The organism is Pseudomonas mendocina (assembly GCF_003008615.1).
Lineage (GTDB): Bacteria > Pseudomonadota > Gammaproteobacteria > Pseudomonadales > Pseudomonadaceae > Aquipseudomonas > Aquipseudomonas mendocina_C.
This window is the reverse complement of sequence record NZ_CP027657.1, coordinates 4021568-4079238: the sequence shown is the minus strand read 5'-3', so window position 1 is coordinate 4079238 and position 57671 is coordinate 4021568. Positions and strand designations below refer to the sequence as shown.

General features: G+C 63.4%; 44 protein-coding genes (1 of these 44 cut by a window edge). 30 read left to right on the top strand and 14 right to left on the bottom strand.

Annotated features, from left to right (window positions below; all coding sequences use genetic code 11):
* The 9 genes from metG to C7A17_RS18905 form a co-directional block, all read left to right on the top strand.
* Positions 1-1337: the 3' portion of a methionine--tRNA ligase gene (gene metG, locus C7A17_RS18945; RefSeq protein ID WP_106743042.1), read on the top strand. 700 nt of this gene lie to the left of the window's left edge; only the last 1337 of its 2037 coding nucleotides appear in the window; its start codon lies beyond the left edge, outside the window; it ends in the stop codon at positions 1335-1337.
* A gap of 193 nt (positions 1338-1530) precedes the next feature.
* Positions 1531-2304 carry a DUF4349 domain-containing protein gene (locus C7A17_RS18940; protein ID WP_106739474.1) on the top strand — a complete coding sequence of 258 codons (774 nt, stop codon included), beginning with the start codon at positions 1531-1533 and terminating at the stop codon, positions 2302-2304.
* Positions 2305-2390: 86 nt separating this feature from the next.
* Positions 2391-2942, top strand: a complete 552-nt coding sequence (locus C7A17_RS18935; RefSeq protein WP_106739473.1) for an Rnf-Nqr domain containing protein — start codon at positions 2391-2393, stop codon at positions 2940-2942.
* Entirely contained in the window at positions 2939-4084 is a 1146-nt protein-coding gene (locus tag C7A17_RS18930; protein ID WP_106739472.1) for an RnfABCDGE type electron transport complex subunit B, read from the top strand. The genes C7A17_RS18935 and C7A17_RS18930 overlap by 4 nt, the downstream gene beginning before the upstream one ends.
* A complete protein-coding gene (locus C7A17_RS18925; RefSeq protein ID WP_106743039.1) occupies positions 4068-5063 on the top strand; it encodes an RnfABCDGE type electron transport complex subunit D in 996 nt (331 codons plus the stop codon). Before C7A17_RS18930 ends, C7A17_RS18925 begins: the two co-directional genes overlap by 17 nt.
* The gene (locus C7A17_RS18920; RefSeq protein WP_106739471.1) at positions 5060-5647 is read left to right on the top strand and encodes an RnfABCDGE type electron transport complex subunit G; all 588 of its coding nucleotides are present in this window, start codon (positions 5060-5062) and stop codon (positions 5645-5647) included. The genes C7A17_RS18925 and C7A17_RS18920 overlap by 4 nt, the downstream gene beginning before the upstream one ends.
* Complete coding sequence (locus C7A17_RS18915; protein WP_106739470.1) at positions 5644-6195, top strand: Rnf-Nqr domain containing protein; 552 nt, start codon at positions 5644-5646, stop codon at positions 6193-6195. Before C7A17_RS18920 ends, C7A17_RS18915 begins: the two co-directional genes overlap by 4 nt.
* Entirely contained in the window at positions 6195-6833 is a 639-nt protein-coding gene (gene nth / locus C7A17_RS18910) for an endonuclease III (protein ID WP_106739469.1), read from the top strand. Before C7A17_RS18915 ends, nth begins: the two co-directional genes overlap by 1 nt.
* A 110-nt stretch (positions 6834-6943) precedes the next feature.
* On the top strand, positions 6944-7123 hold the full coding sequence (locus tag C7A17_RS18905; RefSeq protein WP_106739468.1) for a PA3496 family putative envelope integrity protein: 180 nt from the start codon (positions 6944-6946) through the stop codon (positions 7121-7123).
* A 163-nt stretch (positions 7124-7286) separates the two neighbouring features.
* Here the strand turns inward: C7A17_RS18905 and C7A17_RS18900 are convergent, their stop codons facing one another.
* Genes C7A17_RS18900 through C7A17_RS18890 form a run of 3 tightly spaced genes read right to left on the bottom strand, consistent with a single transcriptional unit; the run spans position 7287 to position 10178 of the window.
* Positions 7287-8060 carry an enoyl-CoA hydratase gene (locus C7A17_RS18900; RefSeq protein ID WP_106739467.1) on the bottom strand — a complete coding sequence of 258 codons (774 nt, stop codon included), beginning with the start codon at positions 8058-8060 and terminating at the stop codon, positions 7287-7289.
* A gap of 59 nt (positions 8061-8119) precedes the next feature.
* Entirely contained in the window at positions 8120-9058 is a 939-nt protein-coding gene (locus C7A17_RS18895; RefSeq protein ID WP_106739466.1) for an iron-sulfur-binding ferredoxin reductase, read from the bottom strand.
* On the bottom strand, positions 9051-10178 hold the full coding sequence (locus C7A17_RS18890; protein WP_106739465.1) for a GGDEF domain-containing protein: 1128 nt from the start codon (positions 10176-10178) through the stop codon (positions 9051-9053). Before C7A17_RS18890 ends, C7A17_RS18895 begins: the two co-directional genes overlap by 8 nt.
* A gap of 299 nt (positions 10179-10477) precedes the next feature.
* Between C7A17_RS18890 and C7A17_RS18885 the strand changes: the two genes are divergently transcribed.
* Both C7A17_RS18885 and C7A17_RS18880 read left to right on the top strand, forming a co-directional pair.
* Positions 10478-12001, top strand: a complete 1524-nt coding sequence (locus C7A17_RS18885) for a fumarate hydratase (protein WP_106739464.1) — start codon at positions 10478-10480, stop codon at positions 11999-12001.
* A gap of 122 nt (positions 12002-12123) precedes the next feature.
* Positions 12124-12798, top strand: coding sequence for a DUF1028 domain-containing protein (locus C7A17_RS18880; protein ID WP_106739463.1), 675 nt, complete (start codon positions 12124-12126; stop codon positions 12796-12798).
* Positions 12799-12802: 4 nt separating this feature from the next.
* Here the strand turns inward: C7A17_RS18880 and C7A17_RS18875 are convergent, their stop codons facing one another.
* The gene (locus C7A17_RS18875; protein WP_106739462.1) at positions 12803-13777 is read right to left on the bottom strand and encodes a GlxA family transcriptional regulator; all 975 of its coding nucleotides are present in this window, start codon (positions 13775-13777) and stop codon (positions 12803-12805) included.
* Between the two features lie 95 nt (positions 13778-13872).
* On the opposite strand from C7A17_RS18875, the gene C7A17_RS18870 reads away from it, so the two are divergent.
* Positions 13873-14427 carry a cysteine hydrolase family protein gene (locus tag C7A17_RS18870; protein WP_106739461.1) on the top strand — a complete coding sequence of 185 codons (555 nt, stop codon included), beginning with the start codon at positions 13873-13875 and terminating at the stop codon, positions 14425-14427.
* A gap of 227 nt (positions 14428-14654) precedes the next feature.
* Complete coding sequence (locus C7A17_RS18865; protein ID WP_106739460.1) at positions 14655-15983, top strand: beta-galactosidase; 1329 nt, start codon at positions 14655-14657, stop codon at positions 15981-15983.
* Here C7A17_RS18865 and zapE read toward each other — a convergent pair.
* From zapE to C7A17_RS18850, 3 genes are read right to left on the bottom strand one after another with little or no spacing between them, the layout of a single operon-like run.
* Positions 15978-17096 carry a cell division protein ZapE gene (gene zapE / locus C7A17_RS18860; protein WP_106739459.1) on the bottom strand — a complete coding sequence of 373 codons (1119 nt, stop codon included), beginning with the start codon at positions 17094-17096 and terminating at the stop codon, positions 15978-15980. The two genes, C7A17_RS18865 and zapE, sit on opposite strands and share 6 nt — an antisense overlap.
* The gene (locus C7A17_RS18855) at positions 17093-17977 is read right to left on the bottom strand and encodes a carbon-nitrogen hydrolase family protein (protein ID WP_106739458.1); all 885 of its coding nucleotides are present in this window, start codon (positions 17975-17977) and stop codon (positions 17093-17095) included. Before C7A17_RS18855 ends, zapE begins: the two co-directional genes overlap by 4 nt.
* Complete coding sequence (locus C7A17_RS18850; RefSeq protein ID WP_106739457.1) at positions 17974-18564, bottom strand: GNAT family N-acetyltransferase; 591 nt, start codon at positions 18562-18564, stop codon at positions 17974-17976. The genes C7A17_RS18855 and C7A17_RS18850 overlap by 4 nt, the downstream gene beginning before the upstream one ends.
* A gap of 112 nt (positions 18565-18676) precedes the next feature.
* Between C7A17_RS18850 and C7A17_RS18845 the strand changes: the two genes are divergently transcribed.
* The 8 genes from C7A17_RS18845 to C7A17_RS18810 all read left to right on the top strand — a co-directional run bounded on the left by C7A17_RS18845 (position 18677) and on the right by C7A17_RS18810 (position 25612).
* Entirely contained in the window at positions 18677-19075 is a 399-nt protein-coding gene (locus tag C7A17_RS18845; RefSeq protein ID WP_106739456.1) for a nuclear transport factor 2 family protein, read from the top strand.
* Between the two features lie 124 nt (positions 19076-19199).
* Entirely contained in the window at positions 19200-19889 is a 690-nt protein-coding gene (locus tag C7A17_RS18840) for a thermostable hemolysin (protein WP_106739455.1), read from the top strand.
* Entirely contained in the window at positions 19873-21321 is a 1449-nt protein-coding gene (locus C7A17_RS18835; RefSeq protein WP_106739454.1) for an AMP-binding protein, read from the top strand. Before C7A17_RS18840 ends, C7A17_RS18835 begins: the two co-directional genes overlap by 17 nt.
* On the top strand, positions 21318-21977 hold the full coding sequence (locus C7A17_RS18830; protein WP_106739453.1) for a TenA family transcriptional regulator: 660 nt from the start codon (positions 21318-21320) through the stop codon (positions 21975-21977). The genes C7A17_RS18835 and C7A17_RS18830 overlap by 4 nt, the downstream gene beginning before the upstream one ends.
* A 4-nt stretch (positions 21978-21981) precedes the next feature.
* Positions 21982-22773, top strand: coding sequence for an SDR family oxidoreductase (locus C7A17_RS18825; RefSeq protein WP_106739452.1), 792 nt, complete (start codon positions 21982-21984; stop codon positions 22771-22773).
* An 11-nt stretch (positions 22774-22784) separates the two neighbouring features.
* The gene (locus tag C7A17_RS18820) at positions 22785-23435 is read left to right on the top strand and encodes a tetratricopeptide repeat protein (RefSeq protein ID WP_106739451.1); all 651 of its coding nucleotides are present in this window, start codon (positions 22785-22787) and stop codon (positions 23433-23435) included.
* A gap of 27 nt (positions 23436-23462) precedes the next feature.
* The gene (locus C7A17_RS18815; RefSeq protein ID WP_106739450.1) at positions 23463-24119 is read left to right on the top strand and encodes a response regulator transcription factor; all 657 of its coding nucleotides are present in this window, start codon (positions 23463-23465) and stop codon (positions 24117-24119) included.
* Positions 24116-25612: an ATP-binding protein gene (locus C7A17_RS18810; RefSeq protein ID WP_106739449.1), complete on the top strand. Its 1497-nt coding sequence runs from the start codon at positions 24116-24118 to the stop codon at positions 25610-25612. Before C7A17_RS18815 ends, C7A17_RS18810 begins: the two co-directional genes overlap by 4 nt.
* A gap of 241 nt (positions 25613-25853) precedes the next feature.
* On the opposite strand, the gene C7A17_RS18805 is transcribed toward C7A17_RS18810, so the two are convergent.
* The 3 genes from C7A17_RS18805 to ung form a co-directional block, all read right to left on the bottom strand.
* Entirely contained in the window at positions 25854-26156 is a 303-nt protein-coding gene (locus C7A17_RS18805) for a ribbon-helix-helix domain-containing protein (RefSeq protein ID WP_106739448.1), read from the bottom strand.
* Positions 26157-26317: 161 nt separating this feature from the next.
* Positions 26318-26899: a DJ-1/PfpI family protein gene (locus tag C7A17_RS18800; RefSeq protein ID WP_106739447.1), complete on the bottom strand. Its 582-nt coding sequence runs from the start codon at positions 26897-26899 to the stop codon at positions 26318-26320.
* An 86-nt stretch (positions 26900-26985) separates the two neighbouring features.
* Positions 26986-27675 (bottom strand): uracil-DNA glycosylase, encoded by a 690-nt coding sequence (gene ung, locus C7A17_RS18795; protein ID WP_106739446.1) that lies wholly within the window; start codon positions 27673-27675, stop codon positions 26986-26988.
* 148 nt (positions 27676-27823) lie between these two features.
* Between ung and C7A17_RS18790 the strand changes: the two genes are divergently transcribed.
* The gene (locus tag C7A17_RS18790; protein ID WP_106739445.1) at positions 27824-28639 is read left to right on the top strand and encodes an HDOD domain-containing protein; all 816 of its coding nucleotides are present in this window, start codon (positions 27824-27826) and stop codon (positions 28637-28639) included.
* Between the two features lie 102 nt (positions 28640-28741).
* The gene (locus tag C7A17_RS18785; protein WP_106739444.1) at positions 28742-29155 is read left to right on the top strand and encodes a PaaI family thioesterase; all 414 of its coding nucleotides are present in this window, start codon (positions 28742-28744) and stop codon (positions 29153-29155) included.
* A gap of 95 nt (positions 29156-29250) precedes the next feature.
* Here C7A17_RS18785 and C7A17_RS18780 read toward each other — a convergent pair whose 3' ends face one another.
* Positions 29251-30132: an AraC family transcriptional regulator gene (locus C7A17_RS18780; protein ID WP_106739443.1), complete on the bottom strand. Its 882-nt coding sequence runs from the start codon at positions 30130-30132 to the stop codon at positions 29251-29253.
* A 125-nt stretch (positions 30133-30257) separates the two neighbouring features.
* Here C7A17_RS18780 and C7A17_RS18775 point away from each other — a divergent pair, with 125 nt between their 5' ends.
* The 6 genes from C7A17_RS18775 to mmsB all read left to right on the top strand — a co-directional run bounded on the left by C7A17_RS18775 (position 30258) and on the right by mmsB (position 37429).
* The gene (locus tag C7A17_RS18775; RefSeq protein ID WP_106739442.1) at positions 30258-31754 is read left to right on the top strand and encodes a CoA-acylating methylmalonate-semialdehyde dehydrogenase; all 1497 of its coding nucleotides are present in this window, start codon (positions 30258-30260) and stop codon (positions 31752-31754) included.
* Between the two features lie 253 nt (positions 31755-32007).
* Positions 32008-33255, top strand: coding sequence for an ABC transporter substrate-binding protein (locus C7A17_RS18770; RefSeq protein ID WP_106739441.1), 1248 nt, complete (start codon positions 32008-32010; stop codon positions 33253-33255).
* A 6-nt stretch (positions 33256-33261) separates the two neighbouring features.
* Complete coding sequence (locus tag C7A17_RS18765) at positions 33262-34425, top strand: acyl-CoA dehydrogenase family protein (RefSeq protein WP_106739440.1); 1164 nt, start codon at positions 33262-33264, stop codon at positions 34423-34425.
* Between the two features lie 57 nt (positions 34426-34482).
* Complete coding sequence (locus C7A17_RS18760; RefSeq protein WP_106739439.1) at positions 34483-35301, top strand: enoyl-CoA hydratase; 819 nt, start codon at positions 34483-34485, stop codon at positions 35299-35301.
* A 37-nt stretch (positions 35302-35338) separates the two neighbouring features.
* Positions 35339-36442, top strand: a complete 1104-nt coding sequence (locus C7A17_RS18755) for an enoyl-CoA hydratase/isomerase family protein (RefSeq protein ID WP_106743036.1) — start codon at positions 35339-35341, stop codon at positions 36440-36442.
* Positions 36443-36547: 105 nt separating this feature from the next.
* Positions 36548-37429: a 3-hydroxyisobutyrate dehydrogenase gene (mmsB, locus tag C7A17_RS18750; protein WP_106739438.1), complete on the top strand. Its 882-nt coding sequence runs from the start codon at positions 36548-36550 to the stop codon at positions 37427-37429.
* Positions 37430-37481: 52 nt separating this feature from the next.
* Here the strand turns inward: mmsB and C7A17_RS18745 are convergent, their stop codons facing one another.
* The 3 genes from C7A17_RS18745 to C7A17_RS18735 form a co-directional block, all read right to left on the bottom strand.
* A complete protein-coding gene (locus C7A17_RS18745) occupies positions 37482-38819 on the bottom strand; it encodes an HlyD family type I secretion periplasmic adaptor subunit (RefSeq protein WP_106739437.1) in 1338 nt (445 codons plus the stop codon).
* Positions 38820-38829: 10 nt separating this feature from the next.
* On the bottom strand, positions 38830-40986 hold the full coding sequence (locus C7A17_RS18740; protein ID WP_106739436.1) for a type I secretion system permease/ATPase: 2157 nt from the start codon (positions 40984-40986) through the stop codon (positions 38830-38832).
* Between the two features lie 111 nt (positions 40987-41097).
* The gene (locus C7A17_RS18735; protein ID WP_106739435.1) at positions 41098-42450 is read right to left on the bottom strand and encodes a TolC family outer membrane protein; all 1353 of its coding nucleotides are present in this window, start codon (positions 42448-42450) and stop codon (positions 41098-41100) included.
* A 331-nt stretch (positions 42451-42781) separates the two neighbouring features.
* Between C7A17_RS18735 and C7A17_RS26815 the strand changes: the two genes are divergently transcribed.
* Positions 42782-57559, top strand: a complete 14778-nt coding sequence (locus tag C7A17_RS26815; protein WP_158704684.1) for a retention module-containing protein — start codon at positions 42782-42784, stop codon at positions 57557-57559.
* The last annotated feature ends 112 nt before the right edge of the window (positions 57560-57671 follow it).

Below are 57671 nucleotides of genomic sequence, written 5' to 3'. Positions count from 1 at the left end.
ATGCTCCCTACTTCGGCTTCGAGATTCCCGGTGAGCCGGGCAAGTACTTCTATGTCTGGCTGGACGCGCCGATCGGCTACATGGCCAGCTTCAAGAACCTATGCGCGCGCCGTCCGGATCTGGACTTCGACGCGTTCTGGGGCAAGGACTCGACCGCCGAGCTGTACCACTTCATCGGCAAGGACATCGTCAACTTCCACGCTCTGTTCTGGCCGGCGATGCTCGAAGGCGCGGGCTACCGCAAGCCGACCGGCGTCAACGTGCACGGCTACCTGACCGTCAACGGGCAGAAGATGTCCAAGTCGCGTGGCACCTTCATCAAGGCGCGTACCTACCTGGATCACCTGAACCCGGAGTACCTGCGCTACTACTACGCCTCCAAGCTGGGCCGTGGTGTCGACGACCTCGACCTGAACCTCGAAGACTTCGTGCAGAAGGTCAACTCCGACCTGGTCGGCAAGGTGGTCAACATCGCCAGCCGCTGCGCCGGCTTCATCCACAAGGGCAACGCTGGCGTGCTGGTTACCGCCAACCCGGAACCCGCGCTGTGGGAAGCCTTCCAGGTCGCCGCACCGAGCATCGCCGAAGCCTACGAGGCGCGCGACTTCTCCCGCGCCATGCGTGAGATCATGGCGCTGGCCGACCGCGCCAACGCCTGGATCGCCGACAAGGCACCCTGGGCACTGAACAAGATCGAAGGCAAACAGGCCGAAGTGCAGGAAATTTGCGCGCTGGGCATCAACCTGTTCCGCCAGTTGATCATCCTGCTCAAGCCGGTACTGCCGAAGCTCGCGGCCGAGGCCGAGGCCTTCCTCAACGCGCCGGCACTGACCTGGAACGACCTCAGCACGCCGCTGGCCGATCACCAGCTCAATCCGTTCAACCCGCTGCTGACCCGTATCGAGTTGGCGAAGATCGAAGCCATGGTCGAAGCCTCCAAGGAAGACCTGGCCGCCGAGGCCAGCAAGCCAGCGGGCAATGGCGAGCTGTCGAAAGACCCGCTGGCCGCCGAGATCAACTTTGACGCCTTCGCTGCCGTCGACCTGCGCATCGCGTTGATCGAGAAATGCGAGTTCGTCGAAGGTGCCGACAAGCTGCTACGCCTGTCGCTGGATATCGGTGACGAAAAGCGCAACGTGTTCTCCGGCATCAAGTCCGCCTACCCGGATCCGAGCAAGCTGGAAGGTCGCCTGACGCTGTACGTCGCCAACCTGGCGCCGCGCAAGATGAAGTTCGGCGTATCCGAAGGCATGGTGCTGGCGGCCGGCCCTGGCGGTGAGGAAATCTACCTGCTCAGCCCGGACAGCGGCGCCAAGCCGGGCCAGCGCGTCAAATAATCACAACGTAAGAACCCGTTCACGATCTCGCGAGCTAGAGCCATACAACACCGATGGCGGCCCCGCAAAAACAGGCGAGGAACGGTCGGAGTAGCGCTCGACTTTACGAGCTGTAAATGAGCGTTACGAGCCTGTTTTTAACGCAGTAGGGCCGACGCGTAGCAGATCGTGAACAGGTTCTAAGGAGAACGCGATGAAACCATGGATGGTTGTGCTGTTTTTGCTAGCCCTGACGGGTTGCTCCGACCCGTCAGGGCTACCGCTTGGCGGCGCCCTGCATGGCGAACGCAACCAGGCCGGCAGCTACCTGGCCTACGAGCATCATGTCGGTATCGAATTGCCAGCAGAGCAACTCGGCGAGCGCCTAGCCAGTACCCGTGAAGCCTGCCTGAGCGCACAGTTCGGCGCTTGCAGCCTGATCGCCGCACAGCAGAGCAGCGGCAAGTCGCCACGCGGCGAGCTGACCCTGCGCATCGTGCCGGATGGTGTCGAGCCGATCACCCATTTCGCCAGCGAAGGCGGCGAGCTGACCAGCCGCAACACCCGCGCCGAAGACCTGGCCCAGGCCGTCTCCGACAACCGCCGCCAGCACGACCAGTTGCTGCGCCAACAACAGAACCTGCAGCAATTCCAGGAACGTACCGATCTGGCCGTCGCCGACCTGCTGGCCCTGGCACGTGAACTGGCCGCCGTCGAGGTGCAGTTGCAGGCCATCGCTCAGGAGGCCGCTCAGCAGCAGCGGCGTCTGGACACCAACCTGCTGACGCTGAACTTCACCAGTCCCTATGAACATTCGCCCATGGGCCGCATCGGTGAAGCCTTCTCGCGCCTGAAGGACAACCTCGCCGAAGGTACCGCCAACGTCATCGAGTTCATCGGTTACGGCCTGCCCTTCCTGATTCTGCTGTTCCCACTCGCCTTGCTGCTGCGCTGGTTGTGGCGCCGCCTTACCCGCAAGGCCGAGTAAGGCGCTGCGACAGCCGGCGCGGTTGTACCACCGCGCCGCGCCCCGGATAATACGCGGCCGTATCCAGCCATCCTCACGCGACGCGCATGACCGACTTCTTCTTCGCCCTGATCGGCGCCGCCCTGATCAGCCACTTCGCGCTCGGCCTGCCGCTGGCCGCCGACGCCCTACGCCACCTGCGCTTGCAGGCGCTTGGCCCCTGCGCCGCGTTGCTGATCCTGCTCGCCGTGCCCCTGGCGGCCTGGCTGAGCGAATATCTTCTGCAAGGCGCAGCGCTGTCCTATCTGTACCTGCTCGCATTCATTCTGCTGAGTGCCGGTCTGGCCTGGCTGCTGCCAACCCTGCTGGCACACTGGCGACCGGCCCTGGCTCAGCCTGGTCTGTGGCCCATTCTGCTAGGCAACGGCCTGGGCGCCATGCTGCTGGCCAGACCCCTGGAAACGTTCAGCAGCGCCCTGGCTTTTGGCCTCGCCGGTGGGCTCGGCTTCTGGCTGATCCTGCAACTGTTCGATGACCTACAAGTGCGCGTCGAGCGCTGCGATGTGCCGGTCGCATTTCGTGGCACGCCGATCTTGCTGATCAGCGCCGGCCTGATGGGCCTGGCCTTCCTCGGCTTCAACGGCATGGGGGTACTATGAGCCAGGCCCTGCGCAACGACGCCCGTATTCGCGCCATCGACGCCCTGCTGCCGCAGACCCAGTGCGGCAAATGCGGCCATCCCGGCTGCCTGCCCTACGCCGAAGGCATTGCGAGTGGTGAGGCAATCAACAAGTGCCCGCCCGGCGGTAGCGCCACCGTTCATGCCCTGGCAGATCTGCTGCAACGCCCCTATCTGCCACTGGAGCTGCCGGAAGTACCGGCGCAGATCGCCTTTATCCGCGAGGCCGAATGCATCGGCTGCACCAAATGCATCCAGGCCTGCCCGGTAGACGCCATCGTCGGCGCAGCCAAACTGATGCACACGGTGATCACGGACGAATGCAGCGGCTGCGAGTTGTGCGTCGCGCCCTGCCCGGTCGACTGCATCGACATCCTGCCGCTGACCGGCGCAGAGATCGAACGACAGCGCGAACGCGCCGACCAGTTCCGTCAACGCCACGACGCCCGCCAGGCGCGACTGCTGAAAAACGAGAAGAAGCGCCAGGCCGAACGCACGGCCCGTGCACCAGCAGCGGTGGCGATACGGGTCACGCAACCTGTCGCCGGTAACGAAGACGCCTACAAGCGTCTGAAAATCGAAGCGGCAATGGCCAAGGTGGTACTGGCCAAGGCCGAAAAGCAGTTTGCCCAGCACGGCACCGAGGAGTTGCAGCGCCAGGTCGAGGTACTACGCGCTGCAGCCGACCAGGCACAGAGCGCTCTGGATGCGATGCCCGCACCAGCGCCTGCAGCCCCGACACCTGGCGTCGCCGCGCTCAAGCAAGCCAAGATCCAGTTGCTCACCAGCCGCACGGCACTGGCCAAAGCCGAGCGCGAGGGCGCGGATGAAGCGACGCTGCAGCGTTTGCGACAGAGCCTCGCGCAAGCCGAGCAGGCCCTGCACACTGCCGAAGACAACAGCGGCAAGCCGGTGCCCAACCTCGTGCGTACCGACAAGCAGCCAATCGACAAGCAATTTCGTGATCTGAAAACCACGCACGCTTACGCGCGCGCCGAAGTGCAGCGCCTGGAGCGCCGCCTGGCAGCCGACCCGAACGCGGTCGACGAGGCGACCGTAGAGGCCGCACGCCAGCGCCTGGCTACAGCCGAGCAACGCCTCAGTGATTACCAGCGCAGCTGAGTCAGGCTTCGACCCTCGCCCCGCTCTACTGCGGGTGCTGCTCGCCTGCCTGCCCGGCGCCCTGGCGCTGTTGTGGTTCAACGGCTGGGGCGTGCTGATCCAGCTGTTGCTGGCCTGCCTGACCTGCTGCACCTGCGACTGGCTGGTACGTCGCCTGCGCCACCAGCCAGCGCCTACCTGTAACCTGCTTGAGCAACGCTGGCTGGCTGAAGGCAGCGGCCTGGTCAGCGCCGTCCTGCTGGCGCTCGCACTGCCCAGCTATGCCCCCTGGTGGCTGACCGTCGCCAGCGCCGCATTCGCCAGCCTGTTCGGCAAAGCGATCTTCGGCGGTTTCGGACGCAATCCGTTCAACCCGGCCATGCTCGGCTACGCCTTCGCCCTGATCGCCTTTCCTGCCCAGATGACCCAGTGGCCAGCGCCCGGCGCCAGTCATGATCTACTCGCCGCCCTGAACCAGGTATTCGCCTTCGGCAGTAGTCTGCCGGACGGCTGGAGCCAGGCCACAGTGCTCGACACCCTACGCCACAATGATCGCCTGACTCTGGACGAGCTGTTCGCCAGCCACCCGGCATTTGGCGGTGTCGGAGGTCGCGGAGCAGAGTGGGTCAACCTGGCGTTTCTCGCCGGTGGCGCGTTCCTCCTGCAGCAGCGGGTGATTCGCTGGCAGGCACCTGCGGGCATGCTTGGCGCACTGTTCGTCATCAGCCTGTTGTGCTGGAACGGCAGCGGCTCAGACTCCAACGGCTCACCACTGCTGCATCTGTTCAGTGGTGCGACCATGCTCGGCGCCTTCTTTATCGCCAGCGAACCGATCAGCGGCGCCAGCACGCCACGAGGCCAGCTGTATTTCGGCATCGGCGTCGGCCTGCTGACGTACCTCATCCGCACCTGGGGCGGCTATCCCGATGGCATCGCTTTCGCCGTGCTGCTGATGAACCTGTGCGTCACTCGCCTCGACAGGCTGGAGGCTGGTCGATGAAGCCTGGCCTGCTGCTTGCTGCCTTAGTCCTGGGCGTGGCCGGTGTGCTCACCGCTATGCAGCATCTGGCCGCACCGAGCATCGAGCAAGAGCGCCAGGCCGCCAGCGAGCGCCAATTGCTCGACCTGTTGCCAGCCGACAACTACGACAATCGCCCATTGCAGGAAACCATCGCCCTGCCGGCTGGCGGCCTGCTCGGCAACCCCTATGCCGAAACCGGCTACCTGGCCCGTCTGCATGGCAAGCCAAGCGCAGTGCTACTGCCGGTCAGCGCACGCGGCTATGAAGGATCCATCCGCCTGCTGGTCGCGATCGCCATCGATGGCAGGCTGATCGCCAGCAAGGTGCTGGAGCAGCGTGAAACGCCTGGCCTGGCCGATCTCACCGCCCCTCAACGCCGCTCGTGGCTGCAGCGCTTCAACAACCTGACAGCGGATGATGATTGGCAATTGAAAGCCGATGGCGGGCCAATCGATCATATCGCCGGCGCCACCATTACCTCGCGCTCGGTCAGGGACGCCGTGCACGCTGCGCTGCGCTTCTATGCTGTCGAACGCGGGCGATTGCTGGGGGAGCACCCATGAAGCGCCTGCCGATCCTGCTCGCTCTGGCTCCCCTGCTGGGCACCACCGACCTGCTGATCAAGGCCGCCACAGTTGGGCTGATCGGCCTGCTGACGCTACTGACCTGCGGCCTGGTCCTGGCGCCCTTGCATGACCGGGTGAAAAACGCACCACTGATGCTGACATCTCTTCTGGTCGCCGCATTGTGCATCGGTAGTACGCAGCTGCTGTTGCAGATCATCAGCGCCGAACTGGCTGCCGCCCTGGGTCTGTTCATGCCGCTGCTGGCATTACCCTGCCTGGCGCTGCCCCTGCAGGACGAGCCTAAATTTCGCGCAGGCCTGCGTAGCGGCCTGCAATTGCTCGGCCTGGCCATGTTGCTCGGCACCCTGCGTGAACTGTTCGGCCATGGCAGCCTTCTGGCTCATGCCGGCTGGCTGTTCGGGTCAGCATTCAGCGGCTGGCAACTGTTCGGTGGCCTGCCGTTGCTGACGCAGGCGGCCGGCACCTTTATCCTGCTCGGCCTGTTGCTCGCATTGTTTCGCCACTTCAAACCAGAAAAAGCCTGATGAACGCCGCCAAACGCCTCGAAATCTTCCGTCGTCTGCATGAAGACAATCCGGAACCCAAGACCGAACTCGCCTACACCACGCCGTTCGAATTGCTGGTGGCAGTCACGCTGTCAGCCCAGGCCACCGACGTCAGCGTCAACAAGGCCACCGCCAAACTGTTCCCGGTCGCCAACACGCCGGAGGCCATCTACGCCCTGGGCGTCGAGGGGCTGTCCGAGTACATCAAGACCATCGGCCTGTACAACAGCAAGGCGAAGAACGTCATCGAAGCCTGCCGCATCCTCATCGAGAAGCACGGCAGCCAGGTACCGGACAACCGCGAGGACCTCGAAGCGCTGCCCGGCGTCGGTCGCAAGACCGCCAACGTGGTGCTCAATACCGCTTTCCGCCAGTTGGCCATGGCGGTGGACACGCATATTTTCCGCGTCAGCAATCGCACCGGCATCGCCCCAGGCAAGAATGTGGTGGAGGTGGAGAAGAAGCTGCTCAAGTTCGTGCCCAAGGATTATCTGCTGGATGCGCACCACTGGCTTATCCTGCATGGACGCTACGTGTGCGTGGCACGCAAACCCCGCTGTGGCGCCTGCCGTATCGAGGATCTGTGCGAGTACAAGGCCAAGACCTCCGACGATTGATTGGCTATAGAATTCAGCGATCTTCTGATTGAAAAAATCTTTTTTACCCGCCCTATTTTTGTCGCTATAAGGTGCGCAAATGGCCCCTAGAGCTGGCCTGGAGTGAAAAGATGAGCACTGACAAAGAAGATCTCGAGCTGGACGAAGACTTTGTCGCGGACGATGCAGACAATGCCGAGCCTGCGGTGGAAGTCGCCAAGACCAATCTGACCAAGCGCCGCATCATCGACAACTTCCTCGAAGAACGTCGCCTGCACAAGCAGCTGGCCGAATACGACTTCGACATCTGAAGGCAGGGCCCACCGGTTTTGGCGCACTTCTGTCCGAGTGCGTCAGGGTTGCCTTCACCGAAAAACGCCGCGATCGTGCCTAGCAGTCGCGGCGTTTTTATTTGGGGTCGGCGCAGACTGCGCCAAGTGCCTGGTGCGCACAGCGTGCCCTACATGGATGCGCTCAGACGAACCTGGAAAAATCCGGTTTTCTGCGCTGCATGAAGGCCGATAGCGCCTCGATGGCCTCCGGCGAACGAAGTCGTTGGCCGAACAGAGCGCCCTCCTCCTCGATCACCTTGCGCAGCTCCTCACGCCCCGGCGCGCGCATCAGGCGCTTGCTGTCGAGCACTGCCGAAGGGGGAAGTTCGAGGAAGCGCTCAGCCATGTCACGGGCCATGGCCAGCGTCGCGGCGCCATCATCCAGAACCTGATTGGCGATGCCCCACTCGGCGGCTTGTGCTCCAGAGAAGCTCTCGCCAAGCAGCAACAGTTCAGCCGCCCGTGCATGCCCGAGCAAGCGCGGCAGAATCAGGCTGGAACCGTATTCAGGGCACAGGCCGAGATTGACGAAGGGCATCCTCAACTGCGCACTGCGGCTGACATAGACCAGGTCGCAGTGCAGCAGCAGCGTGGTTCCAATCCCGACAGCCGGGCCGGCGACGGCAGCGACCACCGGTTTGGAAAAGTCGAATAGCGCACGCATGAAGTGGAACACTTCACTGTTCAAACCGGAGGGAGGCGCCTGGAGGAAGTCAGCCAGGTCATTGCCGCTGGTGAAGCAATCCTCGCCGCCGGTCAACAAGACCGCACGCACCGCACTGTCCTGATCGGCCTCGTCCAGCACGTCGGCCATACCGGCATACATGGCACGGGTCAGCGCGTTCTTCTTGTCCGGCCGCTGCATGCGCAGGGTCAGTAGACCGCGATCACGTTCGATATGCAGGTGTTCGCTCATGCCAAAGCTCCGTAGGGTACGCCACGCGCACCAGCATTGGTGCGTATGGCGCAGCCACGCTATACGCGGGTCAGAAAGACGTCGGCGAGCATCTGGCTGCGCGGCAAACCGGCCATGTAGAGGCGCCGCGCGAAGCTGTCGACCGTCGAAGGATGGCCGCAGAGTAAGGCGAGGGTCTGACGGGAAACAAGGCGCAGTTCGGCCAAAGCAGCCGGCAACTGCGCCGCCGTCACCTGTTCGACCTGCAGGAGCGGATGTGCGTCGCACAATGCCTGAAGTTCCTGGGCCAGGTAATGCTCGGCAGGCTCATGTGCGACATGCAGAAGGCGAATGGCGCCGCGATGTTCCTGGCGTAGCGCTTCGCGCAGCACGCCATACAGGGGCGCCAGACCAGTACCCGCGGCCAACAGCCAGAGCGGCCGCGCCTGCCAATCCGGGTCGTAATGCAGCGCACCACCCCGCAGCTCCCCCAGACGCAGGCTGTCGCCAACCTGCAGATGACGAGCAGCATCGCTGAAGGCGCCGGGCAGGCGGCAATCGATATGAAACTCCAGCCATTCGTCCTCGCCCGGCAAGCTGGCCAGCGAATAAGGCCGCGCTACACCGTCAGCGTTCCACAGCACCACGTGCTGCCCGGCGCGGTAACGTAGCGCGCGGGCCGGCCTCAAGTGCAGACGCAGCACATGCGAGCTGGGCCAGTCCAGGGCGACAACCTGAGCCCCTATGCCATCGCGCAGTGGATCGAACGGCTCGACTTCGAGGTCATCCACTACCAGGCACTGGCAAGCCAGGCGCCATCCCTCGGCTCGTTTGTCGAGCGCCAGTGCATCGGGCTGACGATCCAGCGGCTCACCAGCCACGCAACGCACCAGGCAGGCATGACAACTGCCAGCGCGACAGCTGTAAGGCACGGCAACACCGCCCGCCAGCAGAGCATCGAGCAGATTGCTCTGGCTGGCCACCTGCAGTTGCTGGGTACCCACGCGCAACTCAGGCACCGGCCCCCTCCCAGCTGGCATCACAACGATTACGGCCGCCGCGCTTGGCCTGGTAAAGCGCCTGGTCGGCACGCTGCAGAGCCTCGTCGAGATCATCGTCAGCGCACAACAGGGTCATACCGGCGGACAGGCTGAGATTCTCCACTTTCACCCCCACTGGCTCGGCCGTGGCGAAGGCTTCACGCAGACGCTCGCAACAGGCGGTGAACTGGTCAGCATCGGTATTGGGCAACAACAGGACGAACTCCTCGCCGCCATAGCGGGCAATGATGTCGCCATCACGCAGACAGGCGCGGGCTACAGCGGCGAAGGTCTGCAGTACGCGGTCGCCCGCAGCATGGCCATGAGCATCGTTGATCCGCTTGAAATGATCCAGGTCGATCAATGCCAGGCCATGTTGCCGCCCATTGCCCATGTGCTGCAACTCACGGCTGGCCAGGCGCAGGAAGTGGCGGCGATTGAACAGGCCGGTCAACTCGTCGGTGGCGACCAGATCCTCGAGCTGGCGCATCATCCCGCGCAGCGTGTCCTGGTGCGCCTGCAGGGCGAAGCGACGCTGACGCATGCGCTTGCGCATCGCCTGCACGTAGCTGGAGAACAGGCATAACCAGACCAGCATGATGAACACCACCCACACCTGCAGCCAGGCCATGCTGGGGTCGACCAGTTGCATGCGATAGGCTTCGATCAGCACCATTGCGGTGAAACCGAAGAACGCAAAAACAGCGCAGCGCACGAATACCCGCGGCGGCAGTTGGAATACACCGAACAGCAGGATCAATATGTAGAACACCAGCATGCTGCCACGGGCACTGTCGAAGAACGCCAGCACCGGCGGTTGCCAGGCCAGCGCCACCAACACCTGAGCTTCGGTCAGGCTGGGGTCATCGAAACGCAGATTCCGCCCGGAGAGAAACAGCCAGAGAAACACCAGCTGGCTGCCGAACACACCGAGCGTCAGCCAGGCGGCGGTGCTGACCGAACCAAGAAAGAGACCGTTGAACACGGCGAACCAGCAGACGAGCGCCATCATCGCGTAGGAAGCGAAGGCCATGGCGAAGCGTTTGAGCAGAAGGTTCTGCAGGCTGCGTTGCGTTCCCCGGCGAGTCGTTGAGCTCATGGGCTCCGTCCCATACTGGCATCTTGCCGTACTCTACCCCCGTGATCACAAAAAGCCTAGGCCGCCGATAACCGCCCACAGCCCTTACCATCGACCTTCGGCGGCTGTGCCCGTCGCGGCTGGCGAGTTATACTGCCGCGCCTTTTTGGTCGCTCTAGAAAGCACAACGATGCCGCGCATGGCTACGGCCAAGCGGTACGCTGCAGCCGAGGTAGTTTTCTGGAGATGTCCTTTTGCCGCTGCGCCGGGTCAAGATTCGGCGCTTCCTTATAGATGTTCCCTGATAGAGGAGCGCCCCAATGACCGTGATCAAGCAGGACGACCTGATTCAGAGCGTCGCCGACGCCCTGCAGTTCATCTCCTATTACCATCCCGTCGACTTCATTCAGGCCATGCACGAGGCCTACCTGAAGGAAGAGTCGCCTGCCGCCCGCGATTCCATGGCGCAGATTCTGATCAACTCTCGCATGTGCGCCACCGGCCACCGCCCGATCTGCCAGGACACCGGCATCGTCACCGTCTTCATCAAGGTGGGCATGGACGTGCGCTGGGACGGCGCCACCATGGGCGTCGACGACATGATCAACGAAGGCGTACGCCGCGCCTACAATCTGCCGGAAAACGTCCTGCGTGCCTCGATCCTCGCCGACCCGGCAGGCGCCCGCAAAAACACCAAGGACAACACCCCGGCGGTGATCCACTACTCCATCGTCCCTGGCGACAAGGTGGAAGTGGACGTGGCAGCCAAAGGCGGCGGTTCCGAGAACAAGTCGAAGATGGCCATGCTCAACCCGTCCGACTCGATCGTCGACTGGGTGCTGAAAACCGTTCCGACCATGGGTGCTGGCTGGTGCCCGCCGGGCATGCTCGGTATCGGCATCGGCGGTACCGCCGAGAAAGCCGCGGTGATGGCCAAGGAAGTGCTCATGGAGCACATCGACATCCACGAGCTGCAAGCCCGTGGCCCGCAGAACAAGATCGAAGAGCTGCGTCTGGAACTGTTCGAGAAGGTCAACCAGCTGGGCATCGGCGCCCAGGGCCTGGGCGGCCTGACCACCGTGCTCGACGTCAAGATCATGGACTACCCGACCCACGCGGCTTCGCTGCCGGTGTGCATGATCCCCAACTGCGCCGCGACCCGTCACGCCCACTTCGTGCTTGATGGCAGCGGCCCGGCCGAGCTGGAGGCCCCGGATCTGGACGCCTACCCGGAAATCGTCTGGGAAGCCGGCCCGTCGGCGCGCCGCGTCGACCTCGACACCCTGACCCCGGAAGACGTGCAGAGCTGGAAGCCGGGCGAGACCATCCTGCTCAACGGCAAGATGCTCACCGGTCGCGACGCTGCGCACAAGCGCATGGTCGAGATGCTCAACAAGGGTGAAGAACTGCCGGTCGACCTGAAAGGCCGCTTCATCTACTACGTGGGCCCGGTCGACCCGATCGGCGACGAAGTGGTAGGCCCAGCCGGCCCGACCACCGCCACGCGGATGGACAAATTCACCCGGCAGATCCTCGAGCAGACCGGCCTGTTGGGCATGATCGGCAAATCCGAGCGCGGCCCGACTGCCATCGACGCGATCAAGGACAACAAGGCCGTGTACCTGATGGCCGTCGGTGGCGCAGCCTACCTGGTGGCCCAGGCGATCAAGAAGTCCAAGGTGCTGGCGTTCGCCGAGCTGGGCATGGAAGCGATCTACGAGTTCGAGGTCAAGGACATGCCGGTCACCGTCGCCGTCGACAGCAACGGCGAGTCGGTTCACATCACGGGACCTGCGATCTGGAACAAGAAGATCGCCGAAAGCCTGGCGGTGGAAGTGAAGTAACCCGCTCCAGTTGCAAACAGAAGCCCGGCCCAATGCCGGGCTTCTGCGTTTTCGGCCTCAATGCCCCTGCAAAACGGAACGATGACGGCAAACACGTGGCCTAAGCCGAAAAAGGAGACGTCATGACCTTTTCCATCATCGCTCGCTGCCCCCGTACCGGCCAATTCGGCGTCGCCGCCGCCACTGCCATGCCTGCCGTGGGTAAGTTGCTCAGTCATGCGGCCGCCGGCATCGGTTCCGTGGCCACCCAGGCACAGGTCAATCCCTACCTGGGCCTCGACGGCCTGGAATTACTGCGACAAGGCTATTCGGCACCTGCCGCACTCAGCGTGCTGATGACCACCGACCCCTGCATGGAGCTGCGCCAGTGCGCGTTGATCGATCGCCACGGCGACAGCGTCTGCTGGACTGGCGACAAATGCATTCCCTGGGCAGGTTCACTGGCCGGCGAGCAGTTCTCTGTACAGGGCAATCGCCTGGTCGGCCCGCAGGTGCTGGATGCCGTAGCCGATACCTTCCGCCTCGGTGAAGCCAGGCCATTGGTCGAACGCCTGATCGATGCCTTGGCCGCGGGCGATGAACACGGCGGCGATCGCCACGGCGAATCCTCGGCGGTGATCTATGTGGTCGATCATGAGCAGTACCCGCTGTGGGACATCCGCGTCGATCATCACCTCGACCCGGTGGCAGAGCTGCGGCGCCTGCACGAGGTATTCGCCCGTGACGTGCTGCCGGAAATTCTCGCCATGCCAACCCGTGCGAACCCGGCGGGCAAGGCTGCGGAAGACTCGGTCTGAGAAGCTAACGCGCCGTAGTGCCGAAGCGACGTCGGTAATCGCCTGGCGACAAACCCACTAGCCGGGCAAAGACTTTGCGAAAGGCGCCGCTATCCTGATAGCCCACCTGCCACGCCACCTGCTCGATGCTTTGCCGGCTGTGCTCCAACAAGTCGCGGGCTCTGTTGACCCGTAGTTGCTGGCAATATTCAGTTGGTTTCAACCCGGTGGCGGCGCGAAAGCGCCGTAGAAAGGTGCGCTCGCCCAACCCCGCGCGAGCGGCCATGCCAGCCAGATTCGCCTCGACCATCGCCGGCCCCTGCAGCCATTGCTGGACATTTAGAACTGCGGCATCGCCATGATCGAAACTGGGCACGAAACTGCTGAACTGGCGCTGTGACTCACGGTTGAGATCCACCACCAGAAACCGGGCAGTCTCGGCGGCGATGGTCGGCCCAAGCAGCCGCGTCACCAGCGCCAGACCAAGGTCAGTCCAGGCCATCAGACCACCTGCGGTGATCAGATCACCGTCATCGACCACCATCCGTTCAGGCAAGACCTGCACATTGGGATAACGCTCTGCCAGCTCACCCGCCAACGCCCAGTGAGTGGTCACCGCACGCCCTTCGAGCAGGCCCGCCTCGGCCAATGGAAAAGCGCCAGCACAGACCGACGCCAGCGTCACGCCCGCAGCATGCAGGTGCTCCAGCCAACGGCAGTAAGTCATCTCCAACGCGTAGCCGGCAGAAGCATCCAGGCACGGCGGCAGGATCACAACCTGCGGCGTACCCTCGATCTGCGGGTGGCTGTCGAATACACGCCGAACCTGGCCTGCGTCATCGACCTGCCAGTGACTGACACGCAGCCGATCCAAGCCCTCACGTTCCTGGCTGGCAGCCATGTTGTTGGCCACCATGAACAGATCGCCCAGGCCATACACCGCCGCCAGTTGCACACCGGGATACAGCAACAGCCCGATTTCCAGGCACCGCCCGCTCATTGTCAGTTTTTCCCCACAAATTGTCGGCCACGCCCATCCTCGAACATGGAGCCGGAGCGATAAGGTTTGCCCCACATCATCCCACGGAGAGCAACATGAGCAAGCGTGCTTTGGTACTGATCGACATCCAGAACGACTACTTCGAAGAAGGCAAATGGCCGTTGCACGGCATGGAGGCTGCTGCCGACAATGCCGCCCGCATTCTGGCGGCTGCGCGCAAGGCTGGCGACAAGGTGGTGCACGTACGCCATGAGTTCCAGAGCGACGACGCGCCCTTCTTTACCCCAGCCTCCGAAGGAGCCTGCATTCACACCAGCGTCCAGCCACTGGTAGACGAAGCCGTGGTGCTCAAGCACCAGGTGAACGCCTTTCTCGATACCGAGCTCAAGGCTCTGCTCGATGAATCCGGTATTGAACAGGTTACCCTGATCGGCGCCATGAGCCACATGTGCATCGACGCCGCAGCGCGTGCCAGCAGCGACTTCGGTTACACCACCACCGTGGTACATGACGCCTGCGCAACGCGCGACCAGGACTTCGAAGGCCTGTCGGTTCCGGCCACTCAAGTACATGCGGCCTACATGGCATCGCTGGCCTTTGCCTATGCGAGCGTGGTTTCTACCGAGCAGTACCTGAACACTGCGCGCTGACGGACTCGACAACGAACGTGACAAATTCAACCCGCTCTGGATTTGTCACTTCGATCTTCATGCACGCTAAATTAACGTTCCAATGGCGGGTATTTGACGAATAGTAGCGCCGCCCCAACCGTCGGTCGCATGACCTCGCCGCTCATCCTCCAGCCGCTCTGGAAAGCGCTTCTCCAGCTCCCCTACCCTAAGCTCAGAAGGTCATGCAACAGACAGGGAGAGCCGTCATGTTCAACTATCGCGTGATTGAAAAAACAGCCTGCCTTGGCCTGCTGGCCAGCGCAGTGATGGCGTGCCAGATCGCCTACGGCGCACCGTCCCAATCGATGAAAGCGCCTCGCAGCGTGACCTGGGCCGACTTTCTCGGCCTCAACGTCCAGTTGCAGTGGTTCCCGGAGCAGTCCTACCGCCAGCAGATCGCCAAGCTCAAGGAGCTGGAGCTGCAATGGATCCGTATCGGCTTACATTGGGAACGCATGGAACCAAGGCCAGGGCAATGGCAGTGGGCAGAGCTCGACAGACTGATGCAGGTGATCGAGCAGGAACAGCTGAAGCCGTTGGTCTACATGGTAGGGTCAGCGCCATTCGCCACCTCGGCGCCTACGGGAGTCAGCAACCCAGACCAATACCCACCGACCAATCCGCAACTGTTCGCCAACAGCTTCGCGACCCTGGCCAGTCGTTATCCCTACGTCAGCGCATGGCAGGTGTGGAACGAACAGAACATCGCACCCTTCTGGCGCCCCGCGGAGAACCCGCTGCAGTATCAGCAACTGCTGGAAAGCACCCTGAATGCTCTGAGCCTGGCTCGCCCGGACGCCACGCAGGTGATCGGCGGACACGCCTACTACAGCCAGATGCCTGTACAGGGGGGCTACATGCTCGAATCGATGTACCACCTGGGCAGCATCAAACCTGGCCGTGTCAGCGCCTATCACCCCTACTCTCAGGAGGCGGAAGGCGACATACCGGGTGCCGGTGATTTCATCGCCAATGCCAACACGCTCAACCAGTATCTACGCCTGCTGGGCAGTGGCCCGATCTGGGCGACCGAGTTCGGCTGGTCGAGCTACGCCGGGCCGGTGGAGCTGCAGCCGATCATTGGTGAACAGGGCCAGGCCGACCATCTGCTACGACGCCTGGCACTGATGAGTTCGATGGATTTCGACCGTATCTTCCTCTTCGCCCTGAGCGATCTGGATGCCCGCGCTACGCCACGGGATCAGTTTTACGGCCTGCTGCGCCTGGACGGCAGCGAGAAGCCAGCCTATCAGGCGCTCAAGCGCTTTCTGCAGATCACCGGTCCGCGCCTGACTCCGCAGAATCCGCCTGCCTTCGCCAACGCGCCGGCAGGGATGATCAGCATCGCCTGGCAGCGCGCCGATGGTCGCTGGCTGTGGCTGTTCTGGGCGCAGGAAACAGGCACGGTACGGCTGCCACGCAACGGCAGCGGCACGCTGTACAACCCACTGCGCGGCACCAGTCAGAACGTCAACTCCAGTGGCGGCGGTATCAATGTCAACGTCAGCCGTGAGTTGCAGATGCTGGTGCTATAAACGCCCAAAACGTGCCAGCTGCATCTCGCGCAGGCGACTCAGGGTGCGCTGGAAGGCGAAGCCGAGGTAGCCCTGGGTGTAGAGCTCATCCAGCGGCACCTCGGCCTCGATGTACAGCGGCACACGGCGGTCGTAGCACTCGTCGACCAGGGCGATGAAACGTCGCACCGCATCGTCATTGCGCGACAGCGCCGGCAACTGCCGATCCCCGGCATCGACCCGTTCGGCAGCATCCTCGGTGCCACGGGCAATGCGCCCTTCACGCTGCTCACCGCCCAGGCATGGCACCTCGCCGAGCAGGATGACCGGAAAGCGCTCGCACAACTCGATGAAATCCACCGCCGCCAATGGCTGCTCGCACAGGTCGCGGAAACGGCACCACAACGCTGCTGGACTGTGGCCGAGGGTCGAAACGCTGCGATGGGCCAGCTCCGCTGGCTCACGGCAAATGACCTGCCCCTCGCTCAAACGAGCGAACAGCTCATCCAAGGCATGCGGCTGCCGCACCCAATAGCGCTGCACCTCGGCATCGGGATGCAGGCGATGGTCCTGATCGCCATCCACCGCCACCAACTGCATATGCGCCTTGAGCGCGGCGATGGCCGGCAGGAATCGCTCGCGGTTATAGCCCTCGGCGTAAAGCTGATCCGGTGGTTGGTTGGAGGTCGCCACCAGCACCACGCCCTGCTCGACCACCAGGCTGAGCAGGCGACCGAGCAGCATGGCATCGCCGATATCGCTGACGAACAGCTCGTCGAAACACAGCACGCGCACCTCGCGTCCCAGCTCCTCGGCCAGCAGGCGCAGCGGGTCGGCATTGCCGGTCAGTTGGAACTGGCGGCGATGCACCCATTGCATGAAGTGATGAAAATGCTGGCGTCGCGCCGGCACGCGCAAGGCGTTGTAGAAGCTATCCATCAGCCAGGTCTTGCCACGCCCGACCGGCCCCCAGAGGTAAACGCCAAGGGGCCGTTCGCCGCGCTGCGCGGCCTCGAAGCACTGCTGCAGCGCCTCGACAGCACGGCGCTGCGCGACATCGACCACGAAGCCGGCTGCAAGCGCGCGCGCATAGGCGGCCTGGGGTGAATCCGGCAGGGTCTGCGGAGCGTTCAACGCAGCACCAGCAGGCCGTCATCGAACTGCCGCGGCCAGTCGCGCCGGGTGAACACCTGACCTTGCTCGCGTACCCGACGCACTTCATCCAGATCCAGTTCGCAGATCAGCCAATGGCTGCGTGTGGGGCATAGCTCCTCGCTCTCGGCGACGATGCCGCTGGCCGGCATGCCGTAGTCCGACGGCACGTACAGCGACGCGCGACCATATCCCTCGTCCAGCGATGGCGACCAGGGCGCCAGACCGACGGTGGGCGAATGCAGCACGGCGATCTGATTCTCCAGCGCACGGGCCTGGGCGCCGATACGCACGCGGTGAAAGCCGGCCACGGTGTCGGTGCAACTGGGGGCGAGAATCAGATCGACGCCCGCCTCGGCCAGGGTATGCGCCAGCAAGGGGAATTCGTTGTCATAGCAGATCAGGATGCCCAGCTTGCCCAGCGCCGTGTCGAACACCTTAAGGCCACTGCCTGCAGCGATGTGCCACTGCTCCACTTCGAAGCGGGTCATGATCAACTTGTCCTGCGTGCCCAGGCAGCCTTCCGGGCCGAACAGCCAGGCGCGATTGCGGTAGATACCGTCGTCGTCCAGCACGGCTACCGAACCGGGTTGCAGGTAGATTTTCAGCCGCTGCGCCAGGCTCTCGCACAGTGCCAGCCAGCGCGGCAGCAGCGGCTGGATGCCGGCGATGGAGCCGTGCAAGTCGCCACGCTCGGCTTCCGGCAACTGGCCGGTCAGCACCAGGCCGGCGTACTCCGGCAGCAGCAGCAGGTCGGCGCCCTGTGCGGCCGCAGCCTCGCACAGCGCAGTGAGGTGCTCGGCATAAGCCTCCCAGGTGGTGAACAACTCGATGTGGTACTGGCAGGCGGCGACCTTGATCATGCGGCAAGCTCCTTCAACCAGAACGACATGGGTTTGGCCGATTCCTCAGCTTCGTCCAGGTCGCGCCAGTGGTAATGGGTGTGCAATTCGGGATGGTGACGGTAGCCACGGCGCTTCCAGAAAGCGTCCAGCGGCTGGTAGTCGATTGGCCGGCGTGGGTGATCCACCGGGCGCTGCACGGCGCAGAAGGCGCACCAGTCGAAGCGACCCAGCCTGCGCGCATGGGCTTCGCGCTCGGCGAAGAAGCGCACGCCCAGGCCACGCCCGCGCCAGGCCGGCAAGACCACCGACTCGGCGCAGTAGAAGACCCGCTCCGGGTACCAACCCGCAGCGATGAACGGCTGCTGGAATTCCTCGGTTTCGTCCCGCAGCGGTAGCGCCGTGGAGGCGCCGACCACCCGGCCTTCGTCACGCACCAGCACGCACAGGCTAGCGGCGCTGCGCACGTAGGTGGCCAGGTACTCGGCCTCGTAGTCGAGGTTGCCGTCGTAGAGGTAGGGGAACTCGCGGAACACCTGGATGCGCAGGCGCGCCAGGTCGTCGATGTGGGGTGCAATCGCGGCCCCGTGGAGCAACTGAATGTCCATGCGCAGTCGTTGGCCAACAGCAGGGTGACGCCGACGGCTATGCCGGCGGGAAGCGGCGAACTTATCATGCCCGCCAGCAAACCACTAACCACGCTACGAAAGGAACTTAGCCATGACCGCCACCGAACTGGTTCAGGCCTACTACGCCACCTTCAACGCCGGCGACATGCCCGCCTTCCTCGACCTGCTGGCCGAAGACGTGGTGCACGACATCAACCAGGGCGAACGCCAGGTCGGCAAGGCCACCTTCGCCGCCTTCATGGACAAGATGAACCGCTGCTACCGCGAGCGCCTGACCGACATCGTGGTGATGCAGAACGCTGACGGCAGCCGCGCCGCCGCCGAATTCGTGGTGCACGGCGAATACCTGGCCGACGACGAAGGCCTGCCTCCGGCCAACGGCCAGACCTACGTACTACCAGCCGGCGCCTTCTTCGAGATCAAGAACGGCAAGGTCGCGCGCATCAGCAACTACTACAACCTCAATGACTGGATTGCGCAGGTTGGCTGAGAGACGTATGCCGCTTAGGGGTGCCCTAACCAAAGGGCGCCCGAAACATTCTGCAAAGGCTTAATACAGCGTTAAGCCAACCCCTCACACAATCGCCCCCAGGTTCATCACCGAGGTTCCGAGCATGGAACTACCCTGGGCGCATCATGATCGTCCCGTTGCCCGTATCGGGCGCGGCGACAGTTACGAACTCCACCTGGCTTCTCCCAGCAGCGCACGTCGCGCGGTTCTGGAGCAGTTCATCCGCCAGCGCTTCGAGCTGCAGCACGGCGCACGCATCCGTCATTTCATGCCGTGCCTGTTCGGCCTGGAAAACCAGACCGGCCAGTTGCTCGGCGCGGTGGGCGTGCGCAGCGGCAACAGCGGCCCGCTGTTTCTCGAGCGTTACCTGGACGAGCCGATCCAGAGCGCCATCGGTGCACGCCTGGGCAACAGCGTGCCGGGCCGTGGCGAGCTGGTGGAAGTCGGCAACCTGGCTGCCGACAGCCCCGGTGCCGCGCGTTTGCTGATCGTCGCCCTGACCGACCTGCTGGTGGCACTGGGTTTTCGCTGGGTCACCTTCACCGGCACCCCGACCCTGCTCAACAGCTTCCAGCGCCTGGGCCTGACGCCCATCGCCCTCGGTGAAGCCGATCCGGCGCGCATGGGCGATGAGCTGGCCGACTGGGGCAGCTACTACGACAGCCGCCCACTGGTCATGGCCGGCGACATTCACGGCGGCCATCAGCGCCTGCTGCAACTGGGTGCCTACCCGCGCCTGGGCCACCAAGCGCTCTATGCCCTGGAGGACATGCCTAATGTGGTCTGCAGCTGAAACCTTCTTCGCCCGCCTGGGCGAGTTCGGCCCGCACATCGCCCTGGCCGAAAGCGGACGCACCTTGACCTATGCCGAGCTGCTCGGCGCAGTCGCCGCGCGGGGCAGACACCTGCGCGCCCTCGGCGCACACCGCGTGGCGCTGGCCCTGGACAACGGTATCGACTGGGTGCTGTGGGATCTGGCGGCGCTGCATGCGGGCCTGGTTTGCGTACCGCTGCCGGCGTTCTTTTCCGCCGATCAGCAGCGCCATGTACTCGACAGTGCCGGCATCGACTGTCTGATCGGCAAAGGCGTCCCCGGTTTCGCCAACGTGGAAGCCGATATCCATCGCCGCAGCGTGGCACACCCCGCCACGCTGCATGCCAATACCTGCAAGATCACCTACACCTCCGGCACCACCGGCCAGCCCAAGGGCGTGTGCCTGGATCTGGACACGCAACTGGCAGTGGCCGACAGCCTGATCAGGGCCAGCGCCAGCCGCGAGGTGCAAAGGCACCTGTGCATCCTGTCGCTGGCGACCCTGCTGGAGAACATAGCCGGCGTTTACGCGCCGCTGCTGGCCGGCGCTCGGGTGGAACTGATGCCCATGGCGCAGATCGGCCTGACCGGGGCCAGCGGCTTCGACCTGGCGCGCTTTCTCCAGGCGCTGCACGTCGCCCAGCCGCACAGCCTGATCCTGCTGCCGCAGTTGCTGTTGGCCCTGGTCAGCGCCGGTGAACGCAAATTGCCGGTGCCCAGCTCATTGCGCTTCGTCGCCGTCGGTGGCGGCCGGGTTTCCGCGCAGTTGCTGGAGCGTGCCGACGCGTTGGGTCTGCCGATCTTCGAAGGTTACGGGCTGTCCGAGTGCGCCTCGGTGGTGTGCCTGAACACACCCGAACAGCGCCGCATCGGCAGCACCGGCCAGCCGCTTGGCCATCTGCAGGTGACGCTGGCGGCCGACGAGGAAGTGCTGGTCAAAGGCGCCCGCATGCTCGGTTACCTCGGAGAGCCGGCGCCGCAAGGTGAATGGCTGGGCACCGGCGACCTCGGTCATTTCGAGCACGGTTTCCTGGTGCTGCACGGACGCAAGAAACATCAGTTCATCACGGCCTACGGGCGCAACGTCAACCCGGAATGGGTCGAGTCGGAGCTGGTGCAGCAATTGCCCATTGCCCAGGCCTGGCTGCATGGCGAGGCGCTGCCGGCCAATGTCGCGGTGCTGGTGCCGCGCTTCGCCAATACCCCCGACGCGCAATTGCAGGCCGCCGTGGACGCCGTCAATGAAGGCCTGCCGGACTACGCCCGCGTGCACCACTGGCTACGCGCCGATGCCCCTTTCAGCACGAGCAACGACCTGGCCACGGCCAATGGTCGGCTGCGCCGCGCCGCCCTGTTTTCCCATTACCAAGCCGCCATCGAAGCGTTGATGGCAGAAGGAGTACACGCATGAGCTTCTACGAATCCCTGCTGGCCCAGACTCAGGCCGAACGCGACTACCTGCTCGGTGCGCCGATCATCCAGCAGGCCATGACCGGCCAGGTCGCCCTGCGCAGCTACATCGCCTTCCTCACCGAGGCCTACCACCACGTCAAGCACACCGTGCCGCTACTGATGGCCTGCGGTGCACGCCTGCCGGAACGTCTGGAATGGCTTCGCGAAGCCATCGCCGAATACATCGAGGAGGAAACCGGCCACCAGGAGTGGGTGCTCAATGACATCGCCGCCTGTGGTGCCGACAAGGAAGCGGTGCGCCATGGCACCCCGCACATGTCCACCGAATTGATGGTGGCCTACGTCTACGACCGCATCGCCCGGCACAACCCGGTGAGCTTCTTCGGCATGGTCAACGTGCTCGAAGGCACCAGCATCGCCCTGGCCACCCAGGCCGCCGGCATCATCCAGGACAAGCTGCAGCTGCCGAACAAGGCCTTCAGCTACCTCAACTCCCACGGCAGCCTGGATCTGGAGCACATCGAGTTCTTCAAGAAGCTGATGAACCAACTGGACAACGACGATGACAAGGCCGCCGTGGTGCACACCGCCAAGGTCGTCTACCGCCTGTACGGCGACATGTTCCGCAGCCTGCCGCTGTCAGGCGAGGAGTAAGGTCATGCAACCGACGGATTGCCGTGCCCTGCTTACCGGCGCCAGTGGCGGCATCGGCCTGGCCCTGGCGCATCGTCTGGCCAGCGAAGGCGCCCACCTGCTGCTGGTAGGCCGTCGTCTGGAACCCCTGCAAGCGCTGTTGCAACGCTTCCCGCAGAACGTGCAACTGGTACAGGCCGACATCACCACCCGCAGCGGGCGTGATGCACTGGTCGCCGCGGCGCAGAACTTCGGCGGGCTGAACTGTCTGATCAACGCGGCCGGGGTCAACCGCTTCGGCATGCTCGACCAGCAGGACGAGCAGCAGATCGCCGAGCTGATCGGCCTCAACGTCACCGCCACGCTGCAACTGACCCAGCGCCTGCTGCCGCTGCTGCGGGCGCAACGGCGTGCCCTGGTGATCAACGTCGGCTCCACCTTCGGCGCCATTGGCTACCCCGGCTTCGCCGCCTACTGCGCCAGCAAGTTCGCCCTGCGCGGCTTCTCCGAGGCACTGCGCCGCGAGCTGGCCGACACCCATGTGCGTGTCCTCTATTTCGCCCCACGTGCCACCCGCACGTCGATGAACGCCCCTAGCGTGGTAGCGATGAACGATGAGCTGGGCGTGGCCATGGACGACCCCGCACAGGTGGCCGAGGAACTGCTCGACACCATTCGCCGCGAGCAGGAAGAACGTCACCTGGGCTGGCCGGAACGCCTGTTCGTGCGCCTCAACGGTCTGCTGCCACGCGTGGTCGACCAGGCCCTGCGCAAGCAGTTGCCGATCATTCAACGCTTTGCCCGTAACAAGCACTGAGGAGATTGCCCGTGAACCTGTTTCGTACCCTGACCATCGCTGCACTCGGCTTCGCCGCCCTGCCCGCCTTTGCCCTCAGTGAAGGAGGCGAGGCGCAGTTGCACCAGTTGCAGACACGCTGGGCCGAAATCAACTACCAGACGCCGGAGAAGCAGCGCGAAGAGGCGTTCGCCAAGCTCGTCACGCAAGCCGACACAGCGCTGGTCAGCGAGCCCAAGGCACCCGAACTGCTGATCTGGCGCGGCATCATCCTCAGCACCCAGGCGGGTGCCAAAGGCGGCCTCGGTGCCCTGGGCCTGGTCAAGGAAGCCAAGGCCAGCTTGGAGCAGGCACTGGCCATCGACCCACAGGCCCTGGCCGGCTCGGCCTACACCAGTCTTGGCAGCCTGTACTACCAGGTACCCGGTTGGCCGATCGGCTTCGGCGATGACGAAAAGGCAGAGCAAATGCTGCAGCAGGCCCTGGCGATCAACCCGGAAGGCCTCGACCCCAACTACTTCTACGGCGACTTCCTGCAACGGCAGAAACGCTACGAAGAAGCCCGCGCCGCGCTGGAGAAAGCCCTGGCCGCCAAGGATCGCCCTGGCCGCGAACTGGCCGACAAGGGCCGTCGTGCCGAAGCCACGGCGCTTTTGCAGCAAGTCGAGCGTAAACTCCAGTAAACCGGACGCATCCCTACAGGAGTTGCCATGCGCATTCTTCTCGTCGAAGACGATCAGGCCCTGGGCGAAGGCATTCGCACCGCGCTGAAACCCGAAGGCTACACCGTGGACTGGCTGCAGGACGGCGCCAGCGCCCTGCATGCACTGAGCCACGAGAGTTTCGAGCTGGCCATTCTCGACCTCGGCCTGCCGCGCATGGATGGCCTGCAGGTGCTCAAGCACCTGCGCGCCAATGCCAACCCGGTGCCGGTGCTGGTACTCACTGCGCGTGATGCCACCAGCGACCGTATTGCGGGCCTCGATGCCGGCGCCGATGACTACCTGATCAAACCCTTCGACGTGGCCGAACTCAAGGCACGTCTGCGCGCCCTGCTGCGCCGCAGTTTCCAGCGCCCGCAACCGGCGCTGGAATACCGCGGCATCCGCCTCGATCCGGCAAGCCAGGTGGTCGAATACCAGGGCCAGACCATCAACCTGCCGCGCAAGGAATTCCTCCTGCTGCACGAGTTGCTGATCCAGCCCGGTCGCGTGCTGACCCGCGACAAGCTGCAACAGGCACTCTATGGTTGGGACGAGGAAGTGGAAAGCAACGCCCTGGAAGTGCACGTGCACCACCTGCGCAAGAAATTCTTTCCGGAGCTGATCCGCACCGTGCGCGGCGTTGGTTATCTGGTGGACAAATGAGGTTGCTGAAGACCTTCGGCTCCATCCGCACCCGCCTGCTCGCCCTGCTTCTGTTATTGGTAGCAGGCAGCTTCGGGCTGATCAGCCACAAGATCTACAACGACTCCGTGCACGAAGTACGCGAGCTGTTCGATGCCCAGCTGTCGCAGACCGCGCGCCTGCTCATGGGCCTGGTGCGCCACGACCTCACCGAGAACGAGCGGCGTGAGATGCAGGCGGTGCTCGACGAAGCGCTGCTGCTGCACAGCGCGCGCAACCCGGACAACCTGCTCGGCCACGAATACGAAGGCAAGCTGGCCTTCCAAATGCTCGACGACGATGGCGAGCTGCTGTTCCAGTCCGCCAGCGCCCCGCCGGGTCTGCTCAACGACATGATCCAGCAGCTCGGCCTGGCATTGCCGGACAACGACCAGCCGATGCAGCAGCGCCTGGCGCAGCTGGCCCGCTACCTGATCGGCTATCACACCCTGACCATCGGCGAACACAACTGGCGCGTGTTCGTGCTGCATGACAGCCGCGATTACCACTGGGTGCTGGCTGGCGAGCGCGAGGACGTGCGCGGCGAGCTGATCGACAAGATCGCCAAACGCAGTTTGCAACCGCTGCTGATCGGCCTGCCCATCGTCGGCCTTCTTTTGTGGCTGACCGTGGGCTGGGGTCTGTATCCACTCAAACGCATGGCCGATGCCATTCGCGGCCGCGCCCCGGACAACCTGGCGCCGCTGGTCTTCCCGCCATTGCCCAATGAGCTGGAACCGATGGCCGCCGCGCTCAACCGCCTGCTGATGCAGGTCAACCAGCTGCTGGAACAGGAAAAACGCTTTATCGCCGATGCTGCTCACGAATTGCGCACGCCCCTGGCGGTGCTGCGCATCCATGCCCAGAACGCGCTGGAAGCACCGGATGCCGGCGACCGCGAAGAGGCACTGAAACAGTTGGGTAGCGGTGTCGACCGTGCTACCCGTGTGGTCGCGCAGCTGCTGACCCTGGCGCGACTGGATCCCAATGGCGTGCGCCTGAACATGAGTGACCTCGACCTGCTGGCCTTCCTGCGCAGTGAACTGGCCGAGCTGACGCCACTGGCGCTCAATCGCCAGCAGGAACTGATTCTCGATGCTCAGGAGCCCGCCGACTATCAGCTACCAGCCGATGCCCCGAGCCTGGGCATTCTGCTGCAGAACCTGGTGAGCAATGCCGTGCAGTACACCCCGGTAGGTGGCTGCATTCAGGTGCACTTGCTGGCCAATGCCCATGACCTGGTGCTGCAGGTGCACGACAGCGGCCCCGGTGTACCACCGGAGTTGCGCGAACGCCTGTTCGAGCGCTTCTTCCGTATCGGCGAAGGCCAGGGTGCCGGGCTCGGCCTGTCCATCGTGCGCCGCGTTGTAGAGCTGCATCAGGGCAACATCGCCCTCGACGACTCTCCGCTGGGCGGCCTGCGCGTCAGCGTCAGGCTGCCGCGCCAGCGCTCTGCCATCGAGCACAGCGCCTAAGAACCTGTTCACGATCTCGCGAGCTAGAGCCATACAACACCGATGGCGGCCCCGCAAAAACAGGCGAGGAACGGTCGGAGTCGCAGTCGACTTTACGAGCTGTAAATGAGCATGACTCGCTTCGCTCACCCCTCCGGGGCCGCACTAAAATGCGTTAGCCGCAAGCGGCTTCCGACCGGGCTGGCGTTCCAGCCTGTTTTTAACGCAGTAGGGCCGACGCGCAGTAGCTCGTGAACAGGTTCTAGCCCGCTGTCCCGACCACGCGCAATGGCACCTGACGCCCAGCCTTCTGCGCCAGGTAACGGGTGCAGCTGACGCGCAGGAAGGAGGCGAAGTTGACCACTTCGCCGCGAAAATCCATCACCTCTTCGTACAACTTGGCGATCAGCTGGTTGGTGGTCATGCCGTCGACTTCGGCGATCTCGCGCAGGATGTCCCAGAACTGATTCTCCAGGCGCAAAGTGGTCACCACGCCGCGGATACGCAGCGAACGCGAGCGGGACTCATAGAGGATGGGGTCGGCCTTTACATAGAGTTCGCACATCGGTCGTGCTCCTGAAAGGTGGATCGGGTCGTGCTGCGGGAAACGCGCGAATGATGCCCCCCGGATTGCATCCGGGCTACGCTGACCTATACATCGTAGCCCGGATGAAATCCGGGAACCCGCTAACCGATCTGTCCGGACGGCATGCGGGCCAAGGTGAGTTACAAACGGATTTCCGTGCCCAGCACCTTGAGAAACGCAGCCAACCAGGCCGGATGCGCGGGCCATGCCGGTGCCGTGACCAGATTGCCCTGCACATGCGCCTGATCCACCGGAATCTCCACATAAGTGCCGCCTGCCAGCCCCACCTCCGGCGCACAGGCCGGATAAGCACTGCACTCACGGCCCTGCAAAATGCCGGCTGCGGCCAGCAGTTGCGGGCCATGGCAAACCGCAGCGATGGGTTTGTCAGCCTGGGCGAAAGCTTTGACCAGGGCGACTACCTCGGCATTCAGGCGCAGGTACTCGGGGGCGCGGCCGCCGGGTACCAGCAAGGCGTCGTAGTCCTCTGCGCGAACCTTGGCGAAATCGAAGTTGAGGGCGAAATTGTGCCCTGGCTTCTCGCTGTAGGTCTGGTCGCCCTCGAAATCGTGAATGGCGGTACGCACCGTCTGTCCGGCGGTCTTGCCCGGACACACCGCATGCACCGTGTGACCGACCATCAACAGTGCCTGGAACGGCACCATGGTTTCGTAATCTTCGGCGTAGTCGCCGACCAGCATGAGAATCTTCTTGGCAGCCATGATCGTCTCCTGAAGGTGGGTGGAGCGAAATCATTATTCGCCGCCCTGCCCGCCCTCTGGTAACAACCGGGTACTACGTTGCAGGCTTACAGCGCCGGCACCTGCCATTCGATGGGGGCCATGCCGTTCTGCACCAGGAACTGGTTGCAGCGGCTGAAATGGCCATTGCCGATGAAGCCACGGTGCGCCGACAGCGGCGACGGGTGTGGCGAGCGCAACACCAGATGCTTGGTCGGATCGATCAGGCGCTGCTTGCTCTGCGCATGGCTGCCCCAGAGCAGGAACACCAGCTTGGGCTGATGTTCGCTGACCACTTCGATCACCCGGTCGGTGAAGAACTGCCAGCCTTTGCCCGCGTGCGAACCAGCATTGGCGCGCTCGACGGTCAACGAGGTATTGAGCAGCAATACGCCCTGGTCGGCCCAGCTTTGCAGGTAGCCATGCGACGGGATATCGATGTTCAGGTCGCGCTTGAGCTCCTTGTAGATGTTCACCAGAGACGGCGGCGTCTGCACGCCGGGCTGCACCGAGAAACACAGACCGTGGGCCTGGCCGGGGCCGTGGTAAGGATCCTGGCCAATGATCACCACCTTCACCTGGTTCAGCGGCGTGGAGTTGAGGGCATTGAAGATCAGCGGTCCCGGCGGGTAAATCTCCTTGCCGGCAGCCTTTTCCGCACGCAGGAACTCACGCAGCTCGCTCATGTAAGGCTTGTCGAACTCCTCGCGCAGCGCGTGCTTCCAGCTGGCTTCGAGTTTGATGCGATCTTCGGTCATGCGGTTTTCCTGCTGGCTCAAAACAAGTGCAGGCACGCTAGAGAAGGGTTTCCAGCAAGTCAAGGCAAGTGGCGCCGCATCGGCTTTCGGCAACGGCTCTGCTAGCATTTCAGTACGCCGCTGCGGTTCCACGGAAGTCCCTGCCATCATGTCGCTGTCCCCCGAAGCCATTCGCTTCGCCCTGCTCACCCGTTTTCTCAAAGGACAGGCCAAGGTGCCGCAGATGCCGGAAGCGGCCATGCGCATCCGCCAACTGCTGGAAGACCCGCGAACCTCATTGGAGCAACTGGCGCGCGTGATCAACAGCGACCCACCGCTGTCCGCCTACCTCATGCAATTCGCCGAAAGCCCGCTGATTCGCAGCGCCCGTCCGTGCGTCTCGATGCGCGACCTGCTCGCCCGCCTCGGCACCCGCCAGCTCGGTACGCTGGTGCTGGGTTTTGCCGCGCGCAATCTGTTCATCAGCAAGGAGAAGCCCTTGCAGCAGGTGTTTCGTCAGCGCTGGCGCAAGGCACGGGAGCGGGCAGCGTTCTGCGCCGTGCTGGCGCAACGCTGCGATCAATCGCTCGATGACGCCATGCTCGCAGGTCTGTTGCAGGACATCGGCAGCCTGCCGCTATTGGCGGAGCTGGAGCACTGGCCGGACTTTCCGCGTGACGCACAATCGCTGGATGGCCTTTGTGATTACCTGTCCGGCGATATTGGCGCCCTGGTGCTGACCCGCTGGCAGGTGCCGACCACGCTGGTCGAATGCGCCAGGCAGCGCAACAAATGGCTGTACGATCACGACGGCGAAGCCGACCTGACCGACCTGGTGCTGCTGGCCAGCGCGTTGCAGATACAACCGGCGAACCTCCCCGAGCCACTGCCGGCGCAGTGCCGCCTGGGGCTTGAACAACCATTGGCCAACCTGAGCGAAACGCTGCAGGACGAGCAGCAACTGTGGCTGCGCATGCTGGCCTGAGAACGTGCCTCTTGATGACACCCCATCAGCAACCTGGATGCGCCTTGATTACCCAGTGAAGCGTTACAAGACTCACCTGCCATTCACATCGCAGGAATCCTCATGAACGCTTCTACCGGTATAAGCCGCGAGCGCCTGGAACAAGCACTTGCCCACTCCACATTCGCCCAACTGCTCGGCGCTGAGCTACTCGACTTCGAGCCTGGCCGGGTCAGCTTGCAGGTACATAGCCGCCCTGACCTGTGCCAGCATCACGGCTATATGCATGGGGCGGTAGTCGGTTTCATGATCGATAGCGGGTGCGCCTGGGCAGCAGCCTCGATGGTCGGCGACGTCGTTACCAGCGAGTACAAACTCAACCTGCTCGCGCCAGCACTTGGTGAAAAACTGATATGCCGGGCCGAAGTGCTCAAGGCCGGTCAGCGCCAGGCGGTATGCAGAGCCGATGTGTTCGCAGTGAAGGATCGTCAGGAAAAGCTCGTAGCCACCGGCCTGGCCACCATCGCTCGGGTGTAGGGCGGATTCAGGAGCGAAGCGAACAATCCGCCGACCGCCCCCCGGATTGCATCCGGGCTACCTCCGCGCCGGGCATGCTACGTGCCCTCGCCTATCTACCCCTGGTGCAACGCCCGGTAGTGACTGGGCGCCATGCCCACCACCTTGCGAAACAGCCGCGAGAAGTAATAGGGGTCGTCATAGCCCAGTTGCTCGGCCACCTGACGCACCTCCATATCGCCACGGTCGAGCAGGCGGCAGGCCAGGGCCATCTTCAACTGGATGAAGTCCTGGATCGGCGCGTGGCCGGTCAGCGCACGGTAGGTCTTGGCGAAATGAAAGCGCGACAGCTTGAACTGGGCGGCCAGCTCATCGAGGTTGAGACTGTCGTGCAGATGCTCGCGCATCACCGCCTGCACCGCCTCGATATCCAGCACCCGTCCGGACTTGAGGTTGACCCGTGCCGGCAGCACCGCCAGGGAGCTGAGCATCGCCTGCAAACGGTGCGCGGCATGGATGAAGGGCAAGGCGTTGAGGCTCTGGCGCTGCAAGCCCAACAGCGCCTCGAAGTCGCCGAGCAATCGGGGTTGCACACCAATGCGCCGCAGCGACTGCGTACCCAGCAGGCTCAGGAAGTCCTCACTGAGGCTACCGTCGAAGTGCACCCAGTAGATCGTCCAGGGGCTTTGCGCATCGGCGCCATAGGCATGCGCGACAGCCTTGGGCAACAGCAGCAGATCGCCAGCGCTGACCTCGAATCGTCCATCCGCCGTTTCCAGCCAACCCTGGCCGGAGCGGCAATAGATCAATAGATGATCGTCGGGTTGCGCGCGGCGCATCTGGTGCTCGACCGCATCCGGATAAAAGCCGATGGCCAATGGATAGCACCCCAGGCTCAGCGGATGGCGAGCCAGCAGACGACGCAAACGCGGCGGCGTGATGAAGCGCTGCCCGCCCAGTGGCAGCGGCCAATTGGAAGTCTCCACGCGCAAGCCCATGAGCCTTATCCCCTAAATCAGCGAATCGAATCACAAGATCGTCCATCCCAAGGCCAAGATCGTCAATCCACAAACGGGTAGCGAGTGGCTATAAAGAGCCCATACAAGAACAACAGGAGGTGAACATGCCCCGTACCCTGCCGCAACTGATCGACGGCCAATGGCAAACCAGCCAGGCGCATGAGCTGATCGAAGTCACCGACCCGGCCACCCAGGAGGTGATAGCGCTCGCCCCCAAGGCCACCGCCGAGGAAATCGAGGCGGCAGTGGCCAGTGCGCAGAAAGCCTTCCTCGCCTGGCGCGAGGTGCCGGTATCGGAACGTGCCCGCCTGATGCTGCGCTACCAGCACCTGCTCAAGGAACATCACGACGAGCTGGCGGAAATCCTCGCCCAGGAAACCGGCAAGACTTTCGCCGATGCCAAGGGCGACGTCTGGCGTGGTATCGAAGTGGCCGAACACGCGGCCAACATCGCCAGCCTGATGATGGGAGAAACGGTGGAGAACGTCGCCCGCGAGATCGACACCGCCAGCTGGATCCAGCCCCTGGGTGTGTGCGTCGGCATCACCCCATTCAACTTCCCGGCAATGATTCCGCTGTGGATGTTTCCGCTGGCCATCGCCTGCGGCAATACCTTCATCCTCAAACCCTCCGAGCAGGATCCACTGACGCCCAATCGCCTGGCCGAGCTGTTCATCGAGGCCGGCGCGCCGGCCGGCGTGCTGCAGGTGCTGCATGGCGGCCGCGAGCAGGTCGATGCGCTGCTGGTACACCCGGCCGTGCGTGCGGTGTCCTTCGTCGGCTCGGTGACGGTGGGCCAGCATGTCTACCGCACCGGCACCCAGCACCTGAAGCGCGTGCAGGCCTTCGCCGGGGCGAAGAACCATATGGTGATCATGCCGGACGCGCCCAAGGATCAGGTGATCAGCAACCTGCTCGGCGCCAGTTGCGGCGCGGCCGGGCAACGCTGCATGGCGATCAGCGTCGCGGTGTTCGTCGGTGAGTCGAAACAGTGGATCGACGAATTGGCCGAGCAGATGGCCGCATTGCGCCCCGGCCACTGGCAGGACAGTGGTGCCGCCTACGGCCCGCTGATCAGCCCGCAGGCGCGCCAGCGCGTGTTGCGCCTGATCGACGAAGGCAAAGCCGAAGGCGCCGAGTGCCTGCTCGATGGCTCACAGTGCACGGTCGAGGGTTACCCGAATGGCAACTGGGTCGGCCCGACCCTGTTCCGCGGGGTGACAACGAAGATGAGCCTGTACCGCGAGGAAATCTTCGGCCCGGTGCTGGTGTGCATGGAGGTAGACAGCCTCGAAGAGGCCATCGCACTGGTCAACGCCAGCCCCTACGGCAACGGCACCAGCCTGTTCACCCGCTCTGGCGGCGCTGCGCGGCACTTCCAGCATGCGATTGAAGTCGGCCAGGTGGGCATCAACGTACCGATTCCGGTGCCGCTGCCGTTCTTCTCCTTCACCGGCTGGAAAGGCTCGTTCTACGGCGACCTGCACGCCTACGGCAAACAGGCGGTGCGTTTCTATACCGAGACCAAGACAGTCACCAGTCGCTGGTTCGACGACACGCCACTGGAGGCCGGGCCGAACATGACCATTCAACTGAAATGAGAACGGGATAACTCTTAGAACCTGTTCACGATCTCGCGAGCTAGAGCCATGCAAGGCAAAAACAGGCGAGGACGCACAGTTTACAAACTGTAAATGAGCAGTCCGACCGGGCTGGCGCTCCAGCCTGTTTTTAACGCAGTAGGGCCGACGCGCAGCAAATCGTGAACAGGTTCTTAGACCAATAGACGATCACCCGAACTAGCCAAGCGGCGTAAAACAGTGCCCTGCAGAACAACAATAAAGGAGCACTGCAATGCGCCGACTGACTGCCACGCTGGCCCTGTGGGCCGGAATCACCGCCTGTGCGCAGGCTGCCGAGCCGATCACCCTCGGCCTCAACTACCCGCGCACCGGCCCTTATAAAGAGGAGGGGTTGGCGCAGATGCGTGGAGCCCTGCTGGCCATCGATGAAATCAACGCCACCGGCGGTGTGCTGGGGCGGCCTTTGCGCCTGTCCAGCAAGGACACTGCCTCGCGTCCGGCCAAGGCCGAGAAGAACGTCGACAAGCTGGCTGCCGAGGGCGCGGCGATGCTCTTCGGCGGAGCCTCCAGCGCCGTCGCCATCGCTGCGGGCAAACGCGCCAAGCAACACGGGCTGCTGTATTTCGGCACCCTCACCTATTCCAACGACACCACCGGCAAGGACGGCCACCGCTACATGTTCCGCGAATGCAACAACGCCTGGATGAGCGCCCAGGTGCTCGGCCAGTACCTGAGCAAGACCCAGCCGAACAAGCGCTATTTCTACGTCACCGCCGACTACACCTGGGGCCATACCAGCGAGGCATCGCTGCGCCACGCCACAGTGACCGATGACGTCGGCCAGCATGCCAGTGTGCGCGTGCCCTTCCCCGGCGCCCGCCTGGCCGACTATACCGATGCCCTGACCCAGGCGGCCTCCAGTAATGCCGACATCCTCGCCCTGGTACTGTTCGGCGAAGACCTGGTGCGCGCCATGCGCATCGCCAAGGATCTGGGCCTGACCGAGCGCATGCAGATCGTCGCGCCCAACCTGACCCAGAGCATGGTCGAACAGGCAGGCCCGGAACTGATGCAGGGCGTGGTCGGCACCGAACCCTGGACATGGCGAGTGCCGGCGCTGGAAAAATCGGTGCGAGGCGAAGCCTTCGTCCAGTCCTTCAAGAGCCGCTACGAGATGTACCCCTCCAGCTCGGCCGCCTCGGCCTACAGCATCGTCCAGCAATGGGCCGATGCCGCCAAACGTGCCAACAGCCTCGACAGTGAAGCGCTGATCAAGGCGCTGGAAGGCCACCGCTACACCCTGCTGAAAGACGAGCAGCAATGGCGCGCCTTCGATCACCAGAACCTGCAGACGGTCTACGCCGTGCGGGTGAAATCGCGTGACGAGGTGCTCAAGGATCCGCTCAAGCAGGACTACTTCGAAATCGTCGACCGCCTCGATGCCAGCAGCGCGCTGCCCAGCCTCGCGCAATGGCAGGCCGAGCGCCGTGCCGGCGGCCAACCCCCGACCTTGCAATGAGATGCCATGGACTTCGAACTCAGTGATGAACAACGCCTGCTCACCGACAGCGCCCGCGCCTTCGCCACGCGGGAACTGGCGCCCCACGCCGCCGACTGGGACCGTGACCATCACTTCCCCGTCGAGGTGATCCGCCGCGCCTCCGAACAGGGTTATCTGGCCCTGTATATCGCCGAAGAGGATGGCGGCCTGGGCCTGTCGCGGCTCTCCAGTTCGCTGATCTTCGAGCAGCTGGCGGCCGGCTGCGTGGCCACCACCGCATACCTGACCATCCACAACATGGCCACCTGGATGCTCGCCAGCTTCGCCGACCAGGCGCTCAAGGACGCCTGGTTGCCGGGGCTTATTTCCGGTCAGTCGCTGGCCTCCTACTGCCTGACCGAACCGGACGCCGGCTCCGATGCGGCCAACCTGCGTACCCGCGCGCGCCGTGACGGCAACGACTACGTGATCGACGGCAGCAAGTGCTTTATCTCCGGCGCCGGCAGTACCGACGTGCTGATCGTCATGGCGCGCAGCGGCGAGGACGGCGCCAAGGGTATCTCCTGCTTCCTGGTACCCGCCGACGCCCCCGGCGTACGCTACGGGCGCAACGAGGACAAGATGGGCTGGAAGGCGCAGCCGACCCGCACCATCACCTTCGAGGGCGTGCGTATTCCCGCCAGCCACCGCATCGGCCCGGAAGGCGAAGGCTTCGTCTACGCCATGAAAGGCCTCGATGGTGGCCGTCTCAATATTGCCAGCTGCTCGCTGGGGGCGGCCCAGGCAGCGCTGGAACAGAGCCTGCGCTACGTCGAGGAACGCAAGCAGTTCGGCAAGCCGCTCAGTCAGTTCCAGGCTTTGCAATTCAAACTGGCCGACATGCTCACCGACCTCACCGCCAGCCGGCAGATGGTGCGCCTGGCCGCACACAAACTCGACCATGGGCATGGCGAAGCCAGCCTGTATTGCGCCATGGCCAAGCGCTTCGCCACCGACCACTGCTTCGCTGTCTGCAACGAAGCCCTGCAACTGCACGGCGGTTATGGCTATCTGAATGACTACCCCCTGGAGCGCTGGGTGCGTGACGCCCGTGTGCACCAGATACTGGAAGGTACCAACGAAATCATGCGGGTGATCGTCGCCCGCCGCCTGCTGCAGCAAGGCGGCATGCTCGATCACTTGCTGTAACCGCTTAATACCCTCTCCCATGAATGGAAAAGGGAAGATAATCGACGAGGAATCGTTATGAGCACTGCACTGGAAACCTACAAATCCGGCATCTTCGACCTGACCCACAAGCTCACCGTGGAGAAGCATGGTCACACTGCGCTGATCACCATCAACCACCCACCAGCCAATACCTGGGACCGTGATTCGCTGATCGGCCTCAAGCAGGTGGTCGAACACCTCAACCGCGACGACGAGGTCTACGCCCTGGTGGTGACCGGCCAGGGGCCGAAGTTCTTCAGCGCCGGCGCCGACCTGAACATGTTCGCCGACGGCGACAAGGCCCGCGCCCGCGAAATGGCACGACGCTTCGGCGAGGCCTTCGAAACCCTGCGCGATTTCCGTGGCGTATCCATCGCCGCGATCAACGGCTACGCCATGGGCGGCGGCCTGGAGTGCGCCCTGGCCTGCGACATCCGCATCGCCGAACGGCAGGCGCAGATGGCCCTGCCGGAAGCCGCCGTGGGCCTCTTGCCCTGCGCCGGCGGCACCCAGGCGCTGCCCTGGCTGGTGGGTGAAGGCTGGGCCAAGCGCATGATTCTCTGTGGCGAGCGCATCGATGCTGAAACTGCCCTGCGTATCGGTCTGGTCGAGCAGGTGGTGGACACCGGCGAAGCACGCGGCACTGCCCTGCTGCTGGCAGCCAAGGTGGCGCGACAAAGCCCGGTGGCGGTACGCACCATCAAGCCGCTGATTCAAGGCGCACGCGAGCGCGGCGCAAACACCTGGCTGCCAGAAGAGCGCGAGCGTTTCGTCGACCTGTTCGACGCCGACGACACCCGTGAAGGCGTCAATGCCTTTCTGGAAAAGCGCGACCCGCAGTGGCGCAACAAGTGATCCGTAGGGTGCACCACGCACACCAGGAACCCCAATGATGAATGTGACCTTCGAAGAACGCCCCAGCCTGCACGGCTACCGCATCGGCATCGCCACCCTGGACGCCGAGAAAAGCCTCAACGCGTTGTCGTTGCCGATGATCAAGGCGCTCGACGACCGCCTCAAGGCCTGGGCTGACGACCCTGAGATCGCCTGCGTCGTGTTGCGCGGCAACGGCCCCAAGGCCTTCTGTGCCGGGGGCGACGTGGTGCAACTGGTCAACCAGTGTCGCGAACATCCTGGCGAAGTGCCGCCCCTGGCGCGGCACTTCTTTGCCGATGAATACCGTCTCGACCACCGCATCCACACCTACCCCAAACCCTTCATCTGCTGGGCGCACGGGCACGTGCTGGGCGGTGGCATGGGCCTGATGCAGGGTGCCGGCATCCGTATCGTCACCCCGAGCAGTCGCCTGGGCATGCCGGAGATCAATATCGGCCTGTACCCGGATGTCGGCGGCAGTTGGTTCCTTGCCCGCCTGCCAGGTCGCCTTGGGCTGTTTCTCGGCCTCACCGCTGCCAGCATCAATGCCCGCGATGCGCTGGATCTGAACCTCGCAGACCGCTTCCTGCGTGACGACCAGCAGGACGCCCTGCTGACCGGCCTGGTACAACTGAACTGGCGCGAGCAGCCCGACGCTCAGTTGCACAGTCTGTTGCGGGCGCTGGAAAACCAAGCGCGGCCGGAGCTACCGAGCGCCCAGTGGCTATCACGCCGCGAACGTATCGACGAGTTGCTCGACGTCGCCGACCTGCCCGCTGCCGTATCCGCCATCAGCGTCCTGCAGCAGGACGAAGACGCCCTGCTCGCACGCGCCGCCAAGACTCTCGCCCATGGCTGCCCACTGACCGCGCACTTGGTCTGGCAACAGATTCGTCGCGCCCGCCATCTATCGCTGGCCGAGGTGTTCCGCATGGAATACGCCATGAGCCTTAACTGTTGCCGCTACCCGGAATTTCCCGAAGGCGTGCGCGCCCGCCTGATCGACAAGGATCAGACGCCGCGTTGGCATTGGCCGGACGTCGCCGCGATCCCGCCAGCCGTGATCGACGGGCACTTCACCGCGGCATGGGAGGGCGAACATCCATTGACCGATCTGTAACACCCGGTGCGCACAGCACACCCTACCAGCCCGGGTGCAAGCCGGGAGAGCTCGAACAATGACAAGGGATGCGCACCGCGCATCCAACAAAAAGGAGAAGCCGCCATGACCCAGATCGCCTTCATCGGCCTTGGCCACATGGGCCTGCCCATGGCCCGCAACCTGCTCAAGGCGGGCTACCCGCTGAAAGTCTTCGACCTGGTGCACAGCGTCGTCGACACCCTGGCAGGCGAAGGCGCCCTGGCGGCCGATAGCGCCGTCGACGCCATCGATCAGGCCCAGGTAGTGATCAGCATGCTGCCCGCCAGCCGCCACGTGGAAAGCCTGTATCTAGGCGACGACGGGCTGCTCAACCAACTGCCAGCCGGCACGCTGGTGATCGAGTGCTCGACCATCGCCCCGGAGTCCGCGCGCAAGGTGCACGCCGCCGCGAGCGAGCGCGGCATCGCCCTCCTTGATGCGCCGGTGTCCGGCGGCACTGGTGGTGCCGCAGCCGGTACCCTGACCTTCATGGTCGGCGGTGATGCGCAGGCACTGGAGAAGGCCAGGCCAATGCTCGCCGCCATGGGCAAGAACATCTTCCATGCCGGCCCTGATGGCGCTGGCCAGGTGGCCAAGGTGTGCAACAACCAGGTGCTTGCCGTGCAGATGATCGCCACCGCCGAGGCCATGGCCATGGGTGTGGCCAACGGCCTGGATCCGGCGGTACTGGCAGAGATCATGCGGCAGAGTTCGGGCGGCAACTGGACGCTGGAGAAATACAATCCCTGGCCTGGCGTGATGGAAAACGCCCCCGCTTCGAAAGGTTATAGCGGTGGTTTCATGGCCGAGCTCATGGCCAAGGATCTGGGCCTGGCTCAGGAAACCGCCAGCCACAATGGCAACAGCGCGCCGATGGGTGCGCTGGCGCTGCAGCTCTACCGCCTGCTGCTCAAACAGGGCAAGGGCAAGCAGGATTTTTCGGTGGTGCAGCAGCTGTTCGTATGAACAGGCTGGCGAAGCGCTGCGCTCGCCAGCCACCTTCGAACCTCTTTGCCGATCAACGCTCGCGCAAGGCTTCGGCACGCGCCCGAATGATGGGCTTGAGCAGATAGCTGAGAATGCTCTTCTTACCGGTCATGATATCCACCGAAGCGACCATGCCAGGAATGATCAGTAGCGGATTCTCGTCACTGCCCAGATGGCTTTGCCGGGTACGCAGCTTGATCAGGTAAAAGCTGTTGCCGTCTTCGTCGGTGACCGTATCCGCGCCGATCTGTTCGAGATCGGCTTCCAGGCCGCCATAGATGGTGAAATCGTAGGCGGTGAACTTGACCATGGCCTTCTGCCCCGGATGGAGAAAGGCAATGTCCTGCGGACGGATGCGTGCTTCCACCAGCAAGGTGTCGTCCAGCGGCACGATTTCCACCAGATCGCTGCCCGGCTGGATCACGCCGCCGATGGTATTGACCAGTAATTGCTTGACGATGCCGCGTACCGGCGATGTGACCAGGGTTCGTTTGACCCGATCCTCCAGTGCCTTGCCAGTGGCATTGGCCTTGCTCAGCTCGGTACGTGCCTCGTTCAACTGCCCCAGCGCCTCGCTACGAAAACGCGAACGCGCCTCGGCAATCTTGTTCTCTGCCTCCTTGATCGCCGACTCCGCACGGGGGATCGCCAGTGTGGTGGCGTCCAGTTGGCCACGGGTTTCCACCTCGGCGCGGCGCAGACGCAGCACCTCCACCCGGGAAATGGCGCCTTCGGCGACCAGGGGTTCGGAAATGGAGATTTCCTGACGCAGCAACTGCAAGCTGTTGCGGAACTGAGCCTGCTTGGAGATGAATTCCTGCAGCTCCTGACGACGCTGCACCATCTGCTGTTCCAGGCCACCCAGCTCATCGTTCAGTTGCTGACGACGGCTGAGGAACAGTGCCTCCTCGCTGGCAGCCTGCTCGGGTGCCAGCGCGCGCAGCTCCTCAGGAATCATCAACGGGCGATCATCCACTTCGGCGCTGAGACGCTCTACCCGCAACTGCATGGCGGTACGATCCGCCTCGGTCTCGCCGACGTTGGACTCGAAGCGCGTGGGATCAAGGCGCAGCAGCGGCGCACCAACTTCCACGACTTGCCCTTCATGGATGAACAGCTCGGAGATGATGCCGCCCTCGAGGTTCTGCACCTTCTGCAACTTGGACGAAGGAATCGCCTTGCCCTCACCGCGCGTCACCTCATCGATTTCGGCGAAGTGAGCCCAGAAGCCGAGGAACGCGACGAACCCCAACAGCGTCCAGATGGTCAGGCGTACCACCCGTGGTGCATCTTCCACCAGCGCCTTGTCGACCTCGGGCAGTGGCTCGCCGGACAATTGCTCGCCGCCCTGAAAGTACTGACGCAACATAGCGAATGCCTTAAGCGACACTGATCTGCCCCTTCTTCAGTGCTTCCATGACCGACTCCTTGGGGCCATCGGCGATGATGCGACCACGGTCGATGATCAACAGACGATCGACCAGCGACAGCATGGACGCGCGGTGCGTCACCAGCAGCAGCGTCTTGTTGGCGAGCACCGCGCCGATACGCTCCTTCAGGCGTTCTTCACCCGGGTTGTCCATGGAGCTGGTGGGTTCGTCGAGCAGCAGGATAGGCGGATCGAGCAACAATGCACGCGCCAGCGCGACGTTCTGCCGCTGACCGCCGGACAGGTTCTGCCCACGCTCGCCGACCTGCAGTTCATACCCTTGCGGATGCAGGCGAACGAACTCGTGAACCCCGGCCAGTTCCGAGGCCTGCAACACCAGCTCGTCCTCGACGTAGCGGGCACCGGCCATCAGGTTATCGCGCAGGGTACCGCTGAACAGCTGGATGTCCTGTGGCACGTAACCGACGTTGTGGCGCAGTTCGCTGACGTCCAGTTGACGGATGTCAGTCCCATCGACCAACAGACTGCCCGAGTCGGCCTGGTACAACCCGACGATGAGCTTGGCCAGCGAACTCTTGCCAGAGCCACTGCGGCCGATGATGCCGATCTTCTCGCCCGGCCGGACGATCAGGTTGATCTCGCTGAGGGCAAGGGTCTGCTGATGGGGGTAGGTGAAACTGACCTGGCGCAGCTCCAGGCTGCCCTGCAGCTTGGCACGCACCAATGGCTGCTCACCCTCGTGGCGCTCCTGCGGCAGATCCATCATCTGATCGACGTTGATCATGGTCAGACGGGCCTGCTGATAGCGGGTGAACAGCCCAGACAGCTGACTCAAAGGGCCAAGGGCACGACCATTGAGCATGTAGCAGGCGATCAAGCCGCCCATGCTGAGATTGCCGGCCATGATCAGGTAGACACCGGCGACGATCATGATCACGCCTGCCAGTTGCTGGATCAGCATGGTCAGATTCATCGCCAGGCTGGACAACATCTTCACCCGCAGCTCAAGGCGGCCCAGGGTGCCGATGGTCTGCTCCCAGAGGTATTGTCGGTCGCTTTCGGCATTGTTGACCTTGACCGCATCAAGGCCGGCCAGGGTCTCGATCAGGCTGGACTGGCGCTCGGCGGCCAGGGCCATGGTGCGATCCATGGTGGCCACGAGCGGCTTCTGCAACAGCCAGCTGATGCCCATTGCCAGGGGGAAGGCCAGCAGCGGGATCCACACCAGATGCCCACCGAGCAAGCCGATCACCAGCAGGATCAGCAACGTGAACGGAAGGTCGATGACACTGGTCAGCGTCAGCGAAGCGAGGAAGTCACGCAGCGTCTGGAACTCATGGATGTTCTGGGCAAAGCTGCCGACACGCTGCGGACGAAATTTCACCGCCATGCCGACGATGCGCTCGAAGAGCGTGGCGGAGATGATCAGATCGGTCTTCTTGCCAGCCAGGTCGAGACACAACCCGCGCATGGTCTTGAGCAGCAAATCGAAAATGTAGGCCCCGGAAATACCGATGGCCAGCACCCAGAGCGTGGCTGCGGCCTGGTTGGGTACCACGCGATCATAGACATTCATCACGAACAGTGGCGCACCGAGGCCGATCAGGTTGATCAGCAGACTGGCCGCGACGGCATCCATGTAGAGCCAGCGCGAACGCTTGAGGGTGTCGCGAAACCAGGACTGGGTACGCGGAATCAGGCTGCCCTGATCCAGGTCGTATTTGTGCTGGGGTTGGGCGAAGAATACCTGGCCGTTGAAGTCTTCTTGCAACAGGTCGCGAGCAACCCTCACTTCGCCGCCATCGCTTTCGCTGAGCAACAACCGCGCTTCGCCTTGCTCGCTCCAGCCCAGCAGCACCGCACAACGTCCTTCCTTGAGCAGCAACAAAGCAGGAAGCGCGATCTTGGGAATCTGCTCGAGACTTCTGCGCAACAGGCGTCCCTGCAATCCCGCACGGGCGGCAGCGCGGGGCAGCAGCTCGGCGGTCAGGCGCTGCTTGGGCAGCGGCAGGCCGCTGGTGAGCATGGCGCGATTGGCCGGTTTACGGTGCAGGACGCAGAGAGAAAGGAGCGAATCCAACAGCGGATCGTCGTGCTGCCCGCGCGGATCAGAGTTGCTTTCAACACGACTGGCTTGTGGATCCACACCAGGACTCTCTTCAGTGATTCTTCGGATACATCTTCATGTCCCACAAACGGGAATGCCCGCAAAGGATAAACGCATCCTCAGCGGGCAGCTCACAGCAAGGCGGGGTAATCAGTTCAGGCTGGGCAGCGTTGCCTTCGGTTTGAGGTCGGACTGGACCACGGTCGCCATGGGCGCCACAACCCCTTGACTCTTAAGCAATTCGCCCATGGTGGCCTTGATGCGGTACTGAGTAAACAGCTCGCTGTAACGCAGGTCGGTCAGACGACGCGAGGCTGTGAACAACTCGTTCTCACTGTCGAGCAGATCCAGCAGCGTGCGTTCACCAATGCTGAACTGCTTCTGGTACGACTCACGTACCCGCGTGCTGTATTCCACGTACTCACGGGCGATGGGCAACTGCTCACGGGCATTGTTCAGCGCGTTCCAGGAAAGGCCCAGGTCTTCGTTCAATACGCGCATCGCGTTGTTGCGGATGTCCAGCGCCTGGTTCACCTGATAGGACTTGGACTCCAGGTCGGCCTTGTTGCTACCGCCGGCGAACAGGTTATAGCGCATGCGCAGCATCGCCTGCCATTCGTTGGAGTGGCCGTCCACACCGTCGATGTTGCTGTCGGCGTTGCGTGACAGTTCCGCATCGAAACGCGGGTAGAAAAGCGACTTAGCCGCCTCGTACTGCTTCTCGGTCGCCGCCACATCGGACTCGGCGGAGCGCAGGATCGGGCTGTTGGCCACCAGCGCCTGACGTGCGTCCTGCAGCGATTCCGGCAGTTGGCCCGGCAGGCCGGACGGCTCGACCAGCTCCGTAGGATCCAGACCGACGACGCTATAGAAGTTGGTGCGAGCATCAGCCAGATTGGTCTGCTCGGTGATCAGATTGTTACGCGCCTGGGCCAGGCGGGCCTCTGCCTGATCCTGGTCGGCCAGACGGCCGACGCCACGCTGACTGCGCAGGCTGATCTGATCATAGATACGTTCGTGGCTGCGCAGGTTGTCTTCTGCAAGGCGCACCATCTCTTGGCGGCGCAGTACATCTATATAGACTTCGGCCACATCCAATGCGGTGCGCTCGGAAGTTCCCAGCAGTGCGTAAGCACGAGAATTGACCGTGGCTTGCTGGCGACCCACTTCGTTCTGGGTAGCGAAACCATCGAACACCATCTGGCTCAGACGCAGACTGGACTCACCGCGATTCAGGGTTTCAAAACCGTGACGCCCTGTAGCACGGGTCGAAGTGTTGTCAGTGCCTTCGCGACCATAACCAGCCAGCAAATCCACGGAAGGCAGGTAGCCGCCACGAGCCGCCTCGAGCTGTTTGTCGGCTGCCAGACGGCCATTCACGCCGGCCTGGATTTCAGGGTGCACACCCATGGCATGTTGCATGGCTTCAGGGAGAGTCTGGGAGTAAGCGGGCAGGCTGATCGCCAAGGCAAGCGGCAGAACGTGGAACAGGCGCAAACGCATAAACTGGCTTCCTTAACAGGTAATGTGGGCGTCCTAGAGCGCCCGGACGGAACGAGTCGCCAAGGGCACCAATAATGTGACTCAAGTCACATTGCAAAACACCAGACGAAGAGCAAATATCAAAGTGACATCAGTTCGGCAATTGTTTAGGATGCCGGCGAATAGGTCAATACTCTGACGCAAAACACCTAGTCAAAAAGTTTTAGCCAAAATTCTGGCGATACTGTTTCAACATCTTTACACCCTATTTGCCAGCCTAGCGCCGGGCCAAGAATCGAGTAGGCCAGAACGACGAAAGGCACGTTGAGAACCATCTCAGGAGAGTCACACGATGAGCAGTGTCATTGCGACCGTCCAAAGCATTGTTGGCCAGGTCTTTGCCGTTTCTCCGGATGGCGCTCGTCGCCTTCTGGTAGAAGGCGACCGACTCTTCAAAGGCGAGGAGGTTCTCACTGGCGACAGCGGCATGGTCACCCTGGCACTGGCTGATGGGCGCACCCTGGATCTGGGGCGCGACAGCCAATGGAGCGCGTCTGACACCAACGTTGCAGTGCAAGATGCGCAACCCTCTCAGCAGGTCGTGAGCCCCGGCGATGAAGTCGCGCAACTGCAGCAGGCCATCGAGGCCGGCCTGGATCCGACCGAGGCCCTCGAGGCTACTGCGGCTGGCCCAAGCTCGGCCGGTGGCGGCACGGGCGGCGCTGGAGGTGGTCACAGCTTCGTGTTGCTCGATGCAACCGGTGAAGTGGTAGAAGCCACGATCGGCTTCGAGACCAGCGGCCTGGGCGACTTCGGCCGCGCCGACGAACAGTTCCAGGAAGCGCTGCCGAACCAAGCGCCCGAGTTCCTCGACGGCAACGGTGCAGCACAAGGCCCGCTCAATCTGCAGACTGCCGAGGACACGCCGATCAGCGGCGTCTTCACCACTCGTGACGCCAATGGTGACCTGGTCACGCTGAGCATCACCCGCGCGCCGAGCAACGGCACGCTGGTACTCAATGCCAATGGCACCTGGACCTACACCCCGGCGCAGGACTACAACGGCGCCGACAGCTTCGAAGTGACCGCCACCGATGGCCGCGGCGCCTCGACTCCGCTGACGGTCAACCTGAACGTCACGCCGGTCAATGACGCCCCGGTCGCCACCGGCACCTACGACGCCACCCTCGACGACAGTGCCGCAGCCGACACCTTCACCGACATCAAGGGCCAGTTGGCTGCCACCGATGTCGACGATACCGTACTGACCTGGAGCGGTAGCGCAACGGGCGCCTATGGCGAACTGACGGTCAACCCCGATGGCAGCTACACCTACGTGGTGGATGCCAAAGCGGTTAACGGCCTGCAAGACGGCGAACAGGCCAGCGACAGCTTCGTGGTGACGGTCAAAGACCCATCCGGGGCCAGCGACACCCGTGTCATCACCATCAATTTCAATGGTGCCAACGACACCCCCATCGCCACCGCCAGCAGTGCCGAAGTCAGCGAAGACCAGAGCGTCAGTGGCACCCTGCAGGCCAGCGACGCCGACAAAGGTGCGGTGCTCAACTATGCCTTGACCGGCAACGTACCGGCAGGCTTCACCCTCAATGCACAGACCGGCGAGTGGACACTGGACGCAGGCAACGCCGCCTATCAATTCCTGGCCGAAGGTCAGAAGCTGACCCTGGCCGTACCTTTCGAAGTCAGCGATGAATTTGGTGCCAAGACCAGCAGCACCCTGAGCATCACCGTCACCGGCGTTAACGATGCGGCCATTCTCGGCAGTGCCGACGTGCAACTGACCGAGACCGATGCACCGCTGAGCACCAGCGGCACCTTGTCCATCAGCGATGTCGACAGCCCAGAGACCTTCGTTGCCCAGAGCAACATCGCCGGCACTTACGGCACCTTCAGCATCGACGCGGCTGGCAACTGGACCTTCGTCGCCAACTCCGCCTTCAACGAGCTGAACGTTGGCCAGGCCTATAGCGAATCCTTCAAGGTCACCAGCGCCGACGGCACCGAGAGCAGCGTCACCGTTACCATCAACGGCACCAACGATGCCGCAGTGCTCAGCAGCGCCAATGTACAGCTGAGCGAAACCAACGCGCCGCTGACTGCCAATGGCACCCTGACCATCAGCGATGTCGACAGTGCGGAAACCTTCGTTGCCCAGAACAATGTCGCAGGCACTTACGGCACCTTCAGCATCGATGCGGCCGGCAACTGGAGCTTCGTCGCTCACTCTGCCTACAACGAGCTGAACGTTGGCCAGGCCTATAGCGAATCCTTCAAGGTCACCAGCGCCGACGGCACCGAGAGCAGCGTCACCGTCACCATCAACGGCAGCAACGATGCCCCAGTAGGTGTGGCCGACCGTATTACCCTGGACGAAGACACCACCGCCACCGGCAATGTGCTGAGCAACGACACCGACGTCGACAATGCCAGCCTCAGCGTCACCAAATTCAGCCTGACCAGCCTACCCTTCGTCAGCGCCAACGCCGGTGAAACCCTCAACCTCGGCATCGGCAAGCTGACCATCCAGGCCAACGGCGACTTCACCTTCGTCCCGGCCAAGGACTACAACGGCCCGGTACCGTCGGTCACCTACACCCTCAGCGATGGCAGCCTTACCAGCACCGCCACCCTTACCTTCAGCATCAACCCGGTCAACGATGCCCCGGTCAACACCGCGCCGGGCGCACAGACCCTGGCCGAAGACGGCAGCAAGACCTTCAGCCTGCTCAATGGCAACAGCATCGCCGTCAGTGACGTCGACGGCGACCGCCTGACCACCACCCTCTCCGTCGAGCACGGTGTGCTGACCCTCGGCCCGCTGAAAGGCGGCGTGACCTTCAGTGGCAATGGCACCGGCAGCATCACCCTGTCCGGCTCCCAGGCCGCCATCAACCTTGCGTTGCAAGGCCTGAAATACGTACCGGGCAAGGACTACAACGGCCAGGACACCCTGACCATCAACACCACCGATGGCAAGCTGAGTGACAGCGACAGCGTCACCCTCAATATCTCCCCGGTGAACGACGCCCCGGTCGCCACCCCGACATCCGAAGCGACCACCGAGGACGCCCCGGTAATCGGCGGGCAACTCGCGGCCACTGATGTCGACGGCGATATCCTGACCTATAGCGCTCAGGGCACCCTGCCCGGCGGTTTCACCCTCAACAGCGACGGTAGCTGGACACTCGACCCCGGCCACGCGGCCTACCAGCACCTGGCAGAAGGCAAGTCCACCACCCTGACGATCAACTTCACCGCCAGCGACGGCAAGCTGTCGAGCAACAGCACGCTGACCATCACCGTCACCGGCGTGAACGACAAGCCGGTGATCACCGCCGCCACGGCCCAGGCCAGCGAAGGTGACGGCCAGATCGGCGGCCAGATCGACGCCAGTGACGTCGACGACGGCGCCGTACTCAGCTTCAGCACCACGGCCAACATCGCCGGCCTGACCTTGGGCAGCGACGGCCAATGGATCTTCGACGCCAGCAACGACGCCTACGACTACCTCAAGGCAGGCGAGCAACTGGTTCTCGAGATCCCGGTCACCGTCACCGATGAACACGGCGCCAGCGCCGACAGTACCCTGACCATCACCCTGACCGGCACCAATGACGCCCCGGTGGCCAATGCCGTCAGTGCCTCGGGCAGCGAGGATCAAGCCGCGCGCATCCAGGTGAACCTGTCCGGCAGCGATGTCGATGGCAGCGTCACCGGCTTCACCCTTGGCTCCATTCCGGCCAATGGCACCCTGTACGCCAGCGCCAACGGTGGCACCGCCCTGAAAGCCGGCGACAGCGTCAGCGGCCCGGTTTACTTCGTCCCGAACAAGGACTGGAACGGCACCACCACCTTCGAATACAGCGCCGTGGACAACGACGGCGCCACCTCCGTCGACAAGGCCACCGCGACCGTTACCATCGCCGCGGTCAATGACCGTCCGGTCGGCGTCAACGACGCGATCACCCTCGACGAAGACACCACCGCCATCGGCAACGTGCTGAGCAACGACCGAGACGTCGATGGCGATGCCCTGAGCGTCACCAAGTTCAGCCTGACCAGCCTACCCTTCGTCAGCGCCAACGCCGGTGAAACCCTCAACCTCGGCATCGGCAAGCTGACCATCCAGGCCAACGGCGACTTCACCTTCGTCCCGGCCAAGGACTACAACGGCCCGGTACCGTCGGTCACCTACACCCTCAGCGATGGCAGCCTTACCAGCACCGCCACCCTTACCTTCAGCATCAATCCGGTCAACGATGCCCCGGTCAACACCGCGCCGGGCGCACAGACCCTGGCCGAAGACGGCAGCAAGACCTTCAGCCTGCTCAATGGCAACAGCATCGCCGTCAGTGACGTCGACGGCGACCGCCTGACCACCACTCTCTCCGTCGAGCATGGCGTGCTGACCCTCGGCCCGCTGAAAGGCGGCGTGACCTTCAGCGGCAATGGCACCGGCAGCATCACCCTGTCCGGTTCCCAGGCCGCCATCAGTGCCGCCCTGCAAGGCCTGAAGTACGTCCCGGCGCCCAACTACAACGGCCAGGACACCCTGACCATCAACACCACCGACGGCAAGCTGAGCGACAGCGACAGCGTCACCCTCAATATCACCCCGGTGAACGACGCTCCGATTGCAGCGCCCACCAGTGCAGACACGCTCGAGGACGCGCCGGCCATCGGCGGTCAACTCGCCGCGACCGATGTCGACGGCGACAACCTGAGCTTCAGCCTGAACAATCCGGCTCCGGCCGGCTTCAGCCTGAACCCGGACGGCAGCTGGACGTTCGACCCCAGCAATGCCACCTACCAGGCGCTCGGACAAGATGAGGTACTGGTCATCAAGGTGCCCTTCACGGCTACCGACGGCGCACTGTCGAGCAGCAGCACCCTGACCATCACTGTCACCGGCGTGAACGACGCCCCCGTGGTGACCGGCGCCATCAGTGTCGGCACCGACGAAGACGCTGCCGGCCAGGTGATCGACCTGCTGGCCAACGCCAGCGACGCCGATACCAAGGACGTGCTCAGCGTCGTCAACCTCAGCGAAACCAGCGGCAACGACGCCTCCGGCGTCAGCCTGCAGGGCAACACCCTGGTGGTCGACCCGTCCCACTACAACTACCTGGCCGTCGGCGAGAGCGTTACCCTCGTCTACCAATACCAGGTCAGCGATGGCCAGGGCGGCCTGGTGGATACCAGCGCCACCATCACCATCGACGGCGTCAACGACGCACCGGTGATCAGCAGCGCCATCAGCCAGAGCAGCAACGAAGACGCCAACGCCTTCACCGTCGACCTGCTGGAAAATGCCAGCGATGTCGACGCCAGCGACGTTCTGAACATCGCCAATCTGCAAGAGACGTCCGGCACAGACGCCAGCGGCGTGACCCTGGCGGGCAACAGCCTGCAGGTGAACCCGAACGCCTACAACTACCTCGCCGCTGGTGAGAAAGTGGTGCTCACCTACAGCTACGACGTGATCGACGGCAACGGCGGTGTCACCCCCACCACCGCCACGATCACCATCGAAGGCCGCAACGACGCCCCGGTGTTCGAAAGCAGCGTGCAGAGCGCGACCCTGGCCGAACGCGCTGATGGTGTACCGGGCGAGAACACCGGCAACCTGACCGCCGATGGCAACATCGGCTTCAGCGATGCCGACCTGAGCAACACGCACAGCATCGTCACCCAACTGGTCAGTGCCAAAGATGGCAACGACAACGACGTCAGTGCCCTCGGCAATCTCAGCGCCCTGATCAACAACGCCGCCACGGGCGATGGTCAGGGTAACGTGCAGTGGAACTACAGCGTCGCCGCCGGTGCGCTGGACTACCTCGGCGCAGGCGAGACCGTCACCCTGATCTACCGCGTTACTGTCACCGACAGCAGCGGCGCGGAAACTTCCCGCGACGTCAGCATCACCCTGACCGGCAGCAACGATGCGCCGATCGTCAGCGGTGCGCTGAGTTCGCTGACCGACGAGGATGCCTCGGCCTACAGCCTCGACCTGCTGCAGAACGCCAGCGACGAAGACGCCAACGACGTCCTCAGCGTGGTCAACCTGCAACTGGTAGGCGGCGGCAACGATGCGGGCGTCACCTTCGACGTAGCCAGCAACAGTCTGAAGATCGACCCCTCCCAATACGACTACCTGGCCGTCGGCGAGAAAGTCGTCCTCAACTACAGCTACGACGTCAGCGACGGCAAGGGGGGCGTCGTCAGCACCAGCGCTTCGCTGACCATCGAAGGCCGCAACGACGCGCCGGTGGTCACCAACACCAGCGTCACCGTCGCCGAGGAAAGCATCGGCACACCGCTCAACATCGCAGCGCCGACAGATGTCGACCTCAGCGACGTGTTGACCATCACCGTCACCGGCCTACCGACCGTGGGTAGCGTAACCCTGGCCAACGGCACCCCGGTGAGCAACGGTCAGCCCCTGACTATCGCCGAGCTGCAGGGGCTGAAATACAACGGCCCGGATGACTACAAGGCGGGCGACCCCGTAGGTGACTTCACCTACAGCGTCAACGACGGCACCACCAGCGTCGAGGGCAAGGTCGCCCTGGGCGTCACCCCGGTCAACGACGCACCGGATGCCAATGACGACTTCGGCGTCATCACCGGCCTCAAGGGCAACTACTACGGTTACCGTGAAGACGTCGACGGCGGCAACCTGGGGAACCTGGCCGGCGTTACCGCCTTCATTGCCGGCCGCACCCCCAGCGCCACCTTCACCGCCACCGAGCTGAACTACGGCAACGGCGTGAGCAACAACCTGGGCAGCGACCAGCAGTTGCAGAAATTCCTTGGTGCCGATGCCGGGTCGCTGAACACCGACCCTGACAACACCTCGGACGCCATCATCGAGATGAGCGGCCAGATCAGCCTGAACGCCGGCACCTACCAGTTCCGCGTAACCGCGGACGATGGCTACAGCATCGTCATCGACGGCAAGGTCGTTGCCGAATTCAATGGCAACCAGGGCCCCACCGCGCGCGAATCGGCCACCTTCACCATCACCGAAAGCGGCGCACACAACATCCAGATCATCTACTGGGATCAGGGTGGCCAGGCCCAGCTGAAGGTCGAGCTGCGTCCTGAGGGCGGCAGCTACAGCGTGGTCGGCGGGGCTCAGCTGAGCCAGGCCGGCAGCGATCTGCTGACCACCAATGAAGATCAGCCACTGGTAATCGAACCGTCCACCCTGCTGGGCAACGATACCGATGTCGACGGCGACAGCCTCAGCATCGTCAGCGTTCAGAACGCCGTGAACGGCAGCGTGGCCCTGGTCGATGGCAAGGTGGTGTTCACCCCCAACCAGGACTTCAACGGCCAAGCCTCGTTCACCTACACGATCAGCGATGGCAACGGCAAGTTCGACACAGCCACCGTCACCGTCGGCGTCAAGCCGGTCAACGATGCCCCCGTGGTCGACAGCACGAGCCTGACCGTTGACGAGAAAACCGTCGGCACCCCGCTGGGTCTCAACGCCCCGACCGATGTCGATGGCAACCCGCTGACCATCACCGTCACCGGCCTGCCGACCCTGGGCAGCGTCACCCTGGCCAACGGCGCCACCGTGAGCAGCGGCCAGACACTGACCAGCGCCCAACTGCAAGGCCTGAAGTACAACGCCCCGGCCGACTACCAGGCTGGCGACGCCGTCGGCAGCTTCACTTACAGCGTCAACGACGGCACAACCAGCGTGACCGGCAGCGTCACCCTCGCGGTGAATCCGATCAATGACCTGCCCGTGCTGAACAACCCCAGCGTCAGTCTCGACGAAGACCAGAGCCTCTCCAGCCAGTTGAACGTCAGTGACGCCGACGGTGATGCCGTCAGCTACACCCTGAAGTCGGGAACGACCAATGGCACCCTGGTGTTCGATGGCACCACCGGTCAGTACACCTATACGCCGAACGCCAACTACAACGGCCCTGACAGCTTCACCGTCACCCTCAATGACGGCAAAGGCGGCGTGGTCGATGCGGTGGTGAACATCACAGTCAACCCGGTCAACGATGCACCGGTGTCCGGCCCGCAAAGCCTGACCACCGCTGAAGACACCGCGATCGACGGCACGATCAGCGCCACCGACGTGGACGGCGATAGCCTCAGCTACAGCATCGCCAGCGGTGACGAACCGAAGCACGGCACCGTGACCCTGCGTGCCGACGGCACCTTCACCTATGTACCGGGCAAGGACTATAACGGTCAGGACAGCTTCACCGTCACCATCGATGACGGTAACGGCGGTACCACCACCAGTGTGATCAGCCTCGATGTCACCCCGATCAACGACATCCCGGTCACCGCTGACCAGAGCAAGGTCACCGACGAAGACAAGAGCGTCAGCGGCCGGATCGTCGCCAGCGACGTCGACGGTGACCGTCTGACCTACGTGATCCAGTCCGGCGTTGCCCACGGCTCGATCCTGCTCAACACCGTGACCGGCGAGTACACCTACACGCCGAACAAGGATTACAACGGCACCGATAGCTTCACCATTCGCGTCTACGATCCGTCCGGCACCTATGCCGACTCCGTGGTGACGGTCACGGTCAACCCGGTCAACGATGCACCGACCGCCAGCCCGTCGAGCATCAGCACCAACGAGGACACCCCGGTCGACGGCCGTGTCACCGGTCGCGACGTCGACGGTGACACCCTCATCTACAGCATCGCCAACGGCAACGGCCCGCAGCACGGCAGCGTGGTGATGAACGCCGACGGCACCTACACCTACCAGCCGGGCAAGGACTTCCACGGCAGCGATTCCTTCACTGTCACCATCGACGATGGCAACGGTGGCACCACCACCAGCGTGGTTAGCGTCACCGTCAACCCGGTCAACGACGTCCCGGTGACCGCCGACCAGAGCAAGGTGACCGACGAAGACAAGAGCGTCAGCGGCCGGATCGTCGCCAGCGATGTCGACGGTGACCGTCTGACCTACGTGATCCAGTCCGGCGTTGCCCACGGCTCGATCCTGCTCAACACCGTGACCGGCGAGTACACCTACACGCCGAACAAGGATTACAACGGCACCGACAGCTTCACCATCCGGGTCTACGATCCGTCCGGCGCCTATGCCGACTCCGTGGTGACGGTCACGGTCAACCCGGTCAACGATGCACCGACCGCCAGCCCGTCGAGCATCAGCACCAACGAGGACACCCCAGTCGACGGCCGTGTCACCGGTCGCGACGTCGACGGTGACACCCTCACCTACAGCATCGCCAACGGCAACGGCCCGCAGCACGGTAGCGTGGTGATGAATACCGACGGTACCTACACCTACCAGCCGGGCAAGGACTTCAATGGCAACGATTCCTTCACCGTCACCATCGACGATGGCAACGGCGGCACCACCACCAGCGTGGTCAGTGTCACCGTCAATCCCGTCAACGATGCGCCCGTCGCGCCGAACAGCAGTGTCTCGGTAGACGAAGACGGCACCCTGAACAGCAGCATTCAGGCCACCGACGTCGAAGGCGACAGCCTCACCTACGCCATCAAGACCGGCACTGCCAATGGCACCCTGGTGCTCAACCCGACGACCGGTGAATACACCTACAAGCCCAATGGCGACTACCACGGCCCGGACAGCTTCGTGGTCACGGTCAGCGATGGCAAAGGCGGTACCACCGATACCCTGGTGAGCATCACCGTCAATCCGGTCAACGACGCGCCGACTGCCAACGACGACAGCGCCACCACCCGTGAGGACACCTCGGTCACCATCGATGTCCTGGCCAACGATCGCGACATCGACGGTGACACCCTGAGCATCAGCGGCGCCAGCGCGCAGCACGGTACTGTCAGCGTCGTCGACGGCAAGTTGGTGTACACCCCCACCGGCAACTACAGCGGTGCGGACACCATCAGCTACTCCATCACCGATGGCAAAGGCGGCAACAGCAGCGCCAGCGTGCAGGTATCCATCCAGGCGGTGGCCGATGCACCGAACCTCAGTGCCCAGACCCCGGCAGGCACCCCGCACGCGACCGGCCTCACCCTGCAGAGCTGGAATGGCCTCGCCCTGGGCAACAGCGGCAGCGGCATCGCGCCGACGACCCTGAAAGCCACCATCGATGCCGCTGGCGCACCGGCCAGCAGCGCTACCGCCAATGACGCCCATCTGGACAACGTCAATGCCGGTGTAGCCAACAAGCTCTCCGGGCTGATCTATCTGCAAGCCGGCGAGACCTACACCTTCAGTGGTGTGGGCGACGACAGCGTGCTGGTTTCCGTAGGCGGCACCACGGTGGCCAGCGCCACCTGGAGCGGCAGCAGCGGCCAGTTCAGCGGCAGCTTCACCGCTCAACAGAGCGGGTACTACACCCTGGACATCTACCAGCACAACCAGAGCGGCCCGGGCAACCTGGACGTCAACGTCAAGGTCGGCAACGGTGCAGTGCAGGATCTGTCCAGCGCCAACGCCCTGCTCTACCGTGACACCAGCGACCTGAACCAGGACGGAGTGCGTGTCTCCGAACTGCAAGGCAGCGATGGCAAGGGCTACTACCAGGTCTATGGCTACAACGAAGGGGCTGAGGACAGCAGCATCCCGCTGTCGCACCTGAGTGCCTCGCTGAACGATACCGATGGCTCGGAAAGCCTCACCGTATCGATCTCGCAGATCCCGCAGGGCGCGACCCTGAGCGACGGTGTGAACAGTTTCACCGCCGCAGCCGGCGCCACTTCGACCGACGTCAGCGGCTGGAACCTGAACAACCTGAGCATCACCCCGCCAGCCAACGTCAACGGCAGCTTCACGCTGAAGGTCACCGCGACCGCCACCGAAGGCGCCAATGGCGACCATGCCAGCACCAGCCTGAATCTGCCGGTCACCGTGCATGCGGTGAACGACGCGCCGACCAGCGCGGACAAGACCGTCGCCACTGACGAAGACGTATCGCGCAGCTTCAGCAGCGCCGACTTCGTCTTCAACGACGTCGATGCCGGCGACAGCCTCAAGACCATCCGCATCAACAGCCTGCCGGCTAGCGGCAACCTGACGCTGGGCAACGAAGCCGTCACCATCGGCATGATCATCACCGCCGCGCAGATCGCTTCTCTGGTCTATACCCCGGCGGCCAATGCCAGTGGCAACAGCAGCTTCAGCTTCTCGGTTCAGGATCAGAGCGGTGCTTTCTCCACCACGCCGAACACCATGACCATCCAGGTCGCGGCCGTGGACGACGCCCCTGCCCTGGCCAACAGCACGGTCAGCTTCGCCGAGAACACCGCCTCGGGCAGTACCATCGCCGACCTCAGCGACCGCTTCACCGGCACCGATCAGGATCGTGACGGCGAGCCGCTGCTGTACAGCATCACCGGCGGCAACCAAGCGGGCCTGTTCGCGATCAATGCCAGCACCGGCGTGATCACCCTGGCCAGCGGCAAGTCACTGGACTACGAGACCGCCACTCAGCACCAGTTGCAGGTCACTGCCACCGACGGCAAGACCCCGGTCACGGCGACCGTGACCGTCGACGTCACCAACGTCAACGACAACGGCGTGGTCATCACCGACAACAACCCGGCGGCCAATAGCGTTGCCGAAAACGCAACCAATGGCAGCACCGTCGGCCTCACCGTGCTGGGCAGCGACGGCGATGTCGGCGCGACCATCACCAGGTACGAACTGACCGACAACGCCGGCGGCCGCTTCGCCATCAACGCCAGCACTGGCGTGGTGACCGTGGCCGACGGCAGCAAGCTCGACTACGAGAGCGCCACCAGCCACAACATCACCGTCAAGGTGACCAGCTCCGATGGCAGTACCAATACCCAGGTGTTCACCATCAATCTGAGCAACGTCAACGACAACGGTGTGGTCATCAGCGACGCCAACCCGGCCGCCAACAGCGTCGCCGAGAACGCAGCCAATGGCAGTACCGTCGGCCTCACCGTCCGCGGCGTGGATGGCGACGCCGGCGCGACCGTTACTCAGTACGAGCTGACCGACAATGCTGGCGGCCGCTTCGCCATCAACGCCACCACCGGTGTGGTGACCGTGGCCGACGGCAGCAAACTCGACTACGAGAACGCCACCAGCCACAACATCACCGTCAAGGCGACCAGCTCCGATGGCAGCAGCAACACCCAGGTGTTCACCATCAACCTGAGCAACGTCAACGACAATGGAGTGGTCATCAGCGACATCAACAGCGCTGCCAACCAGGTCAACGAGAATGCTGCCAATGGCAGCACCGTCGGCCTCACCGTAAGGGGCGTGGATGGCGATGTCGGCGCGACCGTTACCCAGTACGAGCTGGTCGACAACGCTGGCGGCCGCTTCGCCATCAACGCCAGCACCGGCGTGGTGACCGTGGCCGACGGCAGCAAGCTCGACTTCGAGAACGCCGCCAGCCATGACATCGTGGTCAAGGCCACCAGCTCTGACGGCAGCAGCGCGACCCAGACGTTCACCATCCAGGTCAACAACGTCAACGAAGCCCCGGTCGTCGTCTCCGGTGCCAACGTGACCGGTACCGAGGACAACAACTACGTCTTCGCCTGGAGCGACTTCCGCGTCAGCGACGTCGACGCCAACAGCAGCCTCTCGATCAGGATCGAGAACCTGCCGGGCGAAGGCAGGCTACAGCAACTGGTCAATGGCAACTGGAGCAACGTCACCCCCAACACCAACGTCAGCAAGTCGGTGATCGACGCCGGCGGCCTGCGCTTCGTGCCAGACGCCAACGAATCCGGCCACGACAGCTTCAGCAGCAACGGCGTGGGGATGAACAAGCAGACCTATGCCGAGTTCAAATACAGCGGCAGCGATGGCAGCCTGTCGACCGCAAGCAGCACCATGAGCATCGACATCACGCCGGTTGCCGATGTGCCGACGCTCAGCGTCAAGTCGGCGGCGGCCAGTACGCTGTTCACCACCACCTGGGAGTCCGCGCCGAACAGCGACAATACCTCTCAGGATGTCGCCGGGCCGACCTTCGAGAACTGGAACCTGGTCACCAGTGGCGACAAGCGCAGCGGCGGTACCAACGTGTTCGAAATCTGGGCCAACAACGACCAGATGGAGAACCAGGCCGGCAACATGATCACCGTCAAGCTGCCGGGCACCGGCAACAACGACGCGCTGGAGCTCAACGATGCCGGCGGTAGCATGTCGCAGACCCTGGGCATCACCCGTAACGTGGCCACCGAAGTCGGCAAGGTCTACGAGCTGTCCATGGACTACGCCGGTCGTCTCGGCTTCGACAGCAGCTACACCAAGATCGCCGTCTACCTGGGCAATACCCTGGTGGGCGAGTACAGCTCCACCAGCAGCCAGACCAGCTTGAACTGGGAGAACATCAACTTCAGCTTCGTCGGCACCGGCAATACCGAAGCGCTGAGCATCAAGCTGGCCGGCACCTCGACCACGACCAACGGTCGTGGTGCGCTGATCGACAACATCGCGCTCACCTCGTCGCAGGGCGTAGTGGCGGGCGATGGCGGCGTAAGCGGCAAGACCAGCATCGCCCTGGCCAACTATGTGAGCGGCGCGCTGACCGATACCGATGGTTCGGAAAGCCTGCGTTACGACCTCTCCGGTCTGCCTGCCGGTGCCAGCATCGTGGTCGGCAACAGCACCCTGGCAGCCGTAGGCGGCGTGGTCTCCCTGACCGCAGCGCAACTGGCGACCGCCAAGCTGCAAGTCGGCAGCAGCGTGCGAGGCGAAATCGGGCTGGACATCAAGGCCGTATCGATCGAGCCCAACGGCAGCACCGCAAGCACCGCCAGCCAGCACCTGGCGCTGAAGATCGTCGACGGTGGCGTCGGCCATGAAAGCCTGACCACCAACACCATCACCGTAGCGGATACGGCCAGCACACTGTCTTCGGGCCTCACTGGCGAATACTGGGGCTATGCCGAGAGCGGCAGCACACGACCGAACCTCACCAGCCTCAAACTGGTGGAGGACTACATCGAGTCACGCACCGGCAACAGCACCAGCCTGGTCGGCTCCAACGACAACGCTGCAGCCTCGTCGGTCAACGCCACCTTCGTCGCCAACCAGATCGACTATGGCCTGAAGAACGGCAACACGGTGTTCAGCGATGACCTGGGCGACAACCGTAACCTCAACAACGGTACGGTGATCGGCAGCTCCAGCAACAGCCAGAACAACCTGTACGATTTCCTGACGGCAGCCAGTACCAGCAACGTCTCCAACCTCAAGGCTGGCGGCGCGGGCCTGGGCGACACCTCGGACGCGATCATCCGTGCCCATGGTTTCCTCGACCTGGCTCAGGGCGGTACCTACGACATTCGCGTCACTGCGGACGACGGCTACCGCCTGATGATCGGCGGCCAGGTCGTGGCCGAGGCGGACTATATCCAGAGCACCACCACCAAGGTGTTCAATGGCGTCGGCCTCAGCGGCGACCTGCAGGCACTGGAACTGCTGTACTGGGATCAGGGTGGCGCGGCCAGCCTGAAGGTGGAGTTCAAGCTCAGCGGCAGCGCCGATTCCACCTACAAGGTGCTCGGTGCCAGTGGTAGCGGCCTCGATATCTTCCAGGCGCCGGGCAACGGCCAGGAACTGGTACAGACCGACACCGGCTGGGCACTGCACACCATTGGCACCACCAACGGCGGCGATGCCAGCGACCTGATCAATGGCAGCAAGTACTCCGACATCCTCAATGGCGGCAATGGCCACGACGTGCTCTACGGCAACGGTGGTCACGACCTGCTCAACGGTGGTGACGGCAACGACCTGCTGATCGGCGGTGTCGGCAACGACACCCTGATCGGAGGCGCAGGCGCTGATACCTTCGCCTGGAAAGCGGGTGATGTCGGTAACGACGTGATCAAGGACTTCAATGCGGCCGAAGGCGACCGTATCGATCTCAGCGAGCTGCTGCCCGATACCGCCAACGCCAATAATCTCCTCGATTACCTCAAGGTCGATACCGTCACCAATACCCTGCAGGTCAGCACCACCGGCGATCTGGCCAACAACGTCGACGTGACCATCAAGCTGGAGGGGGTGAACCTGAGCCAGTACGGTGCCACCTCGTCGCAGATCGTCAACTCGCTGGTGGCCGGCGCCGACCCACTGGTGAAGACCGAGCACCACTGATGGCCACCCTTCCCACCGCGCTCCTTGCGCGGTGGGAAGTCGTGCCTTCCCCTACCGTTCTTGTCTGTGCGTCGTTCCGCGCGTATAGGTGTATGTCCGGTGGTCGACGTCT

Coding starts and splice junctions, on each gene's coding strand:
- C7A17_RS18940 (WP_106739474.1), top strand. CDS start 1,531: ATGAAACCATGGATGGTTGTGCTGTTTTTGCTAGCCCTGACGGGTTGC.
- C7A17_RS18935 (WP_106739473.1), top strand. CDS start 2,391: ATGACCGACTTCTTCTTCGCCCTGATCGGCGCCGCCCTGATCAGCCAC.
- C7A17_RS18930 (WP_106739472.1), top strand. CDS start 2,939: ATGAGCCAGGCCCTGCGCAACGACGCCCGTATTCGCGCCATCGACGCC.
- C7A17_RS18920 (WP_106739471.1), top strand. CDS start 5,060: ATGAAGCCTGGCCTGCTGCTTGCTGCCTTAGTCCTGGGCGTGGCCGGT.
- C7A17_RS18915 (WP_106739470.1), top strand. CDS start 5,644: ATGAAGCGCCTGCCGATCCTGCTCGCTCTGGCTCCCCTGCTGGGCACC.
- nth (WP_106739469.1), top strand. CDS start 6,195: ATGAACGCCGCCAAACGCCTCGAAATCTTCCGTCGTCTGCATGAAGAC.
- C7A17_RS18905 (WP_106739468.1), top strand. CDS start 6,944: ATGAGCACTGACAAAGAAGATCTCGAGCTGGACGAAGACTTTGTCGCG.
- C7A17_RS18900 (WP_106739467.1), bottom strand. CDS start 8,060: ATGAGCGAACACCTGCATATCGAACGTGATCGCGGTCTACTGACCCTG.
- C7A17_RS18890 (WP_106739465.1), bottom strand. CDS start 10,178: ATGAGCTCAACGACTCGCCGGGGAACGCAACGCAGCCTGCAGAACCTT.
- C7A17_RS18885 (WP_106739464.1), top strand. CDS start 10,478: ATGACCGTGATCAAGCAGGACGACCTGATTCAGAGCGTCGCCGACGCC.
- C7A17_RS18880 (WP_106739463.1), top strand. CDS start 12,124: ATGACCTTTTCCATCATCGCTCGCTGCCCCCGTACCGGCCAATTCGGC.
- C7A17_RS18875 (WP_106739462.1), bottom strand. CDS start 13,777: ATGAGCGGGCGGTGCCTGGAAATCGGGCTGTTGCTGTATCCCGGTGTG.
- C7A17_RS18870 (WP_106739461.1), top strand. CDS start 13,873: ATGAGCAAGCGTGCTTTGGTACTGATCGACATCCAGAACGACTACTTC.
- C7A17_RS18865 (WP_106739460.1), top strand. CDS start 14,655: ATGTTCAACTATCGCGTGATTGAAAAAACAGCCTGCCTTGGCCTGCTG.
- C7A17_RS18855 (WP_106739458.1), bottom strand. CDS start 17,977: ATGATCAAGGTCGCCGCCTGCCAGTACCACATCGAGTTGTTCACCACC.
- C7A17_RS18850 (WP_106739457.1), bottom strand. CDS start 18,564: ATGGACATTCAGTTGCTCCACGGGGCCGCGATTGCACCCCACATCGAC.
- C7A17_RS18845 (WP_106739456.1), top strand. CDS start 18,677: ATGACCGCCACCGAACTGGTTCAGGCCTACTACGCCACCTTCAACGCC.
- C7A17_RS18840 (WP_106739455.1), top strand. CDS start 19,200: ATGGAACTACCCTGGGCGCATCATGATCGTCCCGTTGCCCGTATCGGG.
- C7A17_RS18835 (WP_106739454.1), top strand. CDS start 19,873: ATGTGGTCTGCAGCTGAAACCTTCTTCGCCCGCCTGGGCGAGTTCGGC.
- C7A17_RS18830 (WP_106739453.1), top strand. CDS start 21,318: ATGAGCTTCTACGAATCCCTGCTGGCCCAGACTCAGGCCGAACGCGAC.
- C7A17_RS18825 (WP_106739452.1), top strand. CDS start 21,982: ATGCAACCGACGGATTGCCGTGCCCTGCTTACCGGCGCCAGTGGCGGC.
- C7A17_RS18815 (WP_106739450.1), top strand. CDS start 23,463: ATGCGCATTCTTCTCGTCGAAGACGATCAGGCCCTGGGCGAAGGCATT.
- C7A17_RS18810 (WP_106739449.1), top strand. CDS start 24,116: ATGAGGTTGCTGAAGACCTTCGGCTCCATCCGCACCCGCCTGCTCGCC.
- C7A17_RS18805 (WP_106739448.1), bottom strand. CDS start 26,156: ATGTGCGAACTCTATGTAAAGGCCGACCCCATCCTCTATGAGTCCCGC.
- C7A17_RS18800 (WP_106739447.1), bottom strand. CDS start 26,899: ATGGCTGCCAAGAAGATTCTCATGCTGGTCGGCGACTACGCCGAAGAT.
- ung (WP_106739446.1), bottom strand. CDS start 27,675: ATGACCGAAGATCGCATCAAACTCGAAGCCAGCTGGAAGCACGCGCTG.
- C7A17_RS18790 (WP_106739445.1), top strand. CDS start 27,824: ATGTCGCTGTCCCCCGAAGCCATTCGCTTCGCCCTGCTCACCCGTTTT.
- C7A17_RS18785 (WP_106739444.1), top strand. CDS start 28,742: ATGAACGCTTCTACCGGTATAAGCCGCGAGCGCCTGGAACAAGCACTT.
- C7A17_RS18780 (WP_106739443.1), bottom strand. CDS start 30,132: ATGGGCTTGCGCGTGGAGACTTCCAATTGGCCGCTGCCACTGGGCGGG.
- C7A17_RS18775 (WP_106739442.1), top strand. CDS start 30,258: ATGCCCCGTACCCTGCCGCAACTGATCGACGGCCAATGGCAAACCAGC.
- C7A17_RS18770 (WP_106739441.1), top strand. CDS start 32,008: ATGCGCCGACTGACTGCCACGCTGGCCCTGTGGGCCGGAATCACCGCC.
- C7A17_RS18765 (WP_106739440.1), top strand. CDS start 33,262: ATGGACTTCGAACTCAGTGATGAACAACGCCTGCTCACCGACAGCGCC.
- C7A17_RS18760 (WP_106739439.1), top strand. CDS start 34,483: ATGAGCACTGCACTGGAAACCTACAAATCCGGCATCTTCGACCTGACC.
- C7A17_RS18755 (WP_106743036.1), top strand. CDS start 35,339: ATGAATGTGACCTTCGAAGAACGCCCCAGCCTGCACGGCTACCGCATC.
- mmsB (WP_106739438.1), top strand. CDS start 36,548: ATGACCCAGATCGCCTTCATCGGCCTTGGCCACATGGGCCTGCCCATG.
- C7A17_RS18745 (WP_106739437.1), bottom strand. CDS start 38,819: ATGTTGCGTCAGTACTTTCAGGGCGGCGAGCAATTGTCCGGCGAGCCA.
- C7A17_RS18735 (WP_106739435.1), bottom strand. CDS start 42,450: ATGCGTTTGCGCCTGTTCCACGTTCTGCCGCTTGCCTTGGCGATCAGC.
- C7A17_RS26815 (WP_158704684.1), top strand. CDS start 42,782: ATGAGCAGTGTCATTGCGACCGTCCAAAGCATTGTTGGCCAGGTCTTT.